Genomic DNA, 43,169 nt, shown 5'->3' with positions numbered 1-43,169 from the left:
GGGGCACAACCACCAGATACGGTAAAGTTGTTCAACCAAGCAGCGAAAGCAGTATCCAATTCACCTTGTGTAGCATAGGTACATGCAGGCACAGTCTCGTTTTGTACATCGCTGATTGATAATGTGCTAGGTGTAATAGTAATAGTTTGATTTTTAGTATCAGAATTACCACAGGCATCAATAGCTGTAAATGTACGAGTTACAGTCCAAGGGCAGCTACTAACAGTAACGTCTTGGTAAGTAACGGTAAAGTTACAAGCTTCCACCACACTAAATCCATAAGTTGCTTCTTGACCAGTAATATCAACGGCTGTTTCGCTGTAATCAGCAAGACCAGCGGCAACAGAGCACGCTTCAATAAAATCATCTGCAGGCACACTGCTTAATACAGGGTCTATAGTGTCTTGAACAGTAATAGTTTGAACGTGTGTTGTTGTACGACCACATTCGTCAGTAGCTGTCCAAGTACGTTTAAGCGAATAGTTAGAAGGACATGAACCATCAGTTCTTTCTTCGTTAAAGTCTACACTGGCAGTTCCACAGTTATCAGTAGCTTTAAGTGTTGGAGCAGTTGGTACTGCATCACACTCAACTGTAACGTCTCCGGGAAGCGCTTCAACAAACAAAGGATCAGTATTATCAACAATAGTGAAAGTAGCTGTTGTTTCTTTATAATTGTCACAAGCATCTGTAGCTCTAAAAGTTACAGTTGCTGATCCTGTATTGCCACATAAGTCGCTTAAAGCTGTGAAGTTATTTGACCATGTCACACCACCACAATTGTCAGTTGCCACAGCGCCACCGTTAGCGGCTAACCATGCATTGAGTTGTGTTGTATTACCGGCACCATCACATTCCACAGTGCTGTCTGCAGCCTCTGTGCTTATAGTTGGAGGTGTAAAATCAACTATAGTAAATAATGCTGTTGATGAATTTTTATTACCACAATCATCGGTAGCAATAAAATCAACTAAAGTTCTAGAAGTTGATCCACAATCATTTATTACATTAATAATATTATATGACCAAGTTACATTTGAACAATTATCGTTTGCAACAGCACCAGCATGAGTATTTAACCAAGATTGGTATTGAGTTGTATTTCCTGAACCATCACATTGAACGGTTTGATCAGCAGCTACATTAGATATCGTTGGTGCTATTGTATCTTTAATCGTAAAAGTAGCAGTTGTTTCGCTATAGTTACCACAAGCATCAGTCGCTTTAAACGTTACAGTTGCAGCACCAGTTGTACCACATAAGTCACTTAAAGCAGTGAAGTTATTTGACCAAGTTACACCACCACAACTATCTGAGGCTGCAGCTCCACCATGTGAATTTAACCAAGCATTAAGCTCAGTTGTATTTCCAGAACCATCACATTCTACAGTACTGTTAGTAGCAACTACATCAATAGTTGGAGGAGTTTTATCTTCAATCGTAAAAGTAGCGGTTGTTTCGCTGTAGTTACCACAAGCATCAGTAGCTCTAAACGTTACAGTTGCTGCACCCGTTGCACCACATAAGTCACTTAAAGCTGTGAAGTTATTAGACCAAATTACACTACTACAATTATCTGAGGCAGCAGCTCCACCATTAGAGGCTAACCATGCATTAAGAGCAACTGTATTTCCACTACCATCACATTCAACAGTTTCAGAAGTTGCTTGTGTATTAATTGTTGGCTTTGTAGTATCATCAATATTAATAATTTGATTTGCTTCTGAAGAATTACCACAATCATCTGTAATAGTATAGGTTCTAGTAATTACAATTGGACATGTACCTGATACAACATCAGAGCTACTAACATTTAAGTCAGAGTCTCCAGTAGCATCATCACTAATTGAGAATCCTATGGCTTCAAGATCAGCTACAGTAGTTTTAGCAGCAGGTGCATCACTTATATCACAACCTTCAATATTTGAAGGAGAAGGAGGAGTAATTGTTGGAGCATTATCAGTAATAACGACGTTTTCATAAACAGTGACAACATTACAAGGTGCAATCCCATCTGGGTCAGTAACCGTTAGGGATACATTATAATTACCACTAGCAGCGTAAGTATGTGAAGGGTTTTGAAGTGAACTTGTTGGAGAACCATCACCAAAATTCCATAAATAGGTAGTATTAACTCCTGCGTTTACAGTAGAAGCGGTAAAATCAACATCTAAATTACAGGTTCCACCAACTCCAGGAGTAGTTACCATAGTAGTTGCAGTTACACCAGCTTTAAATTCTATTATGATATCGGCAAATACATCTACACTTGAACTTGCACAAGTACTACCAGCTAAACCCAATGCTATATTAACCTTAATTCTTAAGGTGTATGTTCCTGGTGTGCTTACTGTTACAACAGTATCAGCTGCATCGTCTGGAGAAAAAGTAACAGTTCCTGGATTTGTGTTCACTGGTGGAACTGTCCATTCGTAACTAACAGCCCCACTTATGAGTCCATTAAGTTCAATTGAAATATCTGTAGGGCCAAAACATACAGCATTGTCTGTACCAGAAATTATAGCAAAATTTGGATCTAATTGTGGCGTTCCACCTGCATCTATTAAGTTAGCAAATGAAATACAGTTATTTCCTTCACCAACACAACGTGAATATTCAGTAGTTCCAATTCTTATTTGTATATTATTGTTACATGATTGATTACCAGATACACCAATTGGCTCACCGTAAGTCGAATCTATGTCTTCTATTACAATTGCTGTATTTGCAGATAAAATCAGAACTGCTTTAGCAGACCACCAGATATGTCCTCCTTCTTTTATTACAAGTCTAGTTACTGTATTTGGAATAGTTGTATCTCCATTAATATCAATAATAACACCAGCAGGAATAGTCACAGTTCCATCACAATTATTGACAGGGTTATTAACGTAAGCGACTAACTGTGTCCCTGTCATGCTATTAGGAACCGTACAGTCTGCCTTAGCGTTAAAAAGGCCTATAAATAGAAAAACAAAGGCAAACAAACAATACTTTATTTGTGTCTTAGCTTTTAATAACAGATTAAAGGTAATTTTTTTCATAAGCTTGAAAATTAGTATTGACTATAGCAACTTTTAAATTTATTTTTTAGCCATACAAATAATTTGTATAGACAATATTTTATTAAAATTAAAAAGTAATGAGGGAAAAATGCTGCATAGCAACATTAAAAACTTTATATAAGAAATTAGATTTGGGGTCATAATTTTCTATTTTGTATGTTGAACAAAGCAACGTATATGTTATTATTAAATCAAAAATAAATGTTAAATAACTAAAATACTCGATAAAACGGATAGCTTTAACACTTAATCGGTTTAAGAGTGTTATTTAACGATTAATAATTTTTTACATATGTTTTCTTGTAGGTTGTTTAACTTGCATAATTTTACATTTGGTTAATTATTTTTAAATATGTAAGCAAATTAAATGCATTTTACCGAGAAAAACAACTTTTTATCGATAAAAATTACTTTTAAACGAGTTTTATGAAAAAAATAATATTAGTAAGGCATGCAAAATCTTCTTGGGAGTTTAATATTTCTGATCATGAAAGACCTTTAAATTCGAAAGGAATTAACGATGCACATAAAGTTTCGCAAGCTATTTATGGCAAAATTAAGCCAAATTTGATAGTTTCAAGTGATGCTGTACGTGCGAAAACTACTGCTGAAATATTTATTTCAAATCTAAAAATTAATCCTGAAAATTTAGTTTTAAATAATTTGTTATACGATTTTTCGGGTAATGACTTACTTAGAGTAATAAAGAGTTGCAATAATACAGTTAATGAATTGATGATTTTTGGGCATAATAATGCCATAACTAATTTTGTTAATTCGTTTGGAAACATATATATAGACAATGTTCCAACATGTGGGGTTACCATAATGGAGTTTGAAATTGAAAGTTGGAAAGATTTAAAAAAAGGAAAAACAGTTGAAACCATATTTCCAAGAGATTTAAGGTAGTAATAGATTATTAATAAAAATGTCTGAAAAACGGTGGCCATAACTATTTTTTAATCTAGTTGTTTTATAGAAATAGAATATATTTGTGTATAATTAGATTTTTAGAATGACAAAGCCCGAAAAGCACAACAATAGTTATATAAATAGAGAAATAAGTTGGTTACAATTTAATGCTAGAGTTCTACAAGAAGCCGAAGACGAATCTGTACCTCTTATTGAGAGATTAAGATTTTTAGGGATTTTTTCAAATAATTTAGATGAGTTTTTTAAAGTAAGATACGCTACAGTTAAACGAATAGTTCAAGCAGGAAAAGGAGGCAAGAGTGAGCTTGGTGGAATGAAAGCAACTGAATTGCTTGAAATTATAACCCAAATAGTCATTAAACAGCAAAGCGATAGCTTAGATATTTTAAGCAATATTGAACAGCAACTTAAAACAGAAAATATTTTTGTGATAGATGAAACCCAAATTGAAGATTTTCATCATGAATTTATAAAAAACTATTTTATTCAAAAAGTAAGTCCAGCACTTGTAACCATCATTTTAAATGATTCGGTAGAGTTGCCAAATTTAAAAGATAGTGCCGCTTACCTTGCAGTTAGAATGGAAATGAATGAAAATCAAAAGCAATTTGCTTTGATTGAAATACCAAAAACCATCAATCGTTTTATTGAATTACCTCATAACAGAGGTAGGAACTACATCATTATGATTGATGATCTGTTGCGTTACTTTTTAAATGATATTTTCAATATTTTCAATTACAATTCAATTTCAGCACATATGGTTAAAATCACTCGCGATGCTGAACTAGATTTTGAAAGTGATTTAAGTAAAAGTTTTATTGATAAAATTTCAGAAAGTGTCATGCACAGGCAAATTGGTCAGCCAGTTCGTTTTGTATATGATAAAAATATTCATCAGGAAACATTGCAGTATCTAATGTCTAAAATGGGAATAGATTCACAAGACAGTATCATTCCCGGTGGAAGGTATCATAACAGACGTGATTATATGGGTTTTCCAAGCTTGGGAAGAGCAGATTTGCTTTATGAAAAAATAGAGGCATTACCATTAAAAGGATTAAGTTTAGAAGGAAGTATTTTTAGTGAGATTTCTAAAAAAGATTATTTAATGTATGCTCCTTACCATACGTTTTCATATGTGGTTAAGTTTTTAAGAGAAGCAGCATTAGATCCTAAAGTAAAAACCATTAAAATTACCATTTACAGATTAGCAGAGATTTCACATATAGCAAGTTCGCTCATAAATGCTGCAATAAATGGTAAAACCGTTACGGTTTCAATAGAATTACAAGCCAGATTTGATGAGCAGGCAAATATTGATTATGCACAACAAATGGAAAAGGATGGTGTACATTTGGTTTTTGGTGTCCAAGGTTTAAAAGTGCACAGTAAAATGTGTGTTATTGAAAGAGAAGAAGGAAAAAAAATTAAACGTTACGGGTTTATTAGTACCGGTAACTTTAATGAATCTACAGCAAAAATTTATACTGATTATACATTGTTTACTGCTAATCAAAGTATTTTAAAAGACATAAATAAAGTATTTGCATTTTTTGAAACTAACTATCAAATTTTTAAATATAAGCATATTATTACATCTCCTCATTATACACAAAAAGTGATTTTTAACTTGATTGATAATGAGATAAAAAATGTTAAAAGCGGCAAACCGGGTTATCTTAAAGTTAAAATGAACAGTATCACCAGCTATAAAATGGTTGATAAGCTTTATGAAGCCAGTAATGCAGGAGTTAAAATTCAAATGATTGTAAGAGGCATTTGTTGTTTAATTCCTGGAATTAAAGGAATGAGTGAAAATATTGAAGTCATTAGTATTGTAGATAAGTTTTTAGAACACTCCAGACTTTATGTGTTTGGTAACAATAATAATCCTAAAGTTTATATTTCTTCAGCAGATTGGATGACAAGAAATATTGAGAATAGAGTAGAAGTAAGTTGTCCTATTTATGATGAAAACATTAAACAAGAACTTTTAGATACTTTTGAAATAAGCTGGAATGATAATGTAAAAGCCAGAATTTTGAATGAGGCTCAGGATAATATATATAGAAAAAACAATAAGAATAAAATAAGATCGCAACTTGCTATTTATGATTATTATTCAAATAAGTTAAAAAAGTAGGATGTTAAAAATTCAAAAATACGCAGCTATAGATATTGGTTCCAACGCCGTAAGATTACTTATATCAAATGTTATTGAAGAACAAGGAAAGCCTGTTTTGTTTAAGAAAAACTCATTGGTAAGGGTTCCTATTCGTCTTGGTTCTGATGTTTTTTTAAGTCAAAAAATTTCAGAAGAAAATGAGCAACGCATTACAGATACTATGCTGGCATTTAAATTATTAATGAAATCGCATAAAGTTGTTAAATATAAGGCTTGTGCTACTTCGGCAATGCGTGAAGCTTCAAATGGTAAAGAAGTTGCTAATTCTGTTTACAAAAAATCTAAAATACGCATCGATATTATTGAAGGAGAAGAAGAAGCTGCTATAATTGCTGCTACAGATTTGCATAAATATATAGAAAATGATAAAACATATTTATACGTTGATGTTGGTGGTGGTAGTACAGAGTTTACTGTAATTCATGAAGGTGTTTCTGTGGCATCAAAATCCTTTAAAATAGGTACAGTGAGGCTGCTTAATGATATGGTTAAGAAAGAAGCTTGGCACGAATTGGAATTATGGATAAAAGAACAAGCTGTTTTGTATGATAAGATTGAAGTTATTGGTTCAGGTGGAAACATTAATAAAATATTCAAAGTATCGGGAAAAGCAATGGGTAAACCTCTTACTTATTTCTATTTAACTTCTTACTATAATATATTGCAAAGTTATTCATATGAAGAGCGAATTACCATTCTAGATTTAAATCAAGATAGGGCAGATGTTATCATTCCAGCAATGAGAATTTACTTGTCTTCAATGAAATGGAGTGGTGCAAAACATATATATGTTCCTAAGATAGGTTTGGCAGATGGTATTATAAAAAGTATATATTATGATACCGTTTCTAGCAGTACACAGTAAAAAATATGCACTTTACCTTTTTAATATATTTTTTTTGAGAATAAGATATATATTCGTTTGTTGATATTTCAATACGTTTTAACCCAAACCTATTAATTATGAAAAAAATATTACTCTTAGTTTTAGTGCTTAGTACTTCTTTTTATGGATTTTCTCAAGATACTAAGTTTGGTGTGCGTGCAGGATTAAATGTATCTAATTTAGATTTTGATGGCACATCTCTTGCTAATAATGATCACAGAAATGGTTTTGTTATTGGTTTTTTTGCTGAATATAGCTTTTCAAATGCTGTTAGTATTTCTCCTGAATTACAGTTTTCTGCTGAAGGAGCAAAACCAGAACCTTTACAATTAGATTACATTCAAATGCCCATTTTGTTTAACTTTAAACTTAGCCCAAAAATGTTTTTTAACATTGGCCCACAAGTTGGATTAAAAATCGATAAAGTTGATGATGGTATTAGAAACTTTGCTTATTCAGGTGTTGGAGGTTTATCTTATAATGTAACTCCAATGATATTTATTGATGCAAGATACATTTATGGTATTTCAAATATTTTTGATGATAATTTAGGAATTGAAGCTAAAAATTCAACTATGCAATTTGGTGTTGGTTATAAATTTTAACCATGAATAGTTTCAGTTTTTCCTAAATTTCTCATTATTTCTGCTTCATATTCAAGAAGTTGCTGCCATTTGGTATCAACTTCTTTTCTATTTCCATATTGGCGTGCGAATCCCAAAAACATGGTATAATGATTAGCTTCACTTGCCATTAAATTTCTGTAAAACTCAGCTAACTCTTTATCTTTTAATTCTTCAGATAGTAACCTGAAACGTTCACAACTTCTGGCTTCAATTAATGCAGCATAAAGTAATCTGTGTACTAATTGCGTGGTTCTGCTTCCGCCTTTTGGGAAGAATTTCACTAATTCTATAACATAATCATCTCGTCTGTCTCTTCCAAGTGTCCATCCTCTTGCAATAATCTTGTCGTGCACCATTTTAAAATGACTTATTTCTTCTTTTACCAAAGCAGTCATTTCTTGAACTAGGTCTGTGTATTCAGGGAAACTTACAATTAATGAAATAGCAGTGCTGGTTGCCTTTTGTTCACAAAAAGCATGGTCTGTAAGTATTTCTTCTATGTTTTTTTCAACAATATTTACCCATCTTGGATCTGTTGGAAGTTTTAAACCTAACATTTATACGTACTGTTTTTTTATTTCATCTATGATTTCAAAGTTGCCATTTTCATTAAAACTTATTAGGTAAAACTTATAATCTTTTGTTCCTGGCTTTTGAAATAATAAATTTAAAATTACTTTATCACTAACTAATGATTCGTATTCATTTAGCCAAATACCTTGAATCACCTTATTGTTTAAATCATTTTTGAAAGAACTATTGTAACTAATCAAAACATCTTTAGTTATCAATTTTGAAACAATTTCCTTGTTATTCTTTAATATACTTATTGAATTATTTATGTTTCTGTAATAATAGTTTTTATAATTAATTGAATCTTTGGTGAATTCATTCAAATAATTATTAGCCATATCTGTATAAGATTTTATTTTCACTTGAAAGCCATTACTTAAAATAGTGTCTGTAATTATTTCAGAATAAGACTCTGGTATATAGTTTATATTTTCAGTAAAAGCCTCAAAAAGTTTATGTTCCTTTAAAACCTCTTCATTTGTTTGATAGTTTCTATGCCTGCCATCACAGCTTATAAATATCGTAGAAATGATAAAAATAAAAACAAATAATCTTTTCATAATTAGTTAGTTATATATCCAAATCAAAAGTTTTTCTTAAAGTGTCAATATTTGGGTTTTTCTTCCGCAATTTTTCAAATTTTTCCTTTGCTGTATAAGCGTATTGCTTTTCTTTTTCTTCATTAACAGTGATTGATAAATTAATATCAAAGTTGTTTAATTCCTTTCTAATAAAAGCTAACAGGTCATATTGCTGTCTCTCTAACTCAACTTTATTTGTTGAATTTGGAAATTCTAAATGTACCGTAGTGCCAATAACTTTTGGAGTATCTATTGATAAAATAGAGGATAAATTATATTTACCCTGATCTTGTAGCATTTTAGTAAAGGCATTCCAACTTTCTATAAGTTGCTCTTCGGTAAAATCTTCTTTTGGTAAATCATCCTCATTTATAACAACATCCATTTGTTTGATTAGATGCTCTTTTTTTGCTTTAATACTACTTAAAGATAAACCGGAAGTACGTTTTTTATCTGATTTTAAAATAAGTTTTGGAGGTTCACTAACCATTAAATCTTCCGAAACTAGTTCGGCTTCCGAAGAAGTGTCTTTAGCCACTTCCTCAGTGATTTTGCTACTTGTATTGCTTTTTGGCAAAGTAACCGGGATAGGGGTAATACCTTTGTTTTTAAAGTATGAAGGAGGAATTATGTAATGTTTGCTATTTTTTTTTTCTCCATCAAAAGTGATAGAGGCAAGTTGCATTAGGCAAAGTTCAACAAGTAACCGTTGATTTTTACTGGTTTTATATTTTAAATCACAATCATTGGCGAGGTTAATACCTTGCAGTAAAAATTCCTGACTCGCTATTTTAGCTTGTTCTAAGTATTTAGCTTTGGTTTGTTCTCCAACTTCTAATAAATCAACCGTTTGAGGAGTTTTACTAACCAATAAATCTCTAAAATGAGAAGCTAATCCTGCGATAAAATGATGACCATCAAATCCTTTTGATAAGGTATCATTAAATTGAATTAAAAGTTGGGGTATTTTATTTTCTAAAATGTAATCTGTACTTGTAAAATAGGTTTCGTAATCAAGAACGTTTAAATTTTCTGTTACCGCATGTCTTGTTAAGTTTTTCCCTGAAAAACTTACTACTCTATCAAAAATAGATAAAGCATCACGCATGGCGCCATCAGCTTTTTGAGCAATAATATGCAAAGCGTCATCTTCAGCATTTACACCTTGTTCTGTAGCGATGTACTTTAAATACTCCTTAGCATCCTTGACTGTGATTCGTTTAAAATCGAAAATTTGACAACGGGATAGGATTGTTGGTATTATTTTATGCTTTTCTGTAGTTGCTAAAATAAAAATACAATGTTTTGGTGGTTCTTCTAAGGTTTTTAAAAAGGCATTGAATGCAGATTGAGACAACATGTGCACTTCATCAATGATATAAACCTTGTATTTCCCAACTTGTGGAGGAATTCTAACCTGATCTGTTAAGTTTCTAATATCATCAACAGAATTGTTTGAGGCTGCATCTAACTCAAAAATATTAAAAGCAAAATCTTCTTCTCCTGTTTCATTTCCATCGCTGTTAATCATTTTAGCAAGAATTCTGGCACAAGTTGTTTTACCGACTCCTCTAGGTCCTGTAAATAATAATGCTTGGGCTAAATGATTGTTTTCAATGGCATTCAATAAAGTATTTGTAATAGCCTGTTGCCCAACAACATCTTTAAATGTTTGTGGTCTATACTTTCTGGCTGATACAACAAAATGTTCCATTGAAATTTCTTGAATAACAAAGTTAAAAATTCAGTTTAAAATTAAGGATTATGCTGTTGAAATTTCAAACGAGTTATTAACAATTTGTGTACTTTTGCCATTAAGTAGATTGCCTTATCGCTGTTCGTTTCGGCGAATGGAGGAAAGTCCGAACACCATAGTGCAACATAGTGGCTAATAACCACCAGTCGTGAGGCTAGGAAAAGTGCAACAGAAAGTATGTACAGGTCATGCTGTAGTGAAACCAGGTAAACTCTATGTGGTGCAATGTCATGTATACCAACGTTTGAGAGCTGCACGCTCGATTGTTGGAGGGTAGGCAGCTAAAGTGTATTGGCAACAATGCACTCAGATAAATGATAAGGGCTTTTTCTTTTTAAGAAAAAGTACAGAATTCGGCTTATAGATTTACTTACTTATAAAAAACCCTTCTTATTTCAAGAAGGGTTTTTCATTTAAAAAATTATAGATTGGTTAGGTTAGGTTTTTTATATTTTAATTATTTAGAAGAGTAAGCCAAATCTGGTCTTATCCAACCAGAGACTTCTTCAAACTTTGCGGCTGCACTCATAACCTTGCCAAATACATCTTTTGCACCTTCTCCTAAAAGTTCATCATTAGCTTTACCTCTAATAGATGAATCTGCTTCATCCTTAGCAGAAATGGCAACCATATAATAGCTATTTATAACTCCAAACCCGCTTTGATACACTCTGTAATATTCTTTTGAGCCTTTTTCTGAAAATAATCCTTTAACTCCTTTCATTGCTTCTCTAAGAGCAGCTTGATCTTGTGGTTTATAGTATATAAAATAATATTTGCGATAATTTTGACCTTCTTGGGTTTGCGTAATACCTTCTGGCATATAACTTAAGCTTTCATCTAAAGTTATTACAAAATCGCCATGTTTATCATAACATGTGTTAAAATCTTTGAACATTTTACCAAAGTCGTCTCCCATAGCTTTGGCCATATCTGAAAACGTGTTTTTATCTAATTCTGCAAAATTTTCCAATGGACTAACGTACATATATCTATTATCACTAGTAACAGCGGTAATCCAACTGCCTTCAGGATTGTATTTTTTGCAGGCATCAGTAAAATCTTTAGCTATTTTGTTATATTCCATAAGTTTTGATGGATTAACATAATCTACATGAACTAAATACATTTTTTGAGCATGTGACAAATTAATTGAGATGCATAATAAAATGGTGATGATTAAGATTGTTTTTAAACTTTTCATAATAAATTGTTTTTGTTGGTTTAAATTTTATTGATTTTCTGTTGTCTCTTCCATTTTAGCCGAAGCTATTTCTTGAAATGCCATAACCATTGGTGCCGAATCCCAATAACCATACTCTTTCACAATTTTCCCATTGATAAATTGCATTGTTAAATGAACTGGAATGGTTAACTCTTGATTATTTGCAGCTAATTTACCTTTCCAAACAGACCAGTAATTAACCCAAGTTTCATCGTCTTTATCAATTACCATTTCAATAAAGGTTTCTTTTTCATCAAATTTATAGGAAGATAAGTTTGAAATCATTTCCTGAATATCTTCCAAATCTTCATCTGGAGTTATTCCCTTGATTGTATTGTGGTATATTTTTGCCGTATCTGCAAAGTTTGCTTTCCATGTAGTCCAATCTTGAGTTTCATAGGCTTTGATGCCAACTTTTACTGTTTCAATTTCTGGAGATTCAGAAAAGTATTGTTGTTTTTGTTTTTCACATGCTGCAAGGAAAATAACAGCTAATCCGAGTAATAAAATTTTTTTCATTGTTATGGTTTTGTTGGTTAATACACACAAATGCCATAAATAAGAACCAAAAAAATATTTTTTAGTTAGTTTAAGATAAGAATAAATAGAGTCTGGGACTCTTAAGGAGAAATCTAATGTACTGAAAAAAAAAGGAATTATAATAAAAAACTTTAAATTAAGATATTTCAAAAAAGCTAAACATATTACCGCCATAACTTTTTGAATAACTAAAATGATTTTGGTTTGATAGGCTAGTGTGCTTTGAATGCTCAATGATTAATACGCCATCTTCTAGTAAAAGATTGTTTTGAAAGACTAACTCTGGGATTTTATTAAATAATTCATCAGAAAAACCATAAGGAGGATCTGCAAAAATAATATTGGTTTGCATGGTTGCTTTTTCTAAATATTTAAACACATCGCTTTTAATAGTTTGAATAGGCATTTTAAAAGCTTCGGCTGTTTGATTGATGAATTTAATGCATCCAAAATCTTCATCCACACAATAAATACTAGTAGTGCCTCTAGAAGCAAACTCATAACTAATATTACCTGTCCCAGCAAACAAATCCAATACAGAAATGTCATCAAAATAAAATAGATTATTTAAAATATTAAACAATCCTTCTTTAGCCATGTCGGTCGTTGGGCGAACTGGTAAATTTTTAGGAGCTACAATTTTCCTGCTTTTATATAATCCTGAAATGATCCGCATTAAAAACTTTTTATTAAAGTGAAATCTGAATAATTTGTTTTAGGCTTATCAAGATACTTGTATGAATCATGCCTGCTCCCAAAATTTACATGTCTAATATATTCGTATGCAATTTTATAAAGGTCACTGTTTTTATCAATATCTCCTAATAGCACTAAATGTAAGGTTTCTGGGTTTAATTGTAATTGCTCTGTTGTAAAAAGTAAATAATATATAAAATCTTCTTTTGTAGAATATTCAAAGGTATTGTAAATTAATAGTTTACCATTTTTAATGATTATAATTTCAAAATGATCAGAATCGATGTTCGCATAAACTTTAGGTTCTTCAGAATTTTTTTCAATAACCAATATATTTTCAATTAAAACTGTTGAAAAATGTTTGTATGTAAAACTACCAAACATATCGTAAATGAAATTGTTTACATTAACATAAGGAACGTAAATATTAACTGTGTCATTAATAGTTATATCATCAAATGTTATAAAATCTGCTTTTAGAATTTTGGAATTGAACTTTAAATAATCGGCTAGATTATCTTCGTTAAAAAATGGTTTTGGCACTAATGTAGAAAGTTCATTAACATGAGTAACATAAACAGATTTAAAATCGCTTTTCAATACTTCTTCAGTATTAAAAACATGTTTTAAAGTATCTAATACTTCAAAGGGGTTTTGTTTTTTTTCAAACGCAAAATGTTTTAAAAAAGAAATTGTATTGGTGTCTTTTTGTAGGATACAAAAAGAAAGTCCACTCAAACTAACTTGAATGGACAATTCCTGATTTAATATTTTGTTTGAGATATTACTCGTTATCGCCATAAGTTTTTGGCCAGTTTCCGTTAGTTTTAACTTCATCCATAGAACCTACTTTTAATGCATCACCATTTACTCCATCAACAGAAACAACTTGGTTTTCTTGAATCACTAAGTCGCGGTTTTGATCAAATAAAATAACATCTTTTTTAACTGAAGCTTCAAAAACAGGAATCTTAACATCATTTTGCTCTAAAACACCAGCTTTTAACTCAAATTTTGCTCCTTCTTGTCCAACAGGAACATTCATCATAGTTTTATATCTAATAGATTTTTTGAATAATGAATCTTTAACAGGTACAAATCCTAATGTATCAATTAAAACTATTGATTTGGTTGTAATAACGCCTCCAAATCTTTTGGTTGCTTCAACATCTACAATACTTGTATCACGTCTTTGAGTAATAGTAAATTTAGCAGTATCAATGAATTTAACTAAGTTATCGAAATTGTCAGCAAATTTTCCATTTACTTGTCTGTAAGCTAACTGAGAATCTCTGATATCAATTAAATTCTTAATAACTTCTGCGTAACGTTTATTTTTTACTTCATTAAATTTAATTGGTTCATATATTGACATATATGTTTTATAGCCTAAAAAACCAATAAGAATCCAAAGTGCTATTATTAGAAATGGTTTAAATTTTGAAGGAATGAATTTGTCAACTAGCTTAACCAAACCAAACGTGACTAGAATTACAACAACAGCAATAAGAAGTATTTTAAACATAGTAGTTATTTGTTAATTTTTATTTTATTATACGTTATACGCAAATCTACAATTTTTTTTTAATCGTAAAAACCAATGTTGGTAAAAATCCTTTCTATATTTGAATAATTTATAATATTTAAGACATTAATGACTGCATCTGAATTTTATTCACTTATAAAACAGCAATTTCCATTTGAACCGACCCAAAAACAAAATATTGTCTTAAATCAATTATCTGAATTTATTTTTAACAAACAGCCCAATTCCCTGTATGTTTTAAAAGGATATGCTGGTACAGGAAAGACTACAATCGTTGGAACAATTGTAACAAATTTGTGGAAAGCTAAAAAAAGTGCTGTTTTAATGGCGCCAACTGGTAGAGCAGCAAAAGTTATTTCAAATTATTCAGGTAAAGAAGCTTTTACCATTCACAAGAAAATTTATTTCCCGAAAAAAGAAAAAAATGGAGGTGTGAAATTTGTGCTTCAACCCAATAAACATAAAAACACCTTATTTATAGTCGATGAAGCTTCCATGATTCCAGATACTCCCGGTGAATCAAAATTATTTGAAAACGGCTCGCTTTTAGATGATTTGATGCAATACGTTTATTCTGGGCACCAATGTAAATTACTCCTTATTGGTGATACAGCTCAGTTACCGCCAGTAATGTTAGATTTAAGTCCTGCGTTAAATGAAGATTCCCTAAGCTTGAATTATAATAAAGAAGTCACTAAAATGGAATTGGATGAAGTAGTTCGTCAGGAATTTGATTCTGGTATTTTAGCAAATGCTACGGTTTTGCGTGAAGCCTTGTCAAATTCATTTCATGACTCTTTTAAGTTTGATTTAAAACCTTTTAAGGATATTATAAGATTAATTGATGGGCAAGAAGTTATGGATGCTATAAATGATTCGTATAGCAATTTGGGTCATGAAGAAACCACTATTATAGTAAGAAGCAATAAACGGGCTAACCTATATAATCAGCAAATTAGAAATCGGATTTTATTTAATGAAAATGAATTGACACCTGGCGATTATATCATGGTTGTTAAAAATAATTATTTTTGGATAAAACCTACAACCGAAGCAGGTTTTATTGCCAACGGAGATATTATTGAAGTACTGGAAATCTTCAATATCATTGATTTATACGGATTTCGTTTTGCCGAAGTAAAAGTAAGAATGGTTGATTATCCAAAAATGCAACCTTTTGAAACCGTTTTGTTGCTCAATACCATTGAATCTGAAGCACCTTCATTATCGTATGAAGAAAGCAATAGATTATATCAAGAAGTCATGAAAGATTATGAGTCTGAAGCCAGCAATTACAGAAAGTTTTTAAAAATTAAGAGCAATAAGTATTTTAACGCTTTGCAGGTTAAGTTTTCGTATGCCATAACATGTCATAAATCACAAGGAGGACAATGGAATACCGTTTTTGTAGAACAGCCTTACTTACCAAATGGCATAGACAAAGAATATTTACGCTGGCTATATACTGCAGTTACTAGAGCTAAAGAAAAACTTTATTTAATAGGTTTTAAAGATGATTTCTTTGAAGACTAGTTTTTGATTATATTTAAAATATGAATTTAGAAACAATAATAAGTATTTGTCTCGGAATTGGATTAGCTGCTTCTGTTGGTTTCAGGGTATTCTTGCCTTTGTTTGCATTAAGCTTATCTTCTTATTTTAATGTTTTAGATTTGAATGATTCTTGGCAATGGATAGGAAGTCTTTCAGCTTTAATCATTCTAGGAGTGGCTACTTTAGTTGAAATATTTGCTTATTTCATTCCATATATCGATAATTTATTAGATAGTATAGCAGTCCCATTAGCAGCTTTTGCTGGAACAGTAATCATGTTATCTACCGTTGTAAATTTAAGTCCTGAAATGACTTGGGCTTTAGCTATAATTGCTGGTGGTGGAACTGCAGCAGCCATATCAGGGACTTCTAGTGCAGCTAGATTAACATCTACGGTAACAACCGGAGGAATTGGAAATCCATTAGTTTCAACAGTGGAAACTGGAACCGCATTTATAATGTCTTTAATTTCAATAGTACTTCCAATTTTTGCCTTAATTTTAGTAGTACTTATTCTATTTATTGTTTTTAAGTTTTATAAAAAGTTTAAGAGGCCAAAAGTTTAGATTCCTAATAATTATTATATTTTTGAAACTGATTTGATTTAAAATTTGATGAAAATAATTTCAATGATTCCAGCACGTTACAGTGCATCTCGTTTCCCTGGAAAATTAATGCAGGACCTCGGTGGAAAAAGCGTTATTGTCCGTACTTATGAAGCTACTGTTGCAACAAATTTATTTGATGATGTGCTTGTTGTTACTGATAGTAAAATTATTTATGATGAAATTGTAAATAATGGAGGCAAAGCCATGATGAGTATAAAGGAGCATGAATGTGGAAGCGATAGAATTGCTGAAGCTGTTGAGTTTTTAGATATTGACATCGTTATTAATGTTCAAGGTGATGAACCTTTCACAGAAAAAGAGTCATTAAAAAAGTTGATTGAAGTTTTTAAAGATGATCATGATAAAAAAATTGATTTAGCATCTTTAATGGTTCATATTACAGATTGGGAGGAAATCAGCAATCCAAATACAGTCAAGGTTATTGTGGATAAAGATAATTTAGCATTATATTTTTCTAGAAGCCCAATTCCTTATCCAAGAGATAAAAATGTTGAGGTAAAATACTATAAACACAAAGGGGTTTATGCTTTTAGAAAAGAAGCCATTTTAGATTTTTATCACTTGCCAATGTTAAAGTTAGAAGCTTCTGAAAAGATAGAATGTATAAGGTATTTAGAATATGGTAAGCGTATTAAAATGGTGGAAACTGATGTTCAAGGAGTTGAAATTGACACGCCAGAAGATTTAGAACGCGCAAAAAAACTATGGAAATAGATTATCAACATATAAAAGTTATTGGTTTTGATGCAGATGACACGTTGTGGGTTAATGAAACCTATTTTCGTGAAGCTGAAATTGAGTTTTGCAATTTAATGGCAGAATACGAAACTCCTAACAAAACAGACCAGGAACTATTTAAAATGGAAATGAAAAATCTTCCATTATATGGTTATGGTGTAAAAGCGTTTGCTTTATCTATGGTTGAAATGGCTTTGGAAATATCTAATTTCAATGTCTCCCAAAAAACCATAGAATCTATTCTTAATATAGGTAAAAACATGTTGGAAAAACCTGTTGAACTTTTAGATGGAGTAGAAGAAGTACTTAAAGAGTTATCAAAAAAATACCGATTGATATTGGCTACCAAAGGTGATTTACTCGACCAGGAGCGTAAATTGGAAAAATCTGGATTGACAGATTATTTTCATCATATTGAAGTAATGAGTGATAAACAAGAGATTAATTATTCAAAACTTTTAAACCATTTAGATATTAAACCTTCTGAATTTTTAATGATAGGAAATTCGTTAAAATCAGATATATTACCATTAGTTCATTTAAACGCAAATGCTATACATGTGCCTTTTCATACAACATGGGCTCATGAACAAGTAACTGAAAAGGAAACCAATGGTAAAACCTATAAAACCATTAGTAGTTTAAGAGACGTTTTAAATTTTTTGAACTAGGGTGAAGGTTTTAGATATAGATACTTGGAATAGAAAACAACATTATGAGCATTTTAAAGGCTTAATTGATCCTTATTTTGCAGTAACTATTCCGTTTAATGTGACTAAAGCGTACCAATTTTCAAAAGATAATGGACTTAGCTTTTTTGCTAAATATTTACATGATTGCATGAAGGCAATTAATGCTGTAAAGGCTTTAAAATTAAGAATTCTAGAGAATGATGTAGTTGAGTTTGATACAATACATGCATCAGCAACAATCATGAGAGATAATAATACTTTTGGTTTTTCGTTTATTGATTTTAATTCTGATTTAAGCGTATTTATAAAAAATATTGAGTCAGAAAAAAAGAGAATTAATTTATCCGATGATTTATATCCACATAAAAACGGATTGGATTGCATTCATTGTTCTGCAATGCCTTGGTTAAATTTTACAGGACATAAAGAACCTATATCAACACCATTTGACTCGGTGCCTAAAATTGCTTTCAGTAAAGCTAGTAAAGTAAATTTTTTGATGAATGTATCAATTAGTGTAAACCATGCATTAGTAGATGGTTATGATATTGGTTTATTTTCAGAAAAATTTCAAGATTTTTTGAATGCTTAAATTTTAAAATAATACTAATTTTACTTTGTGTAAAAGAAAATATATTAAATGAGTTATAAAAACTTTCCAATGGTGCCAAGAGTTATTTTTGGCAGAGGTAGTTTCAATCAGTTAAGTGAAATAATTTCCCCAAAACGATTAAATGTAAATGCCCCATTTATTTTTTTGGTTGATGATGTTTTTAAAGGTAACGCATGGTTAACTTCAAGAATACCATTAGCTTATGATGATAAAGTGATTTATATTTCGGCAAAAGAAGAACCTAAAACGTCGCAAGTTGATAGTTTAGTTGAAGATATTATATTAACCTCAAGACAAGGTACTTCAGGTATTATTGGTATTGGTGGTGGTACTTTATTGGATTTAGCAAAAGCTGTCGCTATTATGTTAACTAATGAAGGTGAAGCCAAAGATTATCAAGGTTGGGATTTAGTTAAAAACCCTGCAATTTATCATGTTGGTATTCCAACAATCTCAGGAACTGGTGCCGAAGTTTCCAGAACAACGGTGCTTACTGGTCCTGAAATGAAGCTAGGTATAAATTCAGACTTTACACCTTTTGATCAGGTAATATTAGATCCTGAGTTAACAAAGGGAGTTCCAAAAAACCAATGGTTTTATACAGGAATGGATTGTTATATTCATTGTATAGAATCATTAACTGGGAGTTATTTAAACTCATTTAGTCAAAGTTATGGCGACATATCACTACAACTTTGCAAAGAAATATTTTTAGGTGACATGTCTGAAACTGAGGCACAAGATAAACTCATGATGGCTTCTTGGCATGGAGGCATGAGTATAGCCTATTCTCAAGTTGGAGTCGCTCACGCTATGAGTTATGGGTTGTCATATTTATTAGGAATAAAACATGGTATAGGCAATTGCATTGTATTTGACCATTTAGAAGAGTTTTATCCCGAAGGTGTAGCTCTTTTCAAAACAATGAAAAAGAAACATCATATTGAATTACCTAAAGGTATTTGTGCTAACTTAGACTATTCTGAATTTGATGTAATGATAAATATTTCATTAAGTTTAGAACCTCTTTGGGAAAATGCCTTAGGTAAAAACTGGAAAAAAACCATTACAAGAGAAAAATTAAAACACTTATACCAAAAAATGTAATATGCAATGGCTATCCAAATTTATTTATTTTAAACTTTTAGGATGGAAAGTTGTTGGCAATACAAATATATCAAAAGACTCTATTAAAAAAGCAGTTATTATAGCTGCACCGCACACCAGTTGGCACGACTTCTATATGGGTGTTTTACTGCGTTCTGTGTTAAATGTAAAAACAAATTTTGTTGGAAAAAAAGAATTATTTGTTTTCCCAATAGGATGGCTTTTCAGAATTTTAGGAGGAGCTCCAATTGATAGACATGCCAAAGAAAATAAAGTTCAAGCCATTGCAAAACTTTTTAAAGACAGGGAGGAGTTTAGGATGGCTATGTCTCCTGAAGGAACAAGAAAAAAAGTAACTAAATGGCGAACAGGATTTTATTATATAGCAAAAGAAGCTAAAGTACCAATCATCATGTTCACTTTTGATTTTGAAAATAAACAAAATAAAATCTCAGAACCGTTCTATCCTACAGATGATATCGAAAAAGATTTTGAATTTATGCATGCTTTTTTTAAAGGGGTAAAGGGCAAAATTCCCGAATACTCATAAAAAAGTTAAAAACATCAAAAGAAAATAAATTGGTTTTTAATTCTAGGTGACTAAATAGAGCTTGCACAACTCTATTTTTACTACCTTTAACAGATATGATAAAAGATACAAAAATAGCCGTTTTAATAGATGGAGATAATATACCATCTAAGTACATTACTGAAATGATGGAAGAAATTGCTAAATACGGAACACCAACGATAAAAAGAATTTATGGAGATTGGACTAAGCCTCATTTGGCAAAATGGAAAAGTGTGTTACTTGAAAATGCCATAAGTCCAGTGCAACAATATAGCTATACTACTGGGAAGAACGCTACAGATTCTGCTATGATAATTGATGCTATGGATATTTTATATTCCAATAAAGTTGATGCGTTTTGTTTAGCTTCATCAGATAGTGATTTTACTAAATTAGCGACACGTTTGCGTGAAGCTGGCTTGCAAGTATATGGAATAGGTGAAAAGAAAACACCTGACCCATTTATTGTTGCCTGCGATAAGTTTATTTACCTTGAAATTTTAAAAACTTATGAAGAAAAATCTGAAGCTGGTGGAAAAACCGTAAAAACCAACTTGTATAATATTACACCTAAAGTAATAAGGATGCTTAAAACGTCTGTTTCTGATGCTGCAGATGAAGATGGATGGGCTTTTTTAGGTGATGTTGGGTCACTTATTCTAAAAAAACAGCCCAATTTTGATGCAAGAAACTTTGGTTTTGAAAAACTAACGCCTTTATTTAAATCGTTGGATATTTTTGAAACTGAGCAAAGAGATCAAAGTAACGGAAGGTTTAAATTGATTTACGTTAGAAATAAATAAACCCTTCCTAATAATTATAATAAACCTTTCTGTCGTTTAAAGGTTGTTCATTTCTATAATTATTAATAGGCATATTATCTTTAAGTTTTAAAACTTCTTCTAACGAAATTATTATGGGCTGCTTAAATACTACCCAATTAACATTTTCAGTACATGGTGGTGTTGTTAATGAGCCACTGTAAGAATAAAATGATTTGTCCTCTGGCAACAAATTCATTAGGTCAATAGTCTTATCTATGTTTTTAAATTGTCCACTTTCAATTGGTAAAAAGCTTTCAAAAAACTCAAATAATTGGCTTTCTTGTCCTTCCATACATAAAATACTCAAAACAGTAAGCTTTTTTGAGTCACTTTGATGCACAAGATGTATTTCTGTTGGATATTTTACACCATTAATAATATGTTCTGAAGATTCATGAAAATGAATTTGCTTTAAATGAAAAACCTCATTTTTATATACTATGGAATCACCTGAATTAAAATCAAATTGAATAGAATGACCATTATTCACAACTTTATTTAAAATAGTTTCTGGAGAATAAAGGATGTTTAAACCTTTAGCAGAATCAACTGATATCGTATTAATGTCAATGATGTTAATAGGTGATTGTCGTTTTCCATCACAATCAGAATTCTTTTCAATTTCTATCCAATGTTCTGGTGATGTTTCTCCTTGGTAACTCCAATGTTTATGTTCTTCAGCTTTTGTAACTTTTTCTTCTTTTTCCTGGTTTTTACAAGAAAACATTACGATTAAACTCAATGAAAGTATTGTAGACAATATTTTATTCATACTATGATATGTTTAGAATTCCAAAAAGATATTATAATCTTTCAGCGAATAAAATTATCAAATTTCTATAGCCTAAAAATTGACTTTTATCATATAAATAAAATATTTAAATCTACTTTAAAGAGTTCAATTCAAAAAATAACCAAGTATTAGGATCTGGTTCTATGGAAATAATTTTTTTAGTGCTTGGAATATTAACTTTTTGAATTTTATCAACCACATTTATAGTTTCAATAGAAGAAGTTCCGTCTTCATAATTGCATTTGATTTCGATAGGGAAGTAGAAAATATTTTCTTGAATTTGTTTAATTTCAATAGTTAAATCATTGTTTACATTCCATGAAATATCAAGCTTTGGATGACCTGACTGATATAACCATTGTTTAAAATAGCTATTTAAATTTTTTCCTGAAATGTCTTCCATAACTCGTTGAAAATCTTCACTTAAAGCATTACCATACTTGTAAGTGTCATAATATTTTTTAATGCCTTTCCAGAATAAATCGTCACCTAAATCTTTTCTTAACATATGTAAAACCCAGCTTGCTTTTTCATAAGTATTTGGACTTAATAATTTTAAATAATCTGTTATAGTTGTGTCAACAATTGGTGATTGATTTTTCTTTGAAAATATTATAGCCTTTGCTCTGTCTTCATCCATTTTTTTTACAAATGAATCGCGCCCATATCTGTTTTCATAAAAAAGATTTTCAAAATAGGTCGCAAAGCCTTCGCTTAACCAAACGTGGTACCAGTTTTTTTCTGAAGCAGAATCTCCAAACCATTGGTGTGCAATTTCATGTGCAATAACAGCTTCAAAGTCACCATTTCCTGTAACACTCTTTTCGTTATAAAAAATGTTTCCAGCATTTTCCATACCTCCATAAAGTGTTTTTGACTGGACATTGGCTAGTTTATCAAAAGGATAAGGACCAACATGATTAATCATAAAATCTAGTGCAGGAATTGCTAAGGAATAATCTTTAAAGCCATTATCTCTATCTTGAGGATAAACCCAAGATGAAACGGGAATATTATATATTTCTTCCAGATTTTCAACAGCAAACCGAGCTACACCAATTACCATGACTTTTGTTGGAATTGGTGTATCCATTTTCCAGCGAGTTAAGGTTGTTTTATCATCAATATTGGTTTTCTCTATCATTAAACCGTTTCCTATGGTTTGGTAATAAGAAGGCGCTGTTATATCCCATTCAACGGTTGCTTTGTCTGAAGGATGATCTACTACTGGTAACCAGTTTTTGGCTCTATCTGGCCAGTTATCTCCAAAAAAAGTTCTGTCACCAAACTTGTTTTTTGAAATAATTAAACCATCAGCAGGAATGCCTTTGTACTTGATAATATAGGTTCTTAATTCGTTTGTGTTTGATTGACTTATATTTATTAAAAGTTGGTTGCTGTTTTGTAAAAAGGAAATTGGTTGATTATTTTCTAAAACAGATTCCACGGTCATTCCGGTATTATCTGGTTGTTTTGAAACCAAATCAAGATAAAAATCTTTAACTGCTTTATTAAATTTTATTTTTATTTCTGCAGTACCATTAATTTCATTTGTTTCGTCTGTTAAAGCTATTACAAACTTATAATTGATAACATCGATAGATTGAAATCTAGCTTCATGTTTCTCCTGAGCATTAATATGTAGTGTTGAAACAAAAATAAAAGCTACAAGTAAAAACTTTTTTAGGTATGGAATTATTGTCAAAATGGAATTGTTATGTTATTAGGCATTGAATTTAATATAATTGATTTAATTATATAGCCTTTTTAAGAAAAATGATAACTACAAAAAAAGTATTTTAAAATCTATTAAAAAGAACTCTCATTTGTAGCGTTGAGTATTTCGGTAAGATTTATTTCTAATAACTTATTATCTTTTAAATCATATAACTTGTCTCCAATGATAAGCGAATCAAATGAAACATTTAATTCGGCAACTGGTTTATTATTTGAATCTAAAATTATAGTAACGTCTTTTTGATTAAGCAATGTGTGGTTTTTATAAATGCTATGTCTTAAATATAAATTATCAAAATCATATTCTTCAATAACATTAAAATCTTTATCAATTTTAAGTGTTTTTCCCTTGCTTGTTTGTACAAAACTATTGATGGAGTCGTTAACTGTAACATAGTTTGAATCTGAATTCTCTATTTTTTTATAGAGATTATTTCCAACAAAAAATTTAAGATCTCCATATGTGTCACTACTAAAGGTTTTTGTTTGTAAGCTTAAACCTTCTGATAGGGAATAATTAACGATTTGACCTTTAAATAATGCTAATAGACTATCGTTTTTGGTTTTATAATCGTAAAGTGGATTATCCTTTTGATTTAAAGTTTTAAAATACACTTCTTTTCCGGTTGTTTTATTCATTTTCAAAATAAATGGTTCTCCAAAATTTGTTGTTCTATTTCTCCAATAAGCATAGCCTTGATTAATTAAAAGCAAAGAGGAATCTTGAATTATAAGAGATGATTTACTAGTTGAATCTTTTGGTAACTGATATGACCAAATGACGGAGCCATTATCTTTTTTCAAGCATATTAATTGCTCCTTAGAAGCCATGTATATATTAGTACTATCAATAACTGCATTAGAAACAACATCAGTAACTACATTAGAACCCGTAGACACTAAATAAGTTCCTGTTAAAAGACCTAATGCTATTCCTCCAACATTTTTTGCTATAGTTTCTGTATAATCCTTTTTACCAGTTACAGTTTCATAATCCCAACCTTGTCCGTCTTTAACATTTAAACGATGCAAGCCACCTGAAACAATAAGTAAATCATTATCATTTAAATGATAAATCTTGTTCCAACCATAATCCCTTTTTAATTCTTTTGACCAAAGTATTGTTCCATTGGTTAAATCAATTCCCTCCAGCGTATGTATGTTTCCTGCTAAACCGGTATTTTTATAACCAATGGCTATTTTGTTAGAATAATCAACATAATAGAAATCATTTTTGATTTCCCACATTTCTGTGCCATCTTCAATATTGAGACGTATAGTTTTATTTGCCTTTGAAAAAATGATTATATCATTGTATTGTTTTATGCTAGAAGTAGAATAATCAATTTTTTTTGTCCATTTCACGTTTTTTGTGTTCAAATCAAAAACAACAATCAATCCATTTATACCAGCAATTTTACCGTTCTTGCTTAATTTTCTTAATTCTAATGTAGCATAACCCGTTATAGAGTCGAAGTAAGAATGATGAATTCTTTTTTCAAATGTGTATTCTTTGGCAATAATTTCGTTTTGAAGAATATTGTTTTTGCCAATGGTAATGTCGTTAATTTCTACTTCAGTAGTAGATTGTGAAAAACACTTTAGGGCAATAATTAGGAATAACCATATAACTACTTTTTTAGACATATGCTTGAGTATTAGAGAATGCTATTAATTTAATTAATATAATCAGCAATTCCTATGACAATTGTTACAGGAAAATATATACAAGAATTCTAATTTATTTTTATATAAAACAAAAAAAGAGAGCCAAATGGCTCTCTTAATATTTATATTGAATAGTTAACTATTCTTCTGTTTCTTGCATTGTATGATATACGTATTGCACATCATCGTCTTCTTCCAGTTTCTCTAATAATTTCTCAACATCTGCTACTTCATCTGCACTTAATTGCTTGGTAACCTGTGGAATACGTTCAAAACCAGAGGACAAAATTTCTATCCCTTTTTCTTCTAAAGCAGATTGTATGGCTCCAAAACTTTCAAAAGGCGCGTAAATTAAAATGCCGTCTTCATCAGCAAAAACTTCTTCTGCACCATAATCGATAAATTCTAATTCAACTTCTTCAGGATCTAGACCTTCAGCATTAATTCTGAAATTGCAAGTATGGTCAAACATAAAAACAACCGAACCTGATGTTCCTAAACTGCCATCACATTTATTGAAATAACTTCTTACGTTAGCGACAGTTCTAGTATTATTATCTGTAGCGGTTTCAACTAAAACAGCAATTCCGTGAGGAGCGTAACCTTCAAAAATAACTTCTTTATAATCGCCTTGACTTTTATCGCTTGCTCTTTTTATGGCACGCTCAACATTATCTTTAGGCATATTCACTGCCTTTGCATTTTGTATAACGGCTCTTAAACGTGCATTGCTTGCCGGATCGGGTCCACCTTCTTTTACAGCCATTACTATATCTTTACCAATGCGTGTAAAAGCTTTGCTCATGGCAGACCAACGCTTCATTTTACGTGCTTTTCTAAATTCAAAAGCTCTTCCCATATTTATATAGTTTTTATATTCCTTAACAAAGGAATTTTATTGTTTTATTTTCTGAGTGCAAAAATAATAAGGCTACTTGAATAAATAAAATTATTCTTCATCAGGTTCTACAATAGTTTCTATGGCCTCTGCTAGTTTAAAATCTAAGTCGGTTACTCCATTTGCACTATGTGTAGAAAGGGAAATAGTGAGTACATTATATACATTTGACCAATCTGGATGATGATTTAAAGCTTCACACTCAAATGCAATTCGACTCATAGCACTAAAGCAGTCCTTAAAATTTTCAAATTCAAATTCTGCGTGAATGGCAGCATCATAATATTCCCAATCTGGAAACCTTAATAATCTTGTTTCAATTTCTTGTTCTGAAAGTTTATTCATGATATTAGTTTTTATATCTGGTTTTCCAACTAATTTAATGATTTATAGTGTAACAATAAGTTATTATTTTATTTCAGCTAATATATCTTGACTTTGCAATTGTAAATGTTTAGGTAACAAATTGTCTTTTGGTAAGACTGCTAAATAGCGTTCATCATTAGTGGTATAAACATTTTTCAGGATCGCATTTTTGCTGCCAAGCGACTCAATAATTTCTTTTATAAAATCATCATGATGAACCAAATCATTACTTCCTAAATGAAAAACACCAGATTTATCACGATTAATAATGTAATGAATTTGTTGACTAAACTTTGAATCTGTAGTGACATTCATTATCAAGTTAGGAAAAACATCAATAGGTGTTTGTTCTTTTAAACTTTGAATAATAATATTTAACCTAGGCGATTGTGCTCCAAAAACCATTGGCAATCTTATAATTGCTGTTTTCTTTTTTGGTAAACGCAAGAGCATATTTTCAATTTTTATTTTGAAATGTCCATAAATACTATTGCTTAGTGTTTTATCATGCTCATAACTTGGGTATTTGCTGTAAGCATCAAAAACATTGGCTGATGATAAGAAAATAAGTTTACAGTTATGAGAAATTATATATTCAGATAGGTGTGTATGCACAATTACTTGAGCTGAAAAATCTCCTCTTAATGATGATATAATAATAGTTGGCTTTACAATATCTAGTATTTCAAACACATCATCTTCTTCTAAATTATATTGAAAAAAATGATTGTTCTTACTAAAGGTTATGTTATCCTTATGATAGGTGCCAAAAGTTTTAAAATAGGAGCAGAGTTCTTTATAAAGAGCACCGCCCAAAAATCCGCTGGCCCCTAAAATTAGTATTCTGTGTTTACCTTCTTCCTTTTTCATAAAATAAAGACTCCTAGAAAATTGACATTTGGGTTTTAGTAGTAAATTGCTCTAAAGCTTGCATGCCTAATTTAGAATTTCCCTTTTTGTTTAAACCTGGAGACCAAGTAGTAATAATGAAATTATTTGGTAAAAAGGCAACAATACCTCCACCAACACCACTTTTTCCTGGTAATCCAACTTCAAAGGCAAAGTCGCCTGCTTCATCATAAAAACCGCAGGTTAACATTAACGCATTAATTCTTTTTACTTGACTTTCTGTAAGATGTACAATGTTTCGCAAACATTTTCCTTTATTAGCAAACAAATAAAAAGCCTTTGATAGTTGATTGCAAGTCATTTCAATGGAACATTGGTGGAAATAAAAATCCAATACGACATCTATGTCATTTTTTAAGTTGCCAAAAGACTTGAGAAGGTTTGCGGCAGCAAAATTTTTATAGCCAGTTTTTTTTTCTGAAAGTGCAACCGACTCATTGTAGTGTATTGTATTGTCTGAAGTGACATTTCTTATAAAGTCTAAAAAATCTTCTTTTGGGTTTTCCAAACGAGAAACTAATATATCTGCAATCACAATAGCTCCAGCATTTATAAATGGATTCCTAGGAATACCGTTTTCTATTTCTAATAATGATAGTTGGTTGAATGGATGGCCTGAAGGTTCAACACCAACACGTTTAAATATATCGCTGCCTATAATTGAAGTAGCTTTGGTAAGCGTTAATACTTTTGAAATACTTTGAATTGAAAACAATTTATTGTAATTGCCAACAGCATATTCATGTCCTTCAATAGTTCTTAAATGAATGCCAAAATTATTTTTGTCAATGGATGCCAGTTCTGGAATGTAAGATGCTACTATACCTTTGTCTTTAGTTTTTTTTATGTTAGAATAAATCTCATTAAGAACAGGCTGAAAGTTCCTCATTTTAATTTTTATAAAAAGGTAATTTTACAACGGTTGCTGATATAGCATTTTTTCGAATTTGAATATAAATTTTACTACCACCTTCTGCAAATGCAGTTGGCACGTAACCTAAGCCAATACCTTTATTTAATGATGGAGCCATAGTACCCGAAGTAACTTTCCCAATTTTATTACCATTGGCATCAACTATATCATAGCCATGACGTGGTACACCACGTTCATCTAATTCGAAAGCAACTAATTTGCGTTTTGGACCGTTAAGTTTTTCTGTTTCTAAAGCTTCAGAATTTGTGAATTTTTTCGAAAATTTTGTTATCCAACCCAAACCAGCTTCAATGGGTGATGTGGTATCATCAATGTCATTTCCATATAAGCAATATCCCATTTCTAAACGCAAGGTATCACGTGCAGCCAATCCAATAGGTTTTATGCCGTAAGATGCGCCAGCTTCAAATACTTTGTCCCAAATTTGTTGAACTTCACTGTTTTTACAATAAATTTCAAAACCTCCACTACCTGTATAACCTGTAGCCGAAATAATAACGTGATTAATACCTGCAAAATCACCAACTATGAAATTGTAAAACGGAATGGCAGATAAATCATGACTTGATAATGATTGCATAGCCTCAACAGCTTTTGGACCTTGAATAGCCAATAATGAATACTCATCAGATAGGTTTCTCATATCTGCATTAACATCATTTTTAGATTGAATCCAGTTCCAGTCTTTTTCAATATTACTAGCATTAACTACTAACAAATAGGTTAATTCCTTTACTTTATAAACAATTAAATCATCTACAATGCCACCGTCATCATTTGGCAAACAACTGTATTGCGCTTTTCCTATGGTTAATTTGGATGCGTCGTTACTTGTTACTTTTTGAATTAATTCTAAGGCATGTTCTCCTTCAATTAAAAATTCACCCATATGTGATACATCAAATACACCAACTGAATTTCTAACAGTTTCATGTTCAGCATTTACGCCTTCATATTGAACGGGCATATTAAAACCTGCAAAAGGAACCATTTTTGCTCCTAATGCCTCATGTGTTGATGTTAAAGCAGTATTTTTCATTAGTTTGTTATTGTTTATTTTATAATCAGATGAAGCCTTTTATTAAGTTGTTTCAATCTGAAAGTTTTTAATTTTAAAAGACAAACCTACATAAATATTTTATACTTTTTTTGTTCTAAAAGAGAATAATTATTTGTTAATATTTTATCAAATTCAAACAAAAACATTAATTTTCAAAAACATAAACAACCAATCCATGAAAAATATTACACATCTTATTTTTTTTCTGCTAATTTCAAATTTAATAATCTCTCAAAATGGCACTCCAAAAGATTATTTGTCTTCTGAATTCCATAAAAATAGGAGAGAAGCCTTGCGTGCCAAAATGCCACAAAATACAGTGGCTGTTTTTTTTGCAAATGCTGTTAGAAATAGAGCTAACGATGTAGAATATGTATATCATCAAGATCCAGACTTTTATTATTTAACAGGTTACAAAGAACCAAATGCCGTTTTGGTGATTTTTTCTGAAAACCAAACCAATGAGCAAGGTGAAATTTACAATGAAACACTTTATGTTCAAAAGAAAAATGAATTGGCTGAACAATGGACAGGTAAACGTTTAGGTACAGAAGGCGCTAAAAACGAATTAGGTTTTAAATATGCATTTAATGGAGAAAATTTTATTAATAAAGGTTTGAACTTCACAAAATTTAATGCCGTTTTATTTGACGAGTTTAAAGATGATTATAGAAATTCTACTCGTGATGATGCCGATTTATATGATTTAATACAGGCTTTCAAATCTCAAATCAATTATACTGAAACGGCAGTAATTACCAATAATCAAATGAATGTGGAATTAAACCAGAATAACAACACTATTCAAGAGAAAAAAGTAACTATTGATAATCAAACATTAACCACATTAATGGCAGGTTTGCGTGAAATTAAAACCAAAGATGAAATGGTATTGCTTACCAAAGCTGTGCGAATTTCAGCAATGGGACAACGTGAAATTATGAAAGCCATGCATATAGGCATGTCTGAAGCTGAAATTCAAGGGGTTCATGAGTATGTTTATAAAAAATATGGAAGTGAATATGAAGGGTATCCAAGTATTGTTGGTGCAGGAAATAATGGCTGTGTTTTGCACTACATTGAAAACACGAAAATGAAAGTTGATAATGATTTAGTGTTGATGGATTTAGGTGCTGAATATCATGGTTATACAGCTGATGTTACCCGTACAATTCCTGCAAATGGAAAATTTAACCCAGAGCAAAAACTTATATACGATTTGGTTTATAATGCTCAGGAAGCTGGCATTGCTGTTTCTGTTATTGGAAATAATTTACGCTCGCCAGATGATGCTGCCAGAAAAGTAGTTAATGAAGGTTTAATAGCTTTAGGAATTGCTAAAGATGATACTGAAGCCAGACGATATTTTCCACATGGTACTTCTCACCATATCGGTTTAGATGTGCATGACACCAGTTTAAGAGGTAGTTTTCAACCTAACATGGTTATAACAGTTGAACCGGGTATTTATATTCCAGAAGGCAGCCCTTGTGATAAAAAATGGTGGGGCATTGCCGTTAGAATTGAGGATGATGTTTTAATTACTGAAAATGGTCCTATTGTTTTATCAGCTGAAGCACCAAGAAAATCTGAAGATATTGAAGCACTTATGAAAGAAACAAGTCCATTAGGAAGCTTTGAATTACCTACTTTGGATTAGTTTTTTGAGTTCGTTTAACGTTGTTGTAGATAGTTATTTTTTCATCTTTATTGTAATTATCCATTAAATATTTTATTAAAAAGGGAATACAGAAAATAAAATAGGAAATATCTATTTCACTATTTAAGTATGACACTTCATACCCATAATTAAATAAATGATAAATTGCATAAATTAATATAGCAATAAAAAGACTTAGACCACTATAGAAAAATTTATCTGTCTTATTTTTTACCAAAAAAGCTAATAATATTGATATTAGAATAAAAATTAAAGTGTAGAATTTTGGAACCAAAAATGAGGATTGAATAATAAAAGGATTCATTGTAAAAAAATCACTAGAGAAAAAATATATAAAGGGAATAAAAGTAGATATAAAAGCTATTAATGCAATTGATAGAAAAAGGAATAATTTTTTAAAAGTAATTTCTTTATTGATTAGGCTCGATAAAAAAAAGATTATGTAAGGTAAAATATAGACGCTTCTTGTTGATAGCATTAAACCAGTTAATAATGCGAATCCATAAAACTTTAATGTATTCTTATTATTCAAGTTTATAAATTCATCTAGTACTAATAAAACTAGTATAGTAAAAGTAAACAGATTACTTCTTGTTGTGATTTCCCAAATTAAATAAACCGACGTAAGCATATAAAAAAGCAAGAATTTTATATTTTCAGTTACATTAACTTTTTTTATCAATAATGCCGTTAGTATGCAATACCCCAAACAACTTAGTATACTTAATTCACCCACCAAATAAAATGGAGATGCAATCAAATAATAGACAGGCATAGGACCTGGGTAATTACCCATGTGAGATTTTGCGTAATAAGGATAATCTCCGTTAAAAAACTCTGTTAAAAACGATGAAATGACACTCCACCTATCCACATTTAAAGACTCAATCGGTATTGCAAAATAGCTTATGATTACTAAGCTGACTATAAAACTAAAAAGGCCGTAACAAATGATGTTTTTTAGTTTATAAGATATAATAATTTTATTACTAAATTTAAAAATAAAGATTTGAAAAATTAATAAAATTGTTGATATGTGAATTGCAAACTCTGTATATCTTGAAGAATATTTATAAAAAAAAATAAAACTAATAAATAATAAGACTATAATAGAAACATTGATTTTTAAACTTTTCATTTTAGAAATATTTTAGAGGAAATATTAAAGTTTTTCACTAAAAAATATTGAATTGAAGTTTTAAGAACGCCTAATCCATATATGCAACTTCTTTTTAAATTAATTGAAGAGGCATCTTTAAAGTATTTTGTTGGACAAGTTATTTCTGCAATTTCATAACCTTTAAAACATATTTGAGCTAAGAGTTGATTATCAAAAACAAAGTCATTAGAGTTTTTATTGAAATCAATATCTATTAAGACTTTTGAAGAAAAAGCTCTATAACCTGTATGATATTCTGAAAGTTTTTGACGCATTAGTATATTTTGGAATAGAGTAAGGAATCGATTTGCCAAATATTTGTATATTGGCATACCTCCTTTAAGAGCGCCTCGACCTAAAATACGAGATCCTAAAACAACCGGATACACATCGTTTGCAATCAAGTAACACATAGAATGTATCAACTTGGGTGTATATTGATAATCGGGATGTAACATTAAGATAATTTCAGCATTTAATTCTAAAGCTTTATTATAACAAGTTTTTTGATTGCCTCCATATCCTTTGTTTTTTTGATGTTGAATTATATTATTTATTCCTATTTTTTTTGCTACTTCTAAAGTCTTATCTGTACTATAATCATCTACTAATATAATGTCATCTACTATTTCAAAGGGGATTTCTCTGAAGGTTTTTTCAAGTGTTTTTTCAGCATTGAAAGCTGGTAGTACAATGACAATCTTTTTATTATATATCATTTCTGTTTTTATAATTGCTACTGCAATGATATGAACTGTTTCAATTGTTTATGCCAGCAGTTAAACGAAGTTATCTAAAAATTCTGACAGAATCAATGCTTGTTTTTAAGCAAGATTAACACCAAACAAGTATCCAACTAAGGCAGTTAATCCCATGGCTATTGTACCCCAAAATGTAATTCTTATAATTGCTTTTGTAATACTTGAGCCACCAGCTTTAGCAGCCAATCCACCTAAAAGAATTAAAAAAACTATTGCAAAAGCGTACAGATAATATTCCATACGATGAACAGGTAATAAAAACGTAATTAATAGAGGTAAAATTCCACCAAATGTAAATGATAATCCAGAGGCAAAAGCTGCTTGAATTGGTTTAGCTTGACTAATCTCATTGATCCCCAGTTCGTCTCTTACATGAGCTGCCAATGCATCTACTTCGGTCAATTCTTTTGCTACTGTAAGTGCTGTTTCCTTTTTAAGGCCTCTTTTTTCATAAATTTCTGCCAAACGCTGTAATTCCAATTCTGGCATTTCTTCCAATTCCTGCTTTTCTCTTTCTATATCCGCTTTTTCAACATCTGTTTGAGAGCTTACAGAAACATATTCACCGGCAGCCATTGAAAGTGCTCCTGCAACCAATCCCGCTAAAGTTGCTAAAATTATAGGCTCTCTTAAATCGCTTGCAGCAGCAACACCTATAGCAATACTCGCTGTTGATAAAATACCGTCATTAGCTCCAAGAACAGCAGCTCTTAACCAATTACTTCGGTGAATGTAATGATTGTCTAAATAATCGTCTATTGTGTCAGCCATAACAAATATTTAATTTTTTATATTCCAACTCTTACAAATTTCGATTATTTCTACCTTTAAAACAAGTGTTTAGCTGTTTGTTTTAGTCTTAAATTTTAGAAGAGAATACAAGGAAACTAAAGCCCAAACCATTTCTAAAATTATAAATGGCCAATAATTTAAAAGGATGGAGGCAAGACAAGCCATACTAGCTCCAATAAAATTGAGGATTATAAAAACCAAACTTTTGTTTGACGATTTCCCAGTAACATTTAAAACATAGGCAAGTAATATTTGAAATACACCTAAAAACCCAATCCAGTCTATAAAATTCATTGCAGTAAATATTTAATTTTAAAAAGTTAAAAGCATTTGATGGTTTGGATTGGAATGTGTTGCAGTAATTTGAAAGTCGTGTTGTCCCACAATTTTAAATCCGGCCTTTTTATAAAAATTTATGGCTTTGTGGTTTTCTGTCCATACAAATAACCATATACCTGATTGTTTGTGCTTAACAGATTCATTAAGGTTATAATTAAAAAGTTCTAGTCCTAATTTGAGACTGTGAAACTCCTCAAGTAAATACAGGCGCTCTAATTTGGTAATGTTTTTAATGGGAATATTAGGATGTTGACAATTGAAAATAATTTTAGAGTAACCCACCGCTTTTTCATTAAAATAAATAATGTAAAAAATATTATTAGTGTCTTTTAATGCTTCTTCGAATGCCTTATTAGTGAAATTCTTGCCCACATACTCATTAATATTTTCTTCAGAAGCACTTCTTCCATGTGCTTCTAAGAATGATGTTTTGCCTATTTGGGTAAGGAGTTCAATATCGCTTAAAGTTGCCCTAACAATGGTTGTCATAATAACTATTTGTTTAATAAAAAAGTCTTTAAATCATCATATGTGCTAATTTTAACGGATACTTTATCTTTACCCATAACAGATTGAATTTGTTCAGGAAGTAGTTGTTTTTCTTGAATCACTTCTTCAACAACATCTAAAAACTTAGTTGGATGAGCCGTTTCTAAAAACACACAATGAGCTTTTGGATGGTCTTTTAAATATGATTTACAACCTAAATAGCCAACGGCACCATGTGGATCGGCAACATAGTTATAATTTGAATAAATTTCCTTTAGAGCATCTTTTGTTTCATCATCAGAAAAGCTATAAGACGATACATTTTCTTTTAGCGTCTCAAACTTGTTTTTATAGATTTCCTGAATTCTAATGAAATTACTCGGATCGCCAACATCCATGGCGTTACTAATGGTTTGAACGGATGGTTTTGGTTGATACAATTGCGTTTTTAAATATTCTGTAACCACATTGTTTTTGTTGTTTGAAGCAATAAAATGGTTAACTGGTAATCCTAATTGCTGTGCCATGATGCCTGCACATATGTTTCCAAAATTACCACTTGGTACAGAAAACACAATATCTTTATGTTTTTTGTGAAGTTGCTTATAAGCAAACATAAAATAAAATAATTGAGGTAACCACCGAGCTACATTTATAGAGTTTGCTGAAGTCAGTTGCATGTGACTTGTCAATTCTTCATCTAAAAAGGCTGTTTTTACCATAGCTTGACAATCGTCGAATGTGCCATGAACTTCTAAAGCTTTAATGTTTTGACCCAAAGTAGTTAATTGCTTTTCCTGGATATCACTCACTTTTCCGCTTGGATAAAGTATAACTACATTAACACCTTTAACACCTAAAAATCCATTTGCAACAGCTCCACCAGTATCACCAGAAGTTGCTACCAAAACAGTGACTTGATTGGTATTATCTTTGTTAAAATAACCCAGACAACGCGCCATAAAGCGAGCACCAACGTCTTTAAAAGCCATGGTTGGTCCGTGAAACAATTCTAGAGTTGAAATATTATCATTTAACTGTACTACAGGAAAATCAAATGATAAAGTTTCTTCAATAATGGTCTTTAAAACTGCTTCGGGAATATCTGGTGAAACAAATTGTTTTATTGCTTCAAAAGCTATTTCGGAATAGGATAATTTATCAATATCATTAAAGAATTCATCATTTAAAGGAGTAATGCTTTCAGGAAAATATAGTCCTTTGTCAGGTGCTAACCCTTTTATTACAGCATCCTTAAAAGTTGTATTTGGAGCTTGTTTGTTAAGCGAGTAATAATTCATTCTAACTTAAAATTTTCATTCCTAGAGTATTAATTTTACAAACAAATGTTTCAAATTCAATACTTGTATTTTTATAAATATCTTTTATTGCAACTTCCACTTTTTTAGCAGTTTCAAATCCTTTACTTAAACTAAAAATTGATGGACCAGAACCTGAAATTCCACAACCAAGTGCACCAGCATTTAATGATGCTTTTTTAACATCATGAAAATTTGGAATTAACTGACTTCTGTAAGGCTCTATAATGACATCGTGTAATGATTTACTAATTAAATTATAGTCATTTGTATGTAAAGCATGAACCAAACTACCTAAATTGGCCCATTGTGTTATGGCTTGTTGCAACGGAATTTCCTTTGGCAATATAGCTCTGGCTTCGGAAGTCTTAACTTCAATTTGAGGATGGATTATAGTAGCATATAAATCATCAGGTGTTGGTATTTCTAAAACATCTAAAGGGCTAATGCTCTTTACCAAAGTGAATCCACCAAAAATTGCAGGAGCTAAATTATCAGCATGTTCGCATTTACTTGCTATTGCTTCACCCTTCATAGCAAAATAGGTGAGTTGTGTTTTATTGTAAGGCCTACCCAATAACTCATTAATGGCAAAGACACTTCCTGCTGCACTTGCTGCACTACTGCCAATACCACTGCCAGGTTTAATATGCTTATAAATTTCAATTTCGAAACCGCAATCTGGGTTAGCATCTTCAATTAAAGCCAAAGCAGATACACCCGCTACATTTTTATCGGTTTCAAAAGGCAAATCAAAACCTTCAATTTTGGTAATATAAATGCCTTTTTTAGCAGTTTTTCTAACAATCATTTCGTCACCAACATTGTCTAAACAAAATCCAAGCACATCAAAACCACAAGCTACATTGGCTACAGTCGCAGGTGAAAATATTTTTATTTCATTCATGTTTTTACTTGTTTCCTATACGAATAATATCAGCAAATAAACCAGATGCTGTAACATCTGCTCCAGCTCCGGCACCTTTTATAATCATGGGTTGTTCAGGATAACGCTGAGTATAAAACATGACAATATTATCTTTTCCTTTTAAATTATAAAACGGATGCCCTTCCGGAATTTCCTGCAAACCTACACTTGCTTTTCCATTGTTTAACTGTGCAACATACTTTAATTGGCAATTTTTAACTTTTGCAGAATTGAATAACCCTTGATAATGTGCTTCATCATCAATTAGAGTTTGGAAAAAATCATCTACTGATTCACTTTTTAATCCTGATTCTGATAAAAACGGTGTATTAGAAATATCTTCTAAATCCATTTCTAAACCACTTTCACGAGCTAAAATTAATATCTTTCTAGCGACATCAACACCACTTAAATCAATACGAGGATCAGGTTCGGTGTAGCCTTCTGACTGTGCTTGTTTTACCACATCATAAAAAGACACTGAATTATCAAAATTATTAAAAACAAAGTTTAAACTTCCTGATAAAACAGCTTGAACAGATGTGATTTTATCTCCTGAAGCAATTAAATTATTTAAAGTGTCTATAATTGGCAAACCAGCACCAACATTGGTTTCAAATAAAAATGGCGCATTGTATTTTAATGATAACCGTTTTAATAAACTATAATTTTCATAATTGCTGGAACACGCAATTTTATTACAAGCAACAACACCAATGCTTTGTCTTAAATAGTCGGCATATAAATTCGCAACATCATAGTTCGCAGTAACATCAACAAAAATGCTATTTCTTAAGTTAAGAGCTTTTATTCCATCAAAAAAACCTTGTAAACTTGCTTTTTCTCCTTTTTGCAATTGATCTTTCCATGAACTTAAATCAATTCCTTCATCATCAAAAATCATGGTTCTTGAGTTAGATAACCCTACAACTCGCAAATTGATTTTAAGGTTTTCTTTTAAGTATTTTCTTTGTTGTTTAATTTGTTCAACCAGTTTTTCTCCCACATTTCCAACACCAGTAATAAATACATTTAACTGTTTGGTCTTAATTTCAAAGAATTGTTCGTGTAAACAGTTTAAAGCTTTTTTTACATCATTTTGAAGAATGACTGCAGAGATGTTTTTTTCTGAAGCACCTTGTGCAATCGCTCTAATGTTGATATTGTTTTTACCTAATGTACTAAACATTTTACCACTTATCCCTTGATGATTTTTCATATTATCACCAATAAGCGCAATGATTGATAAATCTGTTTCAACAATAATTGGATCAATTTTACTTAAAGCGATTTCGTTTTCAAAAGTTTTATCTATAGCTGTTTTAGCTAAATCGGCATCATTTTCATCAATGCCAATACAAATAGAATGCTCTGAAGAAGCTTGGGTGATTAAAATGACATTAATTTTTTCCTGAGAAAGTGTTTCAAATAAACGTTTTGAAAATCCAGGAATTCCAATCATACCACTGCCTTGAAGTGTTAACAATGCAATGTTATTGATATTACTGATTCCTTTAACAGGAACACCAGAATTAATGTGGTCATTTGATATAATGGTTCCAACAGATTCTGGTTCTAATGTGTTTTTTATATGAATTGGTATATTCAAATCAAGAGCTGGCTGCACAGTTGGTGGATATAATACTTTGGCACCAAAATGGGATAATTCCATAGCCTCTTGATATGATAATTTTTCAATAGGGTAGGCCTGTTTTACCAATTTTGGGTTGGTTGTAAACATACCGCTAACATCTGTCCAGATTTCAAGCTGTTCAACATGTAAGGCAGCGGCAACAATGGCAGCTGTAAAATCTGAACCACCGCGCCCTAAAGTAGTTTGTTCCCCGCTTTTTGAATTAGAAATGAAACCAGGAAGTATTGTGATGCTCTGTTTAGCTGAATTAAAATAATCTTTTATGTTTTTGTTAGTCAAAGCATAATCAACTTCGGCTTTTGTAAAGTTTGAATTTGTTACTATTAATTCTTGTGAGTTTTTAAGTTCTGTTGATAAACCACGACTTTTCATGGTTTCTGCTATGATATATGACGAAAGCAACTCGCCGTAGCTTGTCAATTTATCCGATGTTTTGGGAGAGAGTTCGTTTATCAAATAAATACCATCTAATAAACTTTTAAGAGTATCAAGTTTATTATTGACAAAATCTAAAACAGAGTCATTTTTAACAGGAATTAATTCTGAAACGATATCTAAATGAATTTGTTTGATTGTATTAAAAACCTCTGAAAAACTGGCATCTTTATTTTTTGCTAAGTTACCAGCTAGAAGTAGTTTATCTGTAATACCACCAACAGCCGATACCACACATATTACAGTATCTTTTTCAACGTAAGAGTTAAGAATATTAATTACGTTATTTATGTTTTTTGCAGAACCTACCGAAGTTCCACCAAATTTTAAAACTTTCATTATTAATGAATTAGTATTTTATTAAAATATTTTTGAAGTAGTAATTTATAGAAATTACAAAAATAGCCTGGAGAAAAAATAACTAGCAACCCCAAAGGGTTGTAGTAGTTGTAGTGATTCCAAAAATAGAAACATTCACACCTGAAAAAGATGTAATATAATTAACGATATTTTGGCTTAAAAGATTCATTTTATCATGTAAAACTAATCAAAAATATTACTTTTAACTAAATAAAAAAACAAATGATTAATTTTTGCAAAATTCTTAGCTTGAAGTATATTTTATCTAAGAAAAGTTATAATTATAAGGTTTAAACCACAAAATTAACAATTAGATTAAACAGATGAAAATATTTTCTAAAGAGCAAATTTACGAAGGCGATAAATTAACAACCGAACGACAAAATATTAGTTCTACAGATTTAATGGAACGTGCCGGAACCCAAATTTTTAATTGGATAAATTTAAGATTGCAAGGTGCTCAAGTGCCTATTCATGTTTTTTGTGGTATTGGAAATAATGGCGGAGACGGACTGGTATTGTCAAGGCATTTAATTTTAGAAGGTTATAATGTTATAACTTATATAGTAAACTACAGTGACAAGCGTTCGAAGGATTTTTTAATAAATTATGAACGTGTTAAAAACGTTACCAAGCATTGGCCTGTATTATTAAATGATGCTGATGAATTTCCTAATATAAATCCTGATGACATTATTGTAGATGCTGTTTTTGGAATTGGATTGAATAGACCAGTTGCAGATTGGGTTAAAAAACTATTTGTGCATTTTAGAAATTCCAAAGCGTTTACATTATCAATTGATATTCCATCTGGATTGAAAACAGATTCACCAACTACTGATGAAAACAGCGTAGTTTGGGCTTCATATACTTTGAGTTTCGCATCACCAAAACTGGTGTTCTTTTTGCCAAACACTGCTAAATTCACATCAAATTGGGAAGTTTTAGATATAGGACTGGATTCAAGATTTTTATCTGAAACCAATACAGATTTTAATTTAATTGGTAAATATGAAGCAATACCAATATATATTCCAAGAGAAAAATTTTCACATAAAGGACAGTTTGGTCATAGTTTAATAATAGGAGGAAGTTATGGCAAAATTGGTGCTGCAATTTTAGCTAGTCGAGCAGCTTTAAGCGTAGGGGCTGGTTTGGTAACGGCATTTGTTCCAAAATGTGGCTACAATGCGATACAATCTTCATTTCCAGAAGCCATGGTTATTACAGATGATTTTGACGATCATATTACTAATATTAATTTTGATCTAAAGCCAACTGCAATTGCTTTTGGAGTTGGTGTTGGAACAAATCATGAAACAAAAACAGCTTTTGAAAATTTTTTAAAAACAAATAAAGCACCTCTTGTTATTGATGCTGATGGGATAAATATTTTAGCAGCCAATAAAAATTTATTAAAACTATTACCAGCAAACACCATCTTAACGCCACATCCAAAAGAACTAGAAAGATTGATTGGAACTTGGACAGATGATTTTGATAAATTAGAAAAGGCCAAAACATTTTCAAAGGAAAACAAGATTATTTTAATAATTAAAGGAGCCAATACCATTACCGTTTTAGAAGATAAATGCTATATAAATACTTCTGGAAATCCAGGGCTTTCAACTGCTGGAAGCGGAGATGTTTTAACAGGAATTATTACCGGGTTACTATCTCAAGGCTACAATCCTTTGTCTGCTTCTGTTTTTGGTGTTTACCTACATGGCAAATCTGCTGATATCGCTGTTGAAGATTATGGCTATCAAAGTTTAATAGCCAGTCATGTTATTGAATATTTAGGCGCAGCTTATATGGATTTATTTAAACAACCAGAGCAACAAGAAAAGGAAAAAAATTAACATAATTCTATTTATTATTTTATTCTTAAATGATTAATTATTAGTTTATTAAAATATATTTTTAGTAGTAATAAGCTTACGTTTGTTAAAAAAAAATATCCTTTTTGTATTTCGTCGTCATTTTATTTCATATGGACTAATTTATTAATAAACATTTATTTTTTTTGATAATTTAGTAACTCTATTATGAATTCATTATGAATATCATATTTTTTATTTCCTGATTATAGCATTTGATTAATAGCAATTTTTAAATGCCCAACTCTTACCTTAATTAACACATTTTTGTTGTGTAAGTTTTATTGAAAATATAGAATTTATTGAGCACCCCTTTTCTACAACTTATAGTTTGTTATGTAACACTATTATTAATTAATAATTTAAAATGTTATGTTGATGAACAAAATTACTCTCAAATGTTTAAGTAGTAACCCGTGGGGCTGTTGCTTAACAATTATGAAAAAAAGATTTAAAAGTATAACCGGTTTCGCCGTGTTGATGCTTTTTTTATTGCTATCTTATCAATCTTCTGCACAAATTATTATTGGAGATAATATTATAACAGATTGGTATGCTGCTTTAGATAATGCTGCTTATACAGCAAAGGTATTTGTTAGTGATGCCAATGACACCAATGATAGTCAGTTTACTAACGGAGCACAAGACCCTGATTTAATATCAGAATGGGCTTGGACCTATGGTCAAACAAATGACAAAGGAGATATTAGCAACTCTGGTGCTGTATTGCTAGATAATAGAATCTATTTCTTTGGAGATAGAACAGCTATTAATGGGGATGCCCAAATTGGATTTTGGTTCTTTCTAGGAGGTGTTGGACCCGATGGTGATGGTATAGGTAATGACCCATTCACTGGAATGCATGTAGAAGGCGATTTATTGGCCTTGAGTAACTTTACTAATGGTGGGGGTGTTGTAAATTTAAGAATTTTTAGATGGGTTGATAATCCAGCGGATGCCTTTTATGATACCACACCACTTCCCGATCCAACCAATGCACCAAACGGTGATGAATCTTCTGGAAATTTGAAATTTTTAGGTGTTACCACCAATGCCTTTGTTAATACTCAGCCTATCAACATTACTGAACATGGGCCATTTGCGGCTTCAGTAATTGGAGGACAAGATCATGTGACTCCTTCTACTTGGAATTATCAAGGGAAAAATGTACCTAGTGAAGGTGTTCCTCCTTATAACCAATACCATACTGGTGCATTTTTTAATGGTTTTATCAGTTTGGAAGATCTACCACCTGGAGCAGCCTGTTTTTCTAGCTATTTGTTAGAAACAAGAAACTCACAGTCTGTTACAGCATCTTTACAAGATTTTGTTGGTGCAGGATTTTCAACAAATCCACCACCGCCATCAACCACAGGAGATCAGGTTTGTGTTGGAGAAACAGCTCATCTAACTGCAGGTAATTGTACTGGCACATTAAAATGGTATGATGATGAAGATAATTTGGTGGCTTCTGGGGTAGATTTTTTCGATGTTCCTAATGTAACAGTAGCAACATCTTATTTTGTAACTTGTACAAGTGAAAGCGGATGTGAAAGTGAAAAAACTGAAGTAATAGCAACAGTTTTCCCAGTAACACCTAAGTACACAGCGTCACATACCGTGTGTTCAGGAGATTCTTGGACATTCAGTTATGATCCTGATGG

General features: G+C 31.1%; 39 protein-coding genes and 1 other RNA gene. 16 read left to right on the top strand and 24 right to left on the bottom strand.

Annotated features, from left to right (window positions below; genetic code table 11):
* A partial coding sequence (locus tag V8G69_RS15930) for a PKD domain-containing protein (RefSeq protein ID WP_394883157.1) occupies nucleotides 1–3,044 on the bottom strand: 3,044 nt, incomplete at its 3' end.
* 447 nt (nucleotides 3,045–3,491) lie between these two features.
* On the opposite strand from V8G69_RS15930, the gene V8G69_RS15925 reads away from it, so the two are divergent.
* From V8G69_RS15925 to V8G69_RS15910, 4 genes are all read left to right on the top strand, one after another.
* Nucleotides 3,492–3,974, top strand: a complete 483-nt coding sequence (locus tag V8G69_RS15925; RefSeq protein ID WP_394883156.1) for a SixA phosphatase family protein — start codon at nucleotides 3,492–3,494, stop codon at nucleotides 3,972–3,974.
* A 106-nt stretch (nucleotides 3,975–4,080) separates the two neighbouring features.
* Nucleotides 4,081–6,144: a polyphosphate kinase 1 gene (gene ppk1 / locus V8G69_RS15920; protein WP_394883155.1), complete on the top strand. Its 2,064-nt coding sequence runs from the start codon at nucleotides 4,081–4,083 to the stop codon at nucleotides 6,142–6,144.
* A 1-nt stretch (nucleotide 6,145) separates the two neighbouring features.
* Nucleotides 6,146–7,051 carry a Ppx/GppA phosphatase family protein gene (locus V8G69_RS15915; RefSeq protein WP_394883153.1) on the top strand — a complete coding sequence of 302 codons (906 nt, stop codon included), beginning with the start codon at nucleotides 6,146–6,148 and terminating at the stop codon, nucleotides 7,049–7,051.
* Nucleotides 7,052–7,149: 98 nt separating this feature from the next.
* The gene (locus tag V8G69_RS15910) at nucleotides 7,150–7,677 is read left to right on the top strand and encodes a porin family protein (protein ID WP_394883152.1); all 528 of its coding nucleotides are present in this window, start codon (nucleotides 7,150–7,152) and stop codon (nucleotides 7,675–7,677) included.
* On the opposite strand, the gene V8G69_RS15905 is transcribed toward V8G69_RS15910, so the two are convergent.
* From V8G69_RS15905 to V8G69_RS15895, 3 genes are read right to left on the bottom strand one after another with little or no spacing between them, the layout of a single operon-like run.
* Nucleotides 7,674–8,255: a tRNA-(ms[2]io[6]A)-hydroxylase gene (locus V8G69_RS15905; protein WP_394883151.1), complete on the bottom strand. Its 582-nt coding sequence runs from the start codon at nucleotides 8,253–8,255 to the stop codon at nucleotides 7,674–7,676. The two genes, V8G69_RS15910 and V8G69_RS15905, sit on opposite strands and share 4 nt — an antisense overlap.
* On the bottom strand, nucleotides 8,256–8,831 hold the full coding sequence (locus V8G69_RS15900) for a hypothetical protein (protein WP_394883150.1): 576 nt from the start codon (nucleotides 8,829–8,831) through the stop codon (nucleotides 8,256–8,258).
* Between the two features lie 10 nt (nucleotides 8,832–8,841).
* Entirely contained in the window at nucleotides 8,842–10,566 is a 1,725-nt protein-coding gene (locus V8G69_RS15895) for a DNA polymerase III subunit gamma/tau (RefSeq protein ID WP_394883149.1), read from the bottom strand.
* A 101-nt stretch (nucleotides 10,567–10,667) separates the two neighbouring features.
* On the opposite strand from V8G69_RS15895, the gene rnpB reads away from it, so the two are divergent.
* An RNA gene (rnpB, locus tag V8G69_RS15890) (RNase P RNA component class A) lies at nucleotides 10,668–10,985 on the top strand.
* Between the two features lie 80 nt (nucleotides 10,986–11,065).
* Here rnpB and V8G69_RS15885 read toward each other — a convergent pair.
* The 5 genes from V8G69_RS15885 to V8G69_RS15865 form a co-directional block, all read right to left on the bottom strand.
* Entirely contained in the window at nucleotides 11,066–11,812 is a 747-nt protein-coding gene (locus V8G69_RS15885; RefSeq protein WP_394883148.1) for a hypothetical protein, read from the bottom strand.
* Between the two features lie 27 nt (nucleotides 11,813–11,839).
* Complete coding sequence (locus V8G69_RS15880) at nucleotides 11,840–12,352, bottom strand: nuclear transport factor 2 family protein (protein ID WP_394883147.1); 513 nt, start codon at nucleotides 12,350–12,352, stop codon at nucleotides 11,840–11,842.
* Nucleotides 12,353–12,509: 157 nt separating this feature from the next.
* Nucleotides 12,510–13,049: an RsmD family RNA methyltransferase gene (locus V8G69_RS15875; protein WP_394883146.1), complete on the bottom strand. Its 540-nt coding sequence runs from the start codon at nucleotides 13,047–13,049 to the stop codon at nucleotides 12,510–12,512.
* The gene (locus V8G69_RS15870; protein ID WP_394883144.1) at nucleotides 13,049–13,870 is read right to left on the bottom strand and encodes a DUF3822 family protein; all 822 of its coding nucleotides are present in this window, start codon (nucleotides 13,868–13,870) and stop codon (nucleotides 13,049–13,051) included. The genes V8G69_RS15875 and V8G69_RS15870 overlap by 1 nt, the downstream gene beginning before the upstream one ends.
* Entirely contained in the window at nucleotides 13,854–14,594 is a 741-nt protein-coding gene (locus V8G69_RS15865) for a hypothetical protein (protein WP_394883143.1), read from the bottom strand. The genes V8G69_RS15870 and V8G69_RS15865 overlap by 17 nt, the downstream gene beginning before the upstream one ends.
* Before the next feature lie 129 nt (nucleotides 14,595–14,723).
* Here V8G69_RS15865 and V8G69_RS15860 point away from each other — a divergent pair, with 129 nt between their 5' ends.
* The 8 genes from V8G69_RS15860 (at nucleotide 14,724) to V8G69_RS15825 (ending at nucleotide 21,322) form a co-directional block, all read left to right on the top strand.
* A complete protein-coding gene (locus V8G69_RS15860) occupies nucleotides 14,724–16,148 on the top strand; it encodes an ATP-dependent RecD-like DNA helicase (protein WP_394883142.1) in 1,425 nt (474 codons plus the stop codon).
* Nucleotides 16,149–16,168: 20 nt separating this feature from the next.
* A complete protein-coding gene (locus tag V8G69_RS15855; protein ID WP_394883141.1) occupies nucleotides 16,169–16,735 on the top strand; it encodes a DUF4126 domain-containing protein in 567 nt (188 codons plus the stop codon).
* Nucleotides 16,736–16,783: 48 nt separating this feature from the next.
* Nucleotides 16,784–17,512, top strand: coding sequence for a 3-deoxy-manno-octulosonate cytidylyltransferase (gene kdsB, locus V8G69_RS15850; RefSeq protein WP_394883139.1), 729 nt, complete (start codon nucleotides 16,784–16,786; stop codon nucleotides 17,510–17,512).
* A complete protein-coding gene (locus tag V8G69_RS15845) occupies nucleotides 17,503–18,207 on the top strand; it encodes an HAD family hydrolase (protein ID WP_394883138.1) in 705 nt (234 codons plus the stop codon). The genes kdsB and V8G69_RS15845 overlap by 10 nt, the downstream gene beginning before the upstream one ends.
* Nucleotide 18,208: 1 nt before the next feature.
* Complete coding sequence (locus V8G69_RS15840) at nucleotides 18,209–18,820, top strand: CatA-like O-acetyltransferase (protein WP_394883137.1); 612 nt, start codon at nucleotides 18,209–18,211, stop codon at nucleotides 18,818–18,820.
* Nucleotides 18,821–18,868: 48 nt separating this feature from the next.
* Complete coding sequence (locus tag V8G69_RS15835; RefSeq protein WP_394883136.1) at nucleotides 18,869–19,948, top strand: iron-containing alcohol dehydrogenase family protein; 1,080 nt, start codon at nucleotides 18,869–18,871, stop codon at nucleotides 19,946–19,948.
* A 1-nt stretch (nucleotide 19,949) separates the two neighbouring features.
* Nucleotides 19,950–20,498 (top strand): 1-acyl-sn-glycerol-3-phosphate acyltransferase, encoded by a 549-nt coding sequence (locus V8G69_RS15830; RefSeq protein ID WP_394883135.1) that lies wholly within the window; start codon nucleotides 19,950–19,952, stop codon nucleotides 20,496–20,498.
* 95 nt (nucleotides 20,499–20,593) lie between these two features.
* The gene (locus tag V8G69_RS15825) at nucleotides 20,594–21,322 is read left to right on the top strand and encodes an NYN domain-containing protein (RefSeq protein WP_394883134.1); all 729 of its coding nucleotides are present in this window, start codon (nucleotides 20,594–20,596) and stop codon (nucleotides 21,320–21,322) included.
* 7 nt (nucleotides 21,323–21,329) lie between these two features.
* Here the strand turns inward: V8G69_RS15825 and V8G69_RS15820 are convergent, their stop codons facing one another.
* The 8 genes from V8G69_RS15820 to gcvT all read right to left on the bottom strand — a co-directional run bounded on the left by V8G69_RS15820 (nucleotide 21,330) and on the right by gcvT (nucleotide 29,687).
* Nucleotides 21,330–22,115 carry a carbonic anhydrase gene (locus tag V8G69_RS15820; RefSeq protein WP_394883133.1) on the bottom strand — a complete coding sequence of 262 codons (786 nt, stop codon included), beginning with the start codon at nucleotides 22,113–22,115 and terminating at the stop codon, nucleotides 21,330–21,332.
* 112 nt (nucleotides 22,116–22,227) lie between these two features.
* Nucleotides 22,228–23,841, bottom strand: a complete 1,614-nt coding sequence (locus V8G69_RS15815) for a M1 family metallopeptidase (RefSeq protein WP_394883132.1) — start codon at nucleotides 23,839–23,841, stop codon at nucleotides 22,228–22,230.
* Nucleotides 23,842–23,945: 104 nt separating this feature from the next.
* Nucleotides 23,946–25,520, bottom strand: a complete 1,575-nt coding sequence (locus V8G69_RS15810; protein ID WP_394883131.1) for a PQQ-binding-like beta-propeller repeat protein — start codon at nucleotides 25,518–25,520, stop codon at nucleotides 23,946–23,948.
* Between the two features lie 160 nt (nucleotides 25,521–25,680).
* Nucleotides 25,681–26,400: a YebC/PmpR family DNA-binding transcriptional regulator gene (locus tag V8G69_RS15805; protein ID WP_394883130.1), complete on the bottom strand. Its 720-nt coding sequence runs from the start codon at nucleotides 26,398–26,400 to the stop codon at nucleotides 25,681–25,683.
* Nucleotides 26,401–26,490: 90 nt separating this feature from the next.
* The gene (locus V8G69_RS15800) at nucleotides 26,491–26,784 is read right to left on the bottom strand and encodes a 4a-hydroxytetrahydrobiopterin dehydratase (RefSeq protein ID WP_394883129.1); all 294 of its coding nucleotides are present in this window, start codon (nucleotides 26,782–26,784) and stop codon (nucleotides 26,491–26,493) included.
* A 63-nt stretch (nucleotides 26,785–26,847) separates the two neighbouring features.
* Complete coding sequence (locus tag V8G69_RS15795) at nucleotides 26,848–27,675, bottom strand: sugar nucleotide-binding protein (protein ID WP_394883127.1); 828 nt, start codon at nucleotides 27,673–27,675, stop codon at nucleotides 26,848–26,850.
* 13 nt (nucleotides 27,676–27,688) lie between these two features.
* Nucleotides 27,689–28,603 carry a glutaminase gene (locus V8G69_RS15790; RefSeq protein WP_394883124.1) on the bottom strand — a complete coding sequence of 305 codons (915 nt, stop codon included), beginning with the start codon at nucleotides 28,601–28,603 and terminating at the stop codon, nucleotides 27,689–27,691.
* Nucleotide 28,604: 1 nt separating this feature from the next.
* Nucleotides 28,605–29,687, bottom strand: coding sequence for a glycine cleavage system aminomethyltransferase GcvT (gcvT, locus tag V8G69_RS15785; RefSeq protein ID WP_394883123.1), 1,083 nt, complete (start codon nucleotides 29,685–29,687; stop codon nucleotides 28,605–28,607).
* A 196-nt stretch (nucleotides 29,688–29,883) separates the two neighbouring features.
* On the opposite strand from gcvT, the gene V8G69_RS15780 reads away from it, so the two are divergent.
* A complete protein-coding gene (locus V8G69_RS15780; protein ID WP_394883122.1) occupies nucleotides 29,884–31,368 on the top strand; it encodes an aminopeptidase P N-terminal domain-containing protein in 1,485 nt (494 codons plus the stop codon).
* Between the two features lie 1,155 nt (nucleotides 31,369–32,523).
* Here V8G69_RS15780 and V8G69_RS15775 read toward each other — a convergent pair.
* From V8G69_RS15775 to thrA, 7 genes are all read right to left on the bottom strand, one after another.
* Entirely contained in the window at nucleotides 32,524–33,267 is a 744-nt protein-coding gene (locus V8G69_RS15775) for a glycosyltransferase family 2 protein (protein WP_394883121.1), read from the bottom strand.
* Nucleotides 33,268–33,372: 105 nt separating this feature from the next.
* Nucleotides 33,373–34,080, bottom strand: a complete 708-nt coding sequence (locus V8G69_RS15770; protein ID WP_394883120.1) for a VIT family protein — start codon at nucleotides 34,078–34,080, stop codon at nucleotides 33,373–33,375.
* A 69-nt stretch (nucleotides 34,081–34,149) separates the two neighbouring features.
* On the bottom strand, nucleotides 34,150–34,395 hold the full coding sequence (locus tag V8G69_RS15765; protein WP_394883119.1) for a hypothetical protein: 246 nt from the start codon (nucleotides 34,393–34,395) through the stop codon (nucleotides 34,150–34,152).
* Between the two features lie 18 nt (nucleotides 34,396–34,413).
* Nucleotides 34,414–34,929 (bottom strand): GNAT family N-acetyltransferase, encoded by a 516-nt coding sequence (locus V8G69_RS15760; RefSeq protein WP_394883118.1) that lies wholly within the window; start codon nucleotides 34,927–34,929, stop codon nucleotides 34,414–34,416.
* Between the two features lie 5 nt (nucleotides 34,930–34,934).
* Complete coding sequence (gene thrC, locus V8G69_RS15755) at nucleotides 34,935–36,230, bottom strand: threonine synthase (protein WP_394883117.1); 1,296 nt, start codon at nucleotides 36,228–36,230, stop codon at nucleotides 34,935–34,937.
* Between the two features lies 1 nt (nucleotide 36,231).
* Nucleotides 36,232–37,155: a homoserine kinase gene (locus V8G69_RS15750; protein WP_394883116.1), complete on the bottom strand. Its 924-nt coding sequence runs from the start codon at nucleotides 37,153–37,155 to the stop codon at nucleotides 36,232–36,234.
* A gap of 4 nt (nucleotides 37,156–37,159) precedes the next feature.
* Nucleotides 37,160–39,604, bottom strand: coding sequence for a bifunctional aspartate kinase/homoserine dehydrogenase I (gene thrA / locus V8G69_RS15745; protein WP_394883115.1), 2,445 nt, complete (start codon nucleotides 39,602–39,604; stop codon nucleotides 37,160–37,162).
* Between the two features lie 344 nt (nucleotides 39,605–39,948).
* On the opposite strand from thrA, the gene V8G69_RS15740 reads away from it, so the two are divergent.
* Complete coding sequence (locus V8G69_RS15740; RefSeq protein ID WP_394883114.1) at nucleotides 39,949–41,487, top strand: NAD(P)H-hydrate dehydratase; 1,539 nt, start codon at nucleotides 39,949–39,951, stop codon at nucleotides 41,485–41,487.
* A 456-nt stretch (nucleotides 41,488–41,943) separates the two neighbouring features.
* The coding region (locus V8G69_RS15735) for a hypothetical protein (RefSeq protein ID WP_394883113.1) at nucleotides 41,944–43,169 on the top strand (1,226 nt) is incomplete at its 3' end.

The organism is Gaetbulibacter sp. M235 (genome assembly GCF_043876835.1).
In the GTDB taxonomy this organism is placed as follows: Bacteria; Bacteroidota; Bacteroidia; order Flavobacteriales; family Flavobacteriaceae; genus Yeosuana.
Note: the sequence above shows the minus strand (reverse complement) of the source record. Positions and strands in the feature narration are given on the sequence as shown.

Coding starts and splice junctions, on each gene's coding strand:
- V8G69_RS15810 (WP_394883131.1), bottom strand. CDS start 25,520: ATGTCTAAAAAAGTAGTTATATGGTTATTCCTAATTATTGCCCTAAAG.
- V8G69_RS15915 (WP_394883153.1), top strand. CDS start 6,146: ATGTTAAAAATTCAAAAATACGCAGCTATAGATATTGGTTCCAACGCC.
- V8G69_RS15845 (WP_394883138.1), top strand. CDS start 17,503: ATGGAAATAGATTATCAACATATAAAAGTTATTGGTTTTGATGCAGAT.
- V8G69_RS15765 (WP_394883119.1), bottom strand. CDS start 34,395: ATGAATTTTATAGACTGGATTGGGTTTTTAGGTGTATTTCAAATATTA.
- V8G69_RS15790 (WP_394883124.1), bottom strand. CDS start 28,603: ATGAGGAACTTTCAGCCTGTTCTTAATGAGATTTATTCTAACATAAAA.
- V8G69_RS15780 (WP_394883122.1), top strand. CDS start 29,884: ATGAAAAATATTACACATCTTATTTTTTTTCTGCTAATTTCAAATTTA.
- V8G69_RS15770 (WP_394883120.1), bottom strand. CDS start 34,080: ATGGCTGACACAATAGACGATTATTTAGACAATCATTACATTCACCGA.
- thrA (WP_394883115.1), bottom strand. CDS start 39,604: ATGAAAGTTTTAAAATTTGGTGGAACTTCGGTAGGTTCTGCAAAAAAC.
- V8G69_RS15835 (WP_394883136.1), top strand. CDS start 18,869: ATGAGTTATAAAAACTTTCCAATGGTGCCAAGAGTTATTTTTGGCAGA.
- V8G69_RS15820 (WP_394883133.1), bottom strand. CDS start 22,115: ATGAATAAAATATTGTCTACAATACTTTCATTGAGTTTAATCGTAATG.
- V8G69_RS15880 (WP_394883147.1), bottom strand. CDS start 12,352: ATGAAAAAAATTTTATTACTCGGATTAGCTGTTATTTTCCTTGCAGCA.
- V8G69_RS15750 (WP_394883116.1), bottom strand. CDS start 37,155: ATGAATGAAATAAAAATATTTTCACCTGCGACTGTAGCCAATGTAGCT.
- V8G69_RS15855 (WP_394883141.1), top strand. CDS start 16,169: ATGAATTTAGAAACAATAATAAGTATTTGTCTCGGAATTGGATTAGCT.
- V8G69_RS15885 (WP_394883148.1), bottom strand. CDS start 11,812: ATGAAAAGTTTAAAAACAATCTTAATCATCACCATTTTATTATGCATC.
- V8G69_RS15805 (WP_394883130.1), bottom strand. CDS start 26,400: ATGGGAAGAGCTTTTGAATTTAGAAAAGCACGTAAAATGAAGCGTTGG.
- V8G69_RS15875 (WP_394883146.1), bottom strand. CDS start 13,049: ATGCGGATCATTTCAGGATTATATAAAAGCAGGAAAATTGTAGCTCCT.
- V8G69_RS15870 (WP_394883144.1), bottom strand. CDS start 13,870: ATGGCGATAACGAGTAATATCTCAAACAAAATATTAAATCAGGAATTG.
- ppk1 (WP_394883155.1), top strand. CDS start 4,081: ATGACAAAGCCCGAAAAGCACAACAATAGTTATATAAATAGAGAAATA.
- kdsB (WP_394883139.1), top strand. CDS start 16,784: ATGAAAATAATTTCAATGATTCCAGCACGTTACAGTGCATCTCGTTTC.
- V8G69_RS15900 (WP_394883150.1), bottom strand. CDS start 8,831: ATGAAAAGATTATTTGTTTTTATTTTTATCATTTCTACGATATTTATA.
- V8G69_RS15905 (WP_394883151.1), bottom strand. CDS start 8,255: ATGTTAGGTTTAAAACTTCCAACAGATCCAAGATGGGTAAATATTGTT.
- gcvT (WP_394883123.1), bottom strand. CDS start 29,687: ATGAAAAATACTGCTTTAACATCAACACATGAGGCATTAGGAGCAAAA.
- V8G69_RS15860 (WP_394883142.1), top strand. CDS start 14,724: ATGACTGCATCTGAATTTTATTCACTTATAAAACAGCAATTTCCATTT.
- V8G69_RS15865 (WP_394883143.1), bottom strand. CDS start 14,594: ATGTTTAAAATACTTCTTATTGCTGTTGTTGTAATTCTAGTCACGTTT.
- V8G69_RS15760 (WP_394883118.1), bottom strand. CDS start 34,929: ATGACAACCATTGTTAGGGCAACTTTAAGCGATATTGAACTCCTTACC.
- V8G69_RS15895 (WP_394883149.1), bottom strand. CDS start 10,566: ATGGAACATTTTGTTGTATCAGCCAGAAAGTATAGACCACAAACATTT.
- thrC (WP_394883117.1), bottom strand. CDS start 36,230: ATGAATTATTACTCGCTTAACAAACAAGCTCCAAATACAACTTTTAAG.
- V8G69_RS15795 (WP_394883127.1), bottom strand. CDS start 27,675: ATGAAAAAGGAAGAAGGTAAACACAGAATACTAATTTTAGGGGCCAGC.
- V8G69_RS15825 (WP_394883134.1), top strand. CDS start 20,594: ATGATAAAAGATACAAAAATAGCCGTTTTAATAGATGGAGATAATATA.
- V8G69_RS15925 (WP_394883156.1), top strand. CDS start 3,492: ATGAAAAAAATAATATTAGTAAGGCATGCAAAATCTTCTTGGGAGTTT.
- V8G69_RS15910 (WP_394883152.1), top strand. CDS start 7,150: ATGAAAAAAATATTACTCTTAGTTTTAGTGCTTAGTACTTCTTTTTAT.
- V8G69_RS15740 (WP_394883114.1), top strand. CDS start 39,949: ATGAAAATATTTTCTAAAGAGCAAATTTACGAAGGCGATAAATTAACA.
- V8G69_RS15775 (WP_394883121.1), bottom strand. CDS start 33,267: ATGATATATAATAAAAAGATTGTCATTGTACTACCAGCTTTCAATGCT.
- V8G69_RS15800 (WP_394883129.1), bottom strand. CDS start 26,784: ATGAATAAACTTTCAGAACAAGAAATTGAAACAAGATTATTAAGGTTT.
- V8G69_RS15830 (WP_394883135.1), top strand. CDS start 19,950: ATGCAATGGCTATCCAAATTTATTTATTTTAAACTTTTAGGATGGAAA.